Annotated in this window: 45 protein-coding genes and 8 tRNA genes (1 of these 53 only partly in view); 37 read left to right on the forward strand and 16 right to left on the reverse strand. The window is 64.3% G+C overall.

Annotated features, from left to right (window positions below; translation table 11 throughout):
- Positions 1 to 1,663 carry the 5' portion of an NADPH-dependent 2,4-dienoyl-CoA reductase gene (locus M3O59_RS04990; RefSeq protein ID WP_116905554.1) on the reverse strand. It extends 377 nt beyond the left edge of the window, so 1,663 of the gene's 2,040 nt are visible here — the first part of the coding sequence; the start codon lies at positions 1,661 to 1,663; its stop codon lies beyond the left edge, outside the window.
- Positions 1,664 to 1,867: 204 nt separating this feature from the next.
- Positions 1,868 to 2,890 (reverse strand): zinc-binding alcohol dehydrogenase family protein, encoded by a 1,023-nt coding sequence (locus tag M3O59_RS04995; protein WP_116905555.1) that lies wholly within the window; start codon positions 2,888 to 2,890, stop codon positions 1,868 to 1,870.
- Between the two features lie 413 nt (positions 2,891 to 3,303).
- Between M3O59_RS04995 and M3O59_RS05000 the strand changes: the two genes are divergently transcribed.
- The 3 genes from M3O59_RS05000 to M3O59_RS05010 all read left to right on the forward strand — a co-directional run bounded on the left by M3O59_RS05000 (position 3,304) and on the right by M3O59_RS05010 (position 5,984).
- Positions 3,304 to 4,401 carry an OmpA family protein gene (locus tag M3O59_RS05000; protein ID WP_064634216.1) on the forward strand — a complete coding sequence of 366 codons (1,098 nt, stop codon included), beginning with the start codon at positions 3,304 to 3,306 and terminating at the stop codon, positions 4,399 to 4,401.
- 190 nt (positions 4,402 to 4,591) lie between these two features.
- Positions 4,592 to 5,104: a hypothetical protein gene (locus M3O59_RS05005; protein ID WP_064634217.1), complete on the forward strand. Its 513-nt coding sequence runs from the start codon at positions 4,592 to 4,594 to the stop codon at positions 5,102 to 5,104.
- A 19-nt stretch (positions 5,105 to 5,123) separates the two neighbouring features.
- Positions 5,124 to 5,984: a pseudouridine synthase gene (locus tag M3O59_RS05010; protein ID WP_116905556.1), complete on the forward strand. Its 861-nt coding sequence runs from the start codon at positions 5,124 to 5,126 to the stop codon at positions 5,982 to 5,984.
- Here M3O59_RS05010 and M3O59_RS05015 read toward each other — a convergent pair.
- Entirely contained in the window at positions 5,938 to 6,327 is a 390-nt protein-coding gene (locus M3O59_RS05015; protein ID WP_064634219.1) for an HNH endonuclease, read from the reverse strand. The genes M3O59_RS05010 and M3O59_RS05015 overlap by 47 nt on opposite strands.
- Positions 6,328 to 6,329: 2 nt before the next feature.
- Positions 6,330 to 7,538 carry a glycine C-acetyltransferase gene (gene kbl / locus M3O59_RS05020; protein WP_116905557.1) on the reverse strand — a complete coding sequence of 403 codons (1,209 nt, stop codon included), beginning with the start codon at positions 7,536 to 7,538 and terminating at the stop codon, positions 6,330 to 6,332.
- A gap of 91 nt (positions 7,539 to 7,629) precedes the next feature.
- On the opposite strand from kbl, the gene M3O59_RS05025 reads away from it, so the two are divergent.
- The 5 genes from M3O59_RS05025 (at position 7,630) to M3O59_RS05045 (ending at position 12,582) form a co-directional block, all read left to right on the forward strand.
- The gene (locus M3O59_RS05025) at positions 7,630 to 8,727 is read left to right on the forward strand and encodes a sulfate ABC transporter substrate-binding protein (RefSeq protein ID WP_147308474.1); all 1,098 of its coding nucleotides are present in this window, start codon (positions 7,630 to 7,632) and stop codon (positions 8,725 to 8,727) included.
- Positions 8,728 to 8,729: 2 nt separating this feature from the next.
- A complete protein-coding gene (gene cysT, locus M3O59_RS05030) occupies positions 8,730 to 9,587 on the forward strand; it encodes a sulfate ABC transporter permease subunit CysT (protein WP_064634222.1) in 858 nt (285 codons plus the stop codon).
- Positions 9,584 to 10,537 carry a sulfate ABC transporter permease subunit CysW gene (cysW, locus tag M3O59_RS05035; protein ID WP_064634223.1) on the forward strand — a complete coding sequence of 318 codons (954 nt, stop codon included), beginning with the start codon at positions 9,584 to 9,586 and terminating at the stop codon, positions 10,535 to 10,537. Before cysT ends, cysW begins: the two co-directional genes overlap by 4 nt.
- A 7-nt stretch (positions 10,538 to 10,544) precedes the next feature.
- The gene (locus M3O59_RS05040) at positions 10,545 to 11,576 is read left to right on the forward strand and encodes a sulfate/molybdate ABC transporter ATP-binding protein (RefSeq protein WP_116905564.1); all 1,032 of its coding nucleotides are present in this window, start codon (positions 10,545 to 10,547) and stop codon (positions 11,574 to 11,576) included.
- Positions 11,577 to 11,865: 289 nt separating this feature from the next.
- Positions 11,866 to 12,582 (forward strand): TorF family putative porin, encoded by a 717-nt coding sequence (locus tag M3O59_RS05045; RefSeq protein ID WP_116905558.1) that lies wholly within the window; start codon positions 11,866 to 11,868, stop codon positions 12,580 to 12,582.
- A 512-nt stretch (positions 12,583 to 13,094) separates the two neighbouring features.
- Here M3O59_RS05045 and tdh read toward each other — a convergent pair.
- Together tdh and M3O59_RS05055 are read right to left on the reverse strand one after the other, a co-directional pair.
- The gene (gene tdh / locus M3O59_RS05050) at positions 13,095 to 14,129 is read right to left on the reverse strand and encodes an L-threonine 3-dehydrogenase (RefSeq protein WP_179455019.1); all 1,035 of its coding nucleotides are present in this window, start codon (positions 14,127 to 14,129) and stop codon (positions 13,095 to 13,097) included.
- Positions 14,130 to 14,527: 398 nt separating this feature from the next.
- Positions 14,528 to 16,942 (reverse strand): TonB-dependent receptor, encoded by a 2,415-nt coding sequence (locus M3O59_RS05055; RefSeq protein WP_116905560.1) that lies wholly within the window; start codon positions 16,940 to 16,942, stop codon positions 14,528 to 14,530.
- Between the two features lie 103 nt (positions 16,943 to 17,045).
- Here M3O59_RS05055 and M3O59_RS05060 point away from each other — a divergent pair, with 103 nt between their 5' ends.
- The 12 genes from M3O59_RS05060 (at position 17,046) to M3O59_RS05115 (ending at position 31,107) form a co-directional block, all read left to right on the forward strand.
- The gene (locus tag M3O59_RS05060) at positions 17,046 to 19,139 is read left to right on the forward strand and encodes a phosphocholine-specific phospholipase C (RefSeq protein WP_249046808.1); all 2,094 of its coding nucleotides are present in this window, start codon (positions 17,046 to 17,048) and stop codon (positions 19,137 to 19,139) included.
- Between the two features lie 226 nt (positions 19,140 to 19,365).
- Complete coding sequence (locus M3O59_RS05065) at positions 19,366 to 21,450, forward strand: S46 family peptidase (RefSeq protein WP_181920596.1); 2,085 nt, start codon at positions 19,366 to 19,368, stop codon at positions 21,448 to 21,450.
- 90 nt (positions 21,451 to 21,540) lie between these two features.
- Positions 21,541 to 22,185, forward strand: a complete 645-nt coding sequence (locus M3O59_RS05070) for a histidine phosphatase family protein (RefSeq protein ID WP_116906206.1) — start codon at positions 21,541 to 21,543, stop codon at positions 22,183 to 22,185.
- Positions 22,186 to 22,248: 63 nt separating this feature from the next.
- Positions 22,249 to 22,815 (forward strand): hypothetical protein, encoded by a 567-nt coding sequence (locus M3O59_RS05075; RefSeq protein ID WP_147308516.1) that lies wholly within the window; start codon positions 22,249 to 22,251, stop codon positions 22,813 to 22,815.
- A gap of 236 nt (positions 22,816 to 23,051) precedes the next feature.
- Positions 23,052 to 24,281: a bifunctional tetrahydrofolate synthase/dihydrofolate synthase gene (folC, locus tag M3O59_RS05080; protein ID WP_249045671.1), complete on the forward strand. Its 1,230-nt coding sequence runs from the start codon at positions 23,052 to 23,054 to the stop codon at positions 24,279 to 24,281.
- A gap of 68 nt (positions 24,282 to 24,349) precedes the next feature.
- Positions 24,350 to 25,405 carry an SPOR domain-containing protein gene (locus tag M3O59_RS05085; protein ID WP_116906208.1) on the forward strand — a complete coding sequence of 352 codons (1,056 nt, stop codon included), beginning with the start codon at positions 24,350 to 24,352 and terminating at the stop codon, positions 25,403 to 25,405.
- A gap of 215 nt (positions 25,406 to 25,620) precedes the next feature.
- The gene (locus tag M3O59_RS05090; protein ID WP_064634232.1) at positions 25,621 to 26,367 is read left to right on the forward strand and encodes a CvpA family protein; all 747 of its coding nucleotides are present in this window, start codon (positions 25,621 to 25,623) and stop codon (positions 26,365 to 26,367) included.
- Between the two features lie 30 nt (positions 26,368 to 26,397).
- Positions 26,398 to 27,864 carry an amidophosphoribosyltransferase gene (gene purF, locus M3O59_RS05095; protein WP_064634233.1) on the forward strand — a complete coding sequence of 489 codons (1,467 nt, stop codon included), beginning with the start codon at positions 26,398 to 26,400 and terminating at the stop codon, positions 27,862 to 27,864.
- Positions 27,865 to 27,993: 129 nt separating this feature from the next.
- Positions 27,994 to 28,818 carry a ferritin-like domain-containing protein gene (locus M3O59_RS05100; protein WP_116906209.1) on the forward strand — a complete coding sequence of 275 codons (825 nt, stop codon included), beginning with the start codon at positions 27,994 to 27,996 and terminating at the stop codon, positions 28,816 to 28,818.
- Positions 28,819 to 28,956: 138 nt separating this feature from the next.
- Positions 28,957 to 29,136, forward strand: coding sequence for a hypothetical protein (locus M3O59_RS05105; RefSeq protein ID WP_147308517.1), 180 nt, complete (start codon positions 28,957 to 28,959; stop codon positions 29,134 to 29,136).
- A 164-nt stretch (positions 29,137 to 29,300) separates the two neighbouring features.
- A complete protein-coding gene (locus tag M3O59_RS05110; protein ID WP_116906210.1) occupies positions 29,301 to 30,554 on the forward strand; it encodes a zinc-dependent metalloprotease in 1,254 nt (417 codons plus the stop codon).
- Between the two features lie 133 nt (positions 30,555 to 30,687).
- Positions 30,688 to 31,107, forward strand: a complete 420-nt coding sequence (locus tag M3O59_RS05115; protein ID WP_116906211.1) for a hypothetical protein — start codon at positions 30,688 to 30,690, stop codon at positions 31,105 to 31,107.
- A gap of 183 nt (positions 31,108 to 31,290) precedes the next feature.
- Here the strand turns inward: M3O59_RS05115 and lpxH are convergent, their stop codons facing one another.
- The 8 genes from lpxH to M3O59_RS05155 all read right to left on the reverse strand — a co-directional run bounded on the left by lpxH (position 31,291) and on the right by M3O59_RS05155 (position 42,309).
- Positions 31,291 to 32,043, reverse strand: coding sequence for a UDP-2,3-diacylglucosamine diphosphatase (lpxH, locus tag M3O59_RS05120; protein WP_116906212.1), 753 nt, complete (start codon positions 32,041 to 32,043; stop codon positions 31,291 to 31,293).
- A gap of 540 nt (positions 32,044 to 32,583) precedes the next feature.
- Positions 32,584 to 33,126, reverse strand: a complete 543-nt coding sequence (locus M3O59_RS05125; protein ID WP_116906213.1) for a phosphatase PAP2 family protein — start codon at positions 33,124 to 33,126, stop codon at positions 32,584 to 32,586.
- Positions 33,107 to 34,243, reverse strand: a complete 1,137-nt coding sequence (locus tag M3O59_RS05130; RefSeq protein ID WP_116906214.1) for a glycosyltransferase family 4 protein — start codon at positions 34,241 to 34,243, stop codon at positions 33,107 to 33,109. Before M3O59_RS05130 ends, M3O59_RS05125 begins: the two co-directional genes overlap by 20 nt.
- 216 nt (positions 34,244 to 34,459) lie before the next feature.
- Entirely contained in the window at positions 34,460 to 35,980 is a 1,521-nt protein-coding gene (gene ppx / locus M3O59_RS05135; protein ID WP_181920595.1) for an exopolyphosphatase, read from the reverse strand.
- A 164-nt stretch (positions 35,981 to 36,144) separates the two neighbouring features.
- Positions 36,145 to 38,247, reverse strand: a complete 2,103-nt coding sequence (ppk1, locus tag M3O59_RS05140) for a polyphosphate kinase 1 (RefSeq protein WP_116906216.1) — start codon at positions 38,245 to 38,247, stop codon at positions 36,145 to 36,147.
- A 119-nt stretch (positions 38,248 to 38,366) separates the two neighbouring features.
- Positions 38,367 to 39,695 (reverse strand): phosphate regulon sensor histidine kinase PhoR, encoded by a 1,329-nt coding sequence (gene phoR, locus M3O59_RS05145; RefSeq protein ID WP_064634241.1) that lies wholly within the window; start codon positions 39,693 to 39,695, stop codon positions 38,367 to 38,369.
- Between the two features lie 73 nt (positions 39,696 to 39,768).
- Positions 39,769 to 40,458 (reverse strand): phosphate regulon transcriptional regulator PhoB, encoded by a 690-nt coding sequence (gene phoB, locus M3O59_RS05150; RefSeq protein ID WP_064634242.1) that lies wholly within the window; start codon positions 40,456 to 40,458, stop codon positions 39,769 to 39,771.
- A 204-nt stretch (positions 40,459 to 40,662) separates the two neighbouring features.
- Positions 40,663 to 42,309 carry a M48 family metalloprotease gene (locus tag M3O59_RS05155; RefSeq protein WP_095522428.1) on the reverse strand — a complete coding sequence of 549 codons (1,647 nt, stop codon included), beginning with the start codon at positions 42,307 to 42,309 and terminating at the stop codon, positions 40,663 to 40,665.
- Positions 42,310 to 42,458: 149 nt separating this feature from the next.
- Between M3O59_RS05155 and grxC the strand changes: the two genes are divergently transcribed.
- From grxC to M3O59_RS05170, 3 genes are all read left to right on the forward strand, one after another.
- Positions 42,459 to 42,767: a glutaredoxin 3 gene (gene grxC / locus M3O59_RS05160; protein WP_064634244.1), complete on the forward strand. Its 309-nt coding sequence runs from the start codon at positions 42,459 to 42,461 to the stop codon at positions 42,765 to 42,767.
- Entirely contained in the window at positions 42,764 to 43,159 is a 396-nt protein-coding gene (locus M3O59_RS05165; RefSeq protein WP_064634245.1) for a carboxymuconolactone decarboxylase family protein, read from the forward strand. The genes grxC and M3O59_RS05165 overlap by 4 nt, the downstream gene beginning before the upstream one ends.
- A gap of 231 nt (positions 43,160 to 43,390) precedes the next feature.
- Entirely contained in the window at positions 43,391 to 44,398 is a 1,008-nt protein-coding gene (locus M3O59_RS05170; RefSeq protein ID WP_010368534.1) for an isocitrate dehydrogenase, read from the forward strand.
- A gap of 130 nt (positions 44,399 to 44,528) precedes the next feature.
- On the opposite strand, the gene M3O59_RS05175 is transcribed toward M3O59_RS05170, so the two are convergent.
- Positions 44,529 to 45,290, reverse strand: coding sequence for a Bax inhibitor-1/YccA family protein (locus M3O59_RS05175; RefSeq protein ID WP_064634247.1), 762 nt, complete (start codon positions 45,288 to 45,290; stop codon positions 44,529 to 44,531).
- 150 nt (positions 45,291 to 45,440) lie between these two features.
- Here M3O59_RS05175 and M3O59_RS05180 point away from each other — a divergent pair.
- The 4 genes from M3O59_RS05180 (at position 45,441) to M3O59_RS05195 (ending at position 45,914) form a co-directional block, all read left to right on the forward strand.
- Positions 45,441 to 45,517: transfer RNA gene (locus M3O59_RS05180), tRNA-Pro, on the forward strand.
- A 42-nt stretch (positions 45,518 to 45,559) separates the two neighbouring features.
- Positions 45,560 to 45,636: transfer RNA gene (locus tag M3O59_RS05185), tRNA-Arg, on the forward strand.
- Positions 45,637 to 45,668: 32 nt separating this feature from the next.
- Positions 45,669 to 45,745, forward strand: a tRNA-His gene (locus M3O59_RS05190).
- A gap of 93 nt (positions 45,746 to 45,838) precedes the next feature.
- Positions 45,839 to 45,914, forward strand: a tRNA-Lys gene (locus M3O59_RS05195).
- Positions 45,915 to 46,356: 442 nt separating this feature from the next.
- Here M3O59_RS05195 and M3O59_RS05200 read toward each other — a convergent pair.
- Positions 46,357 to 47,625 carry a two-component system sensor histidine kinase NtrB gene (locus M3O59_RS05200; protein WP_116906218.1) on the reverse strand — a complete coding sequence of 423 codons (1,269 nt, stop codon included), beginning with the start codon at positions 47,623 to 47,625 and terminating at the stop codon, positions 46,357 to 46,359.
- A 274-nt stretch (positions 47,626 to 47,899) separates the two neighbouring features.
- On the opposite strand from M3O59_RS05200, the gene M3O59_RS05205 reads away from it, so the two are divergent.
- The 10 genes from M3O59_RS05205 (at position 47,900) to M3O59_RS05250 (ending at position 57,307) form a co-directional block, all read left to right on the forward strand.
- Positions 47,900 to 47,984 (forward strand) — tRNA-Leu (locus M3O59_RS05205).
- Positions 47,985 to 48,185: 201 nt separating this feature from the next.
- Positions 48,186 to 49,478: a trigger factor gene (gene tig / locus M3O59_RS05210; RefSeq protein ID WP_064634249.1), complete on the forward strand. Its 1,293-nt coding sequence runs from the start codon at positions 48,186 to 48,188 to the stop codon at positions 49,476 to 49,478.
- A 92-nt stretch (positions 49,479 to 49,570) separates the two neighbouring features.
- Positions 49,571 to 50,197, forward strand: a complete 627-nt coding sequence (gene clpP / locus M3O59_RS05215; protein WP_002806026.1) for an ATP-dependent Clp endopeptidase proteolytic subunit ClpP — start codon at positions 49,571 to 49,573, stop codon at positions 50,195 to 50,197.
- A gap of 125 nt (positions 50,198 to 50,322) precedes the next feature.
- Complete coding sequence (gene clpX, locus M3O59_RS05220) at positions 50,323 to 51,609, forward strand: ATP-dependent Clp protease ATP-binding subunit ClpX (protein WP_116906219.1); 1,287 nt, start codon at positions 50,323 to 50,325, stop codon at positions 51,607 to 51,609.
- Positions 51,610 to 51,752: 143 nt separating this feature from the next.
- Positions 51,753 to 54,224 (forward strand): endopeptidase La, encoded by a 2,472-nt coding sequence (lon, locus tag M3O59_RS05225; RefSeq protein WP_064634250.1) that lies wholly within the window; start codon positions 51,753 to 51,755, stop codon positions 54,222 to 54,224.
- Between the two features lie 213 nt (positions 54,225 to 54,437).
- A complete protein-coding gene (locus M3O59_RS05230) occupies positions 54,438 to 54,710 on the forward strand; it encodes an HU family DNA-binding protein (RefSeq protein ID WP_002806049.1) in 273 nt (90 codons plus the stop codon).
- Positions 54,711 to 54,721: 11 nt separating this feature from the next.
- Positions 54,722 to 54,796: transfer RNA gene (locus M3O59_RS05235), tRNA-Val, on the forward strand.
- Between the two features lie 28 nt (positions 54,797 to 54,824).
- Positions 54,825 to 54,901: transfer RNA gene (locus tag M3O59_RS05240), tRNA-Asp, on the forward strand.
- Positions 54,902 to 54,994: 93 nt separating this feature from the next.
- Positions 54,995 to 55,071 (forward strand) — tRNA-Asp (locus M3O59_RS05245).
- A gap of 265 nt (positions 55,072 to 55,336) precedes the next feature.
- The gene (locus M3O59_RS05250) at positions 55,337 to 57,307 is read left to right on the forward strand and encodes a peptidyl-prolyl cis-trans isomerase (protein ID WP_116906220.1); all 1,971 of its coding nucleotides are present in this window, start codon (positions 55,337 to 55,339) and stop codon (positions 57,305 to 57,307) included.
- Positions 57,308 to 57,671: the final 364 nt, after the last annotated feature.

Genomic DNA, 57,671 nt, shown 5'->3' on the forward strand with positions numbered 1-57,671 from the left:
TGGCCAATGCACCGCGTGCTTCGAAGCTCGGATCCACGCCCCATTCGGCCATCCAGCGTTGCGGGTCCAGCGATGGCGATTCGCCGGTGTGCACCAGGAATTCGCCCACATCGAACCCGATGCCGCCGGCGCCGATGATCGCCACCTTGTCGGCGGCCACATGGCGGCCCAGCACCACATCGAGATAGCTCACCACCATCGGATGATCGGCGCCGGGGAAGTCCACCTTGCGCGGCTCGATACCGGTTGCCAGCACGATCTCGTCGAAGTCCTTCAGATCGGCCGCCTGCACCCGCGTGTTCAGACGCAGCTGCACGCCGGTCGCTTCGATGCGGTGGCCGAAATAGCGCAAGGTTTCGTTGAATTCTTCCTTGCCCGGAATGCGCCTGGCGACATTGAACTGCCCGCCGATCGCATCGCTTGCATCGAACAAGGTCACCTTGTGCCCACGCTCTGCCGCCACCGTCGCGCAGGCCAGCCCCGCCGGGCCGGCGCCGACCACCGCAATGCGCTTGGGCGTGGTGGTTGGCGTGTAGTTGAGTTCGGTTTCGTGTGCGGCGCGTGGGTTGACCAGGCAAGTGGCCAGCTTGTTGTCGAACACGTGATCCAGGCAGGCCTGGTTGCAGGCGATACACGTATTGATGGTGTGCGACTGCCCGGCGCGCGCCTTGTTGGTCCACTGGGGGTCGGCCAGTAATGGCCGTGCCAGCGACACCATGTCTGCGGCACCGTCGGCCAGGATGCGTTCGGCCACTTCCGGCATGTTGATGCGGTTGGTCGCCACCACCGGAATGCGCAGGTGCGGTTTGAGTTTGGCGGTGACCCCGGCAAAGGCGGCGCGCGGCACCGAGGTGGCGATGGTCGGAATGCGCGCCTCGTGCCAGCCGATACCGGAATTGATGATGGTCGCGCCGGCCGCTTCGATCGCCTGCGCCTGCGCCAGGATTTCCTGCCACTGATTGCCGTCTTCGACCAGATCCACCAGCGACAGCCGATAGATGATGATGAAGTCCGGCCCGCAGGCCTCGCGGATGCGCCGCACGATCTCCACCGCAAAGCGCATGCGCTTGGTGGCATCGCCGCCCCAGGCATCGCTGCGCTGGTTGGTGCGCGCGGCGGTGAATTCGTTGATCAGATAGCCTTCCGACCCCATCACCTCGACGCCGTCGTAGCCGGCCTCGCGTGCCAGCCGCGCGGCACGTGCGTACGCGGCGATCTGCCGGTCCACCGCGCCGGCCGACAGGGCGCGCGGAGTGAACGGGTTGATCGGTGCCTTGAGTCGGGACGGCGCCACCGACAGCGGGTGGTAGGCATAGCGCCCGGCATGCAGCAATTGCAGGCAGATCTTGGCGCCGTGTGCGTGGACGGCGCGGGTGACCTGGCGATGCGGGCGCACTTCCCATGGCCACGACAGCTTGCCGCCGAACGGCTTGAGCCAGCCCACCACATTGGGCGAAAACCCGCCGGTGACGATCAGGCCGACGCCACCGGCAGCGCGCTCGGCGAAATACGCCGCCAATTTAGGGAAATCGCGCGCACGGTCTTCCAGACCCGTATGCATCGAGCCCATCAGGACGCGGTTGCGCAGTTGCGTGAAGCCCAGATCGAGCGGCGTGAACAGGTGCGGATAAGGCGAAGCGGACAGGCCGGTGGCGGGCGACATAACATGGATACGCTGGCGTACGGAGTGCGCACGATGCAGGCAAACGGGCTTGGCGGCAAGCCCTTACGCGTTTACGCGGCCGCCGAAGGCTGCAAGCGCCGGTCGGCAAGATGCCGTTGCTCCCGCCGGCACCAACCGCGCCCGCTACGCAACAGCTCTTCGCGCACTGCCTGCCTCATCAGCGGACCCAGCCAAAGCAGCCGATTACCAGCCTGCCAGCACCAACTTGCCGATCGTGCTGCCGCTTTCCAGCCGACGATGCGCCTCGCGCAGCTGCTGCGCATTGATCGGCGACAGCGTTTCGGTATGCGTGGTGCGCAGTTCGCCGGCATCGATCAGGCTGGCAGCGCGGTTGAGGATGCGGTGCTGCTCGACCATATCGTCGGTCGCGTAGCGCGCGCGGGTGAACATCAGTTCCCAATGGATGCCGATGCATTTGGATTTGTAAGGGTCGCCGATCGACAGCGGCCCACGCGGCTCCACGATCAAGCCCACATGCCCTTGCGGCGCCAGCACCTCGCCCAACTGCTGCCAGTAGCGATCGGTGTCGGCCAGATTGAGCGCTGCGTCCACCGTGTCCAGCCCTAGCGCCTGCAATTGCGGCTGCAGCGGCTGGTGATGATCGATCACATGCTGCGCGCCCATCTGTCGCACCCACTCGATGCTCTCGGGGCGCGAGGCGGTGGCAATCACCGTGAAGCCGGCATGCCGCGCCAGCTGGATCGCGATGGAGCCCACGCCGCCGGCGCCGCCGATGATCAATAGGTGTCTGCCACGGTTGCGTGCGCCGTCGAAGGCGAACGGCATGCGCTGGAACAGCAGCTCCCACGCGGTCAGGGTGGTCAGCGGCAGCGCCGCCGCCTGCGCGAAGCTGAGCGAGGTCGGTTTGCACCCGGCGATGCGTGCGTCCACCAACTGGTACTGCGCGTTGCTGCCCGGCCGCCCGATATCGCCGGCGTAGTAGACCTCGTCGCCAACCGCAAAGGCCGTCACCTCCGGGCCGACCGCCTCGATCACCCCGGCTGCGTCGTAGCCCAGGATCTTCGGCGCCTGCAGGGTCTGCGGCTTGGGCGCGCGCACTTTGGTGTCGACCGGATTCACCGAGATCGCTTCCACGCGTACCAATAAGTCATATCCCAACGGCGCTGCGGGCGTTGGAAGATCCATGTCAAGCAGAGACTCGGGGTCGTCAATCGGAAGATGGTGGGTGAGGGCGACGGCTTTCATCGGGCGCTCCTGAGCGGGAAGTTCAGGGTGCGTTGTGGAGCGAGTCGTTCGCAACCACCGACCCCACAATTCAGCTCGGACAGGGCCTGGCGTTCACCAATGTGGTTTTCGATCACGTCCGGGACAGGAAGACGCACGCAGCCTGGAACCGTATTCAACTGGCTTAATTGGGCTGCGGTTCATGCGGGTGCGATGTCCGAACTGGGTACCCGGTCCTATCCTTCATGAAACTGTATACGTAGTATTGCGTGGGATGGCGGGACCTGGTGATTACTTTCACATGTTATATGACCGTTAACGTGATCTTCACTGAAGCCGGCTTAATCTGCGCCCCGATGGCTCTGGATGTGACGAGCATCTTTACCAAGAACAACGCCTCTATCGGTTTATCTCCCAAAGAAGGAGCTGTATAAATGAACAAGAAAATTCTCACTGCCGCGTTGCTCGGCGGTCTGGCAGTTGCCCAGGCTGCATCCGCGCAGGAGTTCGATGACCGTTGGTACCTGACCGGTGGCGCTGGCTTCAACTTCCAGGACAGCGATCGTTTGACCAATGATGCTCCGTTCGTGACCCTGGGCCTGGGCAAGTTCGTTAGCCCCAACTGGTCGATCGACGGTGAACTGAACTACCAGAACCCGAACTTCGATGCCAACCAGGACCAGAACTGGAGCCAGTACGGCATCTCGTTCGACCTGCGTCGCCACTTCATCCAGGAAGGCCGCGGCTGGAACCCCTACCTGCTGTTTGGTCTGGGCTATCAGCGTTCGGAAGAAGAATTCGATGCCACCCCGAACCCGGTTTCGCCGGGCCAGCAGAAAGACGGCAACTTTGCCGCCAAGGCTGGTGTCGGTCTGCAGACCACCTTCGACAAGCGCGTCGCCGTGCGTGCCGAGTTGGCCTATCGCGCTGACTTCAACGACCAGAGCGTTGCTGCTCCGCAGGAAGACTGGTTCGGCGACGTGCTGGCTTCGGTCGGCGTCGTGATCCCGTTGGGACCGGCTCCGTCGACCGCTCCGCCGCCGGCTCCGGCTCCGGTTGCTCCGAGCTGCGCAGATCTGGATGACGACGGTGACGGCGTCAACAACTGCGACGACAAGTGCCCGGCTTCGCAGCCTGGCCAGACCATCGGTCCGGACGGTTGCCCGGTTCCTGTCTCGATCGACCTGAAGGGCGTGAACTTCGACTTCAACAAGTCGACCCTGCGTCCGGACGCACAGTCCATCCTGAGCGAAGCGACCGAGATCCTGAAGCGTTACCCCGACCTGAAGGTCGAGGTTGCCGGTCACACCGACTCGAAGGGTACCGACGCGTACAACCAGAAGCTGTCCGAGCGTCGTGCGACCACCGTGTACGACTACCTGACCAAGAACGGCGTTGATGCGTCGCGTCTGGTTGGCCCGATCGGCTACGGCGAGAGCCGTCCGATTGCTCCGAACGCCAACCCGGATGGTTCCGACAATCCGGAAGGCCGTGCGAAGAACCGTCGTACCGAGCTGAACGTCCAGAACTAATTGGACCGCTAGCTGTTACATACAAAACCCGGCCTCGCGCCGGGTTTTGTCTTTGTAGGGCCAGGAAAAGTGCGTCGAGTCGCCGCCAAACCTGTCTGTGTTGCCATCCAGGCACGGTTCCGGTTGAAACAGCGTTCATCGCTGCCTACACTCGCCGCGTCAACACCACACTCATAATTGGAAGAACCCGATGCTGCGTACCGCCACGGCAGGTTTGCTCTGTCTTGCTTTGATTCCTGCTGCTTACGCCGCTCCGAACTGCGCCGGCAGCACGGTGTCCCAGCCGCTGCCGTTGCCCGCTACCGTCATCGCACCGGCCGCTGCCGAGTTCTACACCCGCAGCGTGCAGCTGGGCATGCCGACCGGCGTGCTGGCACAGCCGTATAGCAGCGACCAGTCGGTGGACCGCGTGTTGCTGCGCCTGCGCGTGGAAGGCTGCCAGGATCTGGCCAAGGTCATTCCGCCCGGCGGCACCGTCAACCCGAACGATCCGGCGGCTTACAAGGCCACTACTGCGTTCGACAACACCCCGTGGCGCTTCGACATGAGCCAGAACGGCAAGCGCATGACGGCAGAAGAATTCGACGCCTGGATGAAGGCGCGCGGTGTGCGCGTGGTCAAGGCTCGCCCTGTTGCCGGCGCAGCGCCGGCGGCCGCGGCGCCCGTACCGGCGGCCGACGCCAAGCCGGTCGAAAACAAGTAAGCCGCGCGGTCGGGACGGCATGACCCGGCGGCCTCCGCCGGCAACGTCCCGGCAGCGCAAGCGTGGTCCTGCAGCGCAGGCGCGGGTGTTGCGTGCGTCGGCTGCAGGGCCCGGCACCGACGCGCCACGCCATGGGCTGGCGCGGGTGTTGTCCAAGCTGGGCGTGTGTTCGCGCACCGAAGCGGCACGCTGGATCGCCGATGGGCGGGTCACTGTGGATGCGCGGGTGATCCGCGACCCGGAATTTCCGATCCGCGCCGACCAGCAGGCCGGCATTGCCGTCGATGGCCAGCCGTTGGCCGGGCCTGCGCGGGTCTATCTGATGCTCAACAAACCGCGTGGCGTGGTCACCACGGCGCGCGATGAGCAGGGCAGGGACACGGTGTATCACTGTTTCGATGGCGCCGGGTTGCCGTGGATTGCGCCTGTCGGGCGCCTGGACAAGGCCAGCGAAGGCCTGTTGCTGTTCAGCAACGACCCGCAGTGGGCGGCGACGGTGATCGATCCGGCTACGGGTCCGGACAAGACCTATCACGTGCAGATCGACTGCCGCCCGAGTGCGGAGCAACTCGCGCAGCTTCAAGCCGGTGTGGTCGATCAGGATCCTGCTGGCGATGGTGTGCTGTTGCGCGCAAAGCGGGTCAGCGTGCTGCGCGAAGGCGAGCGCAATGCCTGGCTGGAAATCGTGCTGGACGAAGGCCGCAATCGACAGATCCGCCGTTTGTTGGCAGCGCTGGAGATCGGTGTGCTGCGGTTGCTGCGGGTGGCGATCGGGCCGCTGGCACTGGGTGAGTTGGGCAAGGGGGCGTGGCGGATGCTCAGTGCCGAGGAAGTCAGGGCGCTGGCACCGGCGCCCGCCAGCGCGCCAACCGGGCGCTGAGCAAGGCGCTCACCACTTCAACGGCGCGTGCGTCGCCAGCGCCGTTGGCATCGTGACGACGGCCTTTGGCGTGATTGCAGCCGGCACAGGCCAGCGCGAGGTTGCGCGCATCGTTGGCATCGTCGCCCACCAATGCGCACAGCGCCGCCGCCGCACGCCGGCCGAACCAGGCCTGCGGCACCACATGTTCCAGCGTGGTGTGTCCGAGCGGTTCGCCATCGGCGCGGATCTGCAGGTGGCGACGGCAGTGCAGGCAGCGGGTGTCCCAATGGCCGTCCAGCAGCAGCGCCTGCGCATCGGTCTGCGCCGCCAGCAGCAGCCGTTGGCGCAGCGCCGTGCGCATGCTCAGGCCTCGATGACCTTGAGTTCGCGCCCGATCTTGATGAAGGCCTCAATCGCTTGATCCAGATGCGCGCGCGTATGCGCAGCGCTGATCTGGGTGCGGATGCGCGCCTGCCCCTTGGGCACCACCGGGAAGAAGAAGCCGATGGCGTAGATGCCTTCTTCCAGCAGGCGCTCGGCGAACCGCTGCGCCAGCGGTGCGTCGTACAGCATCACCGGGCTGATCGGATGCACGCCGGGTTTGAGGTCGAAACCGGCCGTGGTCATGCGCTCGCGAAAGTACGTGGTGTTTTCGACCAACTGGGTGCGCAGATCGCCGGCGGCGTCGAGCATCTCGAACGCCTTGATGCCGGCCGCCACCACGTGCGGCGGCAACGAGTTGGAGAACAGGTAAGGACGCGAGCGCTGGCGCAGCAGCTCGATCACTTCGCGCTTGGCGGTGGTGAAGCCGCCCAGTGCGCCGCCCATGGCCTTGCCCAGCGTGCCGGTGAAGATGTCGATCTGGTCCAGCACGCCCTTGACCTCGGCCGAGCCACGGCCGGTAGCGCCGAGGAAGCCGGTGGCATGGCATTCGTCGATGTGCACCAGCGCGTTGTATTTGCGTGCGAGCGCGGTGATTTCGTCCAGCGGGGCGATGAAGCCGTCCATCGAGAACACGCCGTCGCTGGTGATCAGCTTGGTCTTGCAACCTGCTGCGTCGGCCGCCTGCAGTTGCGCTTCCAGGTCGGCCATGTCGCAGTTGGCGTAACGGAAACGCTTGGCCTTGCACAGGCGCACGCCATCGATGATGGAAGCATGGTTGAGCGCATCCGAGATAATCGCATCGTGCTCGCCGAGCAGTGGCTCGAACAGACCGCCGTTGGCATCGAAGCAGGCCGCGTAAAGGATGGTGTCTTCGGTGCCGAAGAACTCGGCGATGGTGCGTTCGAGCTGCTTATGCAGGTCCTGGGTGCCGCAGATGAAGCGCACCGAGGCCATGCCGAAGCCATGCGTGTCCAGGGCGTCCTTGGCGGCCTGGATGATGTCCGGGTGGTCGGCCAGGCCCAGGTAGTTGTTGGCGCAGAAATTCAGCACGCGGCGGCCATCGGCCAGGGTGATCTGGGCCGACTGCGGGCCGGTAATGATGCGCTCGGACTTGAACAGGCCCTGGGACTGGATCGCCTCCAGTTCGGCGGCGTAGTGGGCGGTCAGCGCGGCGGGAGCGGTGGTCATGGCGGTCGCAGTGGCAGGAATGAAGCGCAATGTTAACGATCACGGTGGCATACCACTACGTCATGCAAAATCGGCATAAGCGGCTGCGCTGATGTCATTTCACCGCCTGCGTGCCGCTGCGCAGCATGGCATGCTTGCTATTCAGCTGCGCTCAATCGGCCAGGAGATCGTCGTGACCTACCCACGTTTCCGTTTTGCTTCCCTTCTTTGCACCTTGCTGGTCCTGGCCGGCCCGGCAGGCGCGCGCGAGATCGGCTTGCTCAACGTGAGCTACGACCCCACCCGCGAGTTCTACCGCGACTACAACACCGCCTTTGCTGCGCAGTGGAAGCGGCAGCATCCGCAGGACACGGTGACCGTGGAAACCTCGCATGGCGGCTCGGGCAAGCAGGCGCGCGCGGTCATCGACGGCATCGAGGCCGATGTGGTGACGCTGGCGCTGGCCTACGACGTGGATGCCATCGCGCAGAGGGCCAGGCTGATCGACACCGATTGGGAGAAGCGCCTGCCCGACAACAGTGCGCCGTACACCTCGACCGTCGTGTTCCTGGTGCGCAAGGGCAACCCTAAGAACATCCACGACTGGCCTGACCTGCTGCGCTCGGGCGTGGCGGTGGTGACGCCCAACCCCAAGACCTCCGGCGGCGCGCGCTGGAACTATCTGGCCGCCTGGGCGTATGCCGACCATATCTTCAAGGGCGACCGCGAACGCATCCTGCGCTACATGCAGGCGTTGTTCCGCAACGTGCCGGTGCTGGATACCGGCGCACGCGGCGCCACGACCACCTTCGTGCAGCGCGGTATCGGCGATGTGCTGCTGGCCTGGGAAAACGAGGTGCTGCTGGCGCGCGAAGAGTTGGGCAAGGACAAGTTCGAGATCGTGGTGCCGAAGTTGTCGATCCTGGCCGAGCCTTCCGTGGCGCTGGTCGACAAGAACGTCGACAAGCACGGCACGCGCGAGGTGGCCCAAGCCTACCTGCGCTATCTGTATGCGCCGGAAGGGCAGAAGCTGGCCGCCAAGCATTTCTATCGCCCGCGGCATCGCGAATTTGCCGATCCGGCGGATGTGGCCCGCTTCCCGGACATCAAGCTGGTGACCATCCAGCAGGCATTCGGCTCCTGGGATAAGGCGCAGCAGGAGCACTTCGCCGATGGCGGCGTGTTCGACCAGATCCAGGCCAAGAAGTAAGCATGCAGACGTCGGTTGCACGTCCAGCGTCGCCATCGCGCCGACGCGTGATGCCGGGGCTGGGCCTGAGTCTTGGTATCACGCTGACCTGGCTGGGCCTGATCGTGCTGATCCCGCTGCTGGGGATCTTCATCAAGACCAGCGGCCTGGGCTGGGACGGCCTATGGAAAGTGTGGAGCGAGCCGCGCGTGTTGTCGGCGCTGCGGGTGAGCTTTGGCACGGCGTTCGCGGCGGGTGCATTCAATGCGGTGATGGGCACCTGGGTGGCTTGGGTGTTCGTGCGTTACAACTTCCCGGGCAAGCGCTTGTTCGACGCGGTGATCGATCTGCCGTTCGCGTTGCCGACGGCCGTGGCTGGCATTGCGTTGACCGCGCTCTACGGCGGCAACGGCTGGGTCGGGCGCTGGCTGGAAGCGATCGGCATCAAGGTGGCCTACACGCAGCTGGGTATCGTGCTGGCGCTGGTGTTTGTCGGCCTGCCGTTCGTAGTGCGGGTGGTGCAGCCGGTGCTGGCCGAGAGCGAGCGTGAGATGGAAGCCGCTGCCGCCACGCTGGGCGCCTCGCGCTGGCAGACAGTGTGGCGGGTGGTGCTGCCGGGATTGTGGCCGGCGGTGTTGACCGGTTTTGCATTGGCCTTCGCGCGCGGGGTGGGCGAGTACGGCTCGGTGATCTTCATCGCCGGCAACCTGCCCAATTCCACTGAAATCGCTCCGCTGTTGATCACCATCCGGCTGGAGGAATTCGACTACGCTGGCGCCACTGCGATTGCCGCGGCCATGTTGCTGCTGTCGTTCGTGATCCTGCTGCTGGTCAATACGCTGCAGGCACGCCTGCTGCGCTATCAAAGGAGGCCCGCATGAGCGATGCTGTTTCATCGCTGCCTTCCATGGTGCAGACCCGCGCAATGAGCGAGCAGGCACGCCGCATCACCGATTCGGCCACCAACGAGCCGCGTTGGGTGCAATGGCTGATGATTCTGGGCGCGCTGGTTTTCTTGCTGGCGTTCCTGCTGCTGCCGCTGGTGCTGGTGTTTGCCGAAGCGCTGCGCGGCGGCTGGGAGACGTTCCTGCGTGCAGTGGTCGACCCGGATGCGCTGTCGGCGATCAAGCTGACGCTGCTGGTGACGGCGATCGTGCTGCCGTTGAATCTGGTGTTCGGCGTGGCTGCGGCATGGGCCATCAGCAAGCATCAGTTCTGGGGCAAACGCCTGCTGGTCAGCCTGATCGATCTGCCATTCTCGGTCTCGCCGGTGGTGGCGGGCTTGATCTTCGTGCTGATCTTCGGCCGCAGCGGCTGGGCCTGGCCGTTGATCGACGAAGGCTGGCATGTGCAGTTGCCGGCGCTGGGCGAATTTGTGGTCCAGCTGCCGCCAATCGTGTTCGCGTTGCCGGGCATCGTGCTGGCGACCACGTTCGTCACGTTTCCCTTCATCGCGCGCGAGTTGATGCCGCTGATGGAGCAGCAGGGCAGCGATGAAGAACTGGCCGCGCTGAGCCTGGGTGCGAACGGCTGGCAGATGTTCTGGCGCGTGACCTTGCCCAATATCCGCTGGGGTCTGTTGTACGGCGTGCTGCTTTGCGCGGCGCGTGCGATGGGCGAGTTCGGCGCGGTCTCGGTGGTATCCGGGCATATCCGCGGGCGCACCAATACGCTGCCGCTGCATGTGGAAATTCTTTACAACGAATACGCCTACAGCGCTGCATTTGCGTGCGCCTCGCTGCTGGCATTGACCGCGCTGCTGACGCTTGCGCTGAAGACGTATCTGGAATGGCGGCACGGCGATTCGCTGGCCGCAAACCACCGCCATTGAGGTGACCATGGGCATCCGCATCCACCGCCTGCGCAAGCAGTTCGAGACCTTCACCGCCCTGGACGGCATCACCCTGGACGTGCGCCAGGGCGAGTTGCTAGCCTTGCTCGGTCCTTCCGGCTCGGGCAAGACCACACTGCTGCGGATCATGGCCGGGCTGGAGCATGCCGATGGCGGGCAGGTGCTGTTCGGCGATGAAGATGCCACCCGCATGAGCGTGCAATCGCGCCGGGTCGGCTTCGTATTTCAGCACTACGCGCTGTTCAAGCATATGGACGTGTTCGAGAACATCGCCTTCGGTTTGCGCGTGCGGCGTGGCAACGAGCGTTGGGCCGAAGCGCGCATCCGTGCACGGGTGGAAGAACTGTTGGCACTGGTGCAGTTGCAGGGCCTGGAGCAGCGCTATCCCACCCAGCTCTCCGGCGGGCAGCGCCAGCGTGTGGCACTGGCGCGTGCGTTGGCGATCGAGCCGCGCGTGCTGCTGCTGGACGAACCATTTGGCGCGCTGGATGCGCAGGTACGTCGCGACCTGCGCCGCTGGCTGCGCGAGTTGCACGAACGCACCGGCCTGACCACGGTGTTCGTCACCCATGACCAGGAAGAAGCGCTGGAACTGGCCGACCGCGTCGCCATCCTCAACCGCGGCCGCATCGAGCAGCTCGACACGCCAGCAATCATCTACGACAAGCCGGCCTCGCCATTCGTGTATTCGTTCGTGGGTGCGGTCAACCGCATTCCCGGCGTGTTGGCGCAGGGCCAGATCCAGGTGGCCGGGCATGCGCTGCCGCTGGCCAATGCTGCGTTGGCTGCGGGGCCGGTCGAGGTGTATGTGCGGCCTGAAGATCTGGTGCCCGACGAGACCGGCTGGCCGGCGACGGTGGCATGGTCGCAGCGCAGTGGCGCGCGCCTGCGTTTGCGCGTCACGCTGGAGCCGGCCGGTAATGAAGTGGAAGTGGAACTGCCGGCCTCGGCCGGTAATTTTCAGCCGGGCCAGCAGCTGCGGCTGGCAGCGCGACAATACGGGGTATTTCCCGCGTAGGTGAGCGCTGGCATCGCTGGCGGGCATGGGCCAGCTGGAAGGGAGACTACACAGCGCGCCTTCGTCTTGGCTGTGACCAATCCCCAATGCCCAATCTTGAATCCTGAACATCAAGATTCGGTGCAAGCGGTCGATGAGACGGACACCTGATCGGCGCATCGGCACCCGAGTGTGTGCGCTGGATCAAGCGGGCGCGACGTTTATGTTGCGCTGCAATGAAAGTTGAACTAATAAGTCATTGCAGATTCGCTTCGCGCCATCCACCCGCCCATCGCACCAGGAGATGCCCATGAAGTCGTTCCCGCCCGCTTGTTGTCTGTCGTTGCTGCTGATGTGTGTAACGCCATTGGCCCAGGCACAGGATGAAGACGCTCCCGCGTCCCCGCTCAGCGGCACCTTTGCGGTGACCAGCGACTACTTGTTTCGCGGTATTTCGCAGACCAACGAAGAGCCTGCATTTCAGGCCGGGCTCACATACAAACTGCCGTATGGCTTCTACGTCGGCACCTGGGGTTCCAATGTCGACTTCGGTGCGGGCGATCCGGACTGGGAAGTGGATGGTTTTGTCGGCTACAACACCGACCTGAGCACCCATTTCAATCTCGACGTGGTGGTGAACCGCTATCAATATCTGGGCGCGGGCGCTTCCAATTACGCCGAGCTGATCACCAAGACCACGTTCCTGAAGACCTACAGCCTGACCCTTGCCTACACCAACGATTTGTACGGCACCGACACCGACGGTTACTACTACGCACTGGACGCCAACTGGGCGTTGCCGTACGACTTCACATTCGGCGCGCATGCAGGGCACAGCGTCTACACCTCGTCGCTGAGTCAGGTGGACCACGACTACAACGATTTCGGCGTCAACGTGGGCAAGACGTTCGGCCCGCTGGGTCTGAGCGTGGGCTATTACGACACCAGCGAAGCAGCCGAATTCGGTTTTGGTCGGCAGAATTCGCAGAACCATCTTGTGGCAACTGCGACGGTTACCTGGCCATGATGGCGATGGATTAAACAGCGGCTCTGACGAGTTGGCTGTGGAGTGGTGAGGCGGAAAGAAGTGCTACGTGGATTCTTCGCCGCCTATTTAAACGACCCTTTAGCTTTAAATCTTGGTTGTTTTGTTTTGGCGTGATTGCATCGTGCGCATCGATCACCTGTAGAGCGGTTGATCTGTGTCTTGGCTGCAGGGCCTTGCCTGCCCACCATCGCAGGACACGCTGCAAGTACGTCCATGTAAGCCCCGTGGCGGCATCCATGCGCCAAGGGTCCCGCGAGGGTGGGCGGGCAAGGACCAGTGGAGATGCCGGTATGCGTAGGTTTCAACAGAGCGACTAGCAAGGTCACGCGCACCCAACCGACTGAGCTTTGTCTGCATCCTTGCCGACGTCGCGTGTCTTGAAGCGATTCGTCTGCACCCAAGGGTCACTCGCTGCGTTTTTAAGCACTTTTGAAGACCGAAATACAGAAGGCGCCTCGCGGCGCCTTTTGCGTAACTGCACAATCAGCCGATCAATTCCAGCTCAACACAACCTTGCCGGCCTTGCCTTCTTCCATCAGGTCGAAGCCCTTCTGGAAATCGTCGATCGGCAACTGATGGGTCAGCACCTTGTGCAGCGGGAAACCCGACAGCACCAGCTGCGTCATCTTGTACCAGGTCTCGTACATCTTGCGGCCGTAGATGCCCTGCACGGTGAGGCCCTTGAAGATGATCTTGTCCCAGTCGCAACCGGCGCCGCGCGGCATGATGCCGAGCATGGCGATCTTGCCGCCGTGGTACATGCAATCGAGCATGTCGTTGAACGCGCGCGGGTTGCCGCTCATTTCCAGGCCCACATCGAAGCCTTCCATGTGCAGGTCGGCCATGACGTCCTTGAGCGAGGTCTTGGAGACGTTGACCACGCGCGTGGCGCCCATGTCGGCGGCCAGCTTGAGCCGAAAATCGTTGACGTCGGTGACCACCACATTGCGCGCACCGATGTGCTTGCAGATGCCCGCGGCAATGATGCCGATCGGGCCGGCGCCGGTGATCAGCACGTCTTCGCCGATGACGTCGAATTCCAGCGCGCAGTGCGCGGCGTTGCCGTAGGGGTCGAAGAAGGCGGCCAGCTCGGACGGAATCTGGTCCGGGATCGGCCACAGGTTGGACGCCGGCATCACCATGTATTCGGCGAAGGCGCCGTTGACGTTGACGCCGATGCCGACCGTATTCGGACAAAGATGCGGACGGCCGCCGCGGCAGTTGCGGCAGTGACCGCAGACGATGTGGCCTTCGGCCGAGACGCGCTGGCCGACCTGATAGCCAGTGACTGCCGAACCGAGCTCGGCCACGCGGCCGACGAACTCATGGCCGATGGTCAGGCCGGGGGTGATGGTGCGCTGGCTCCATTCGTCCCACAGGTAGATATGCAGATCGGTACCGCAGATGGCGGTCTTTTCCAGCTTGATCAACACCTCGTTGGGGCCGGGTGTCGGGACGGGGACCTGTTCCAGCCAGATGCCTTTGTTCGCTTCGCGCTTGACCAGCGCCTTCATCGTCTGCGCCATCTGGCGGGGCCTGCTGAGTAAAAGTAAGTTGGCAATTATAAGCGCCGCGGCAGTGAAGCCATGCGGCGGTGCGGGAAGTAAGTGGTGGTGCTAGCCAAGGTTCCACAGGGGAAGGTGTGACTGCGTACTTCTCCCGTCGGGACATTGTCCTCCTTCATGGGGAGAAGGTGGCGCGTAGCGCCGGGTGAGGGTGCGAGCGAAGCCTCGTGCAGTTGGAACGACACCAGGGCTTCGCCCGTACCCTCACTCAACCCCGCTCCGCGCCCCAGCCCGCGCTGGCAGCGCGGGCGCTCCAAGGCATGCGCGCTATTGGCGCGCATGCGGTACTTCTCGCCTCCGGCGGGAGAGGGACTTTTTTTCCTGCTGGAGAAGTGCCACCGGCGCGCTGCTGACCCGTTTTAGAACTTCACATCCAGGCTCATGAAGTACTGCCGCGGCGCGCCGACCACCATGGTCTGGTTGTAGCCGTTCGGATCGGAGGCGACGTAGCCGTTGGTGCCGGTGCTGGCGAAGTAGCGCTTGTCGGTGAGGTTGGTGATGTTGAGGGCGAGCGCGACATTCTCGACCGGGCCCACGCGGCCGAAGTCGTAGCGTGCGCCTGCATTGAACAACCAGTACGACGGCACCTGCGAATCGTTGAGGAAGGTGATGTAGCGCTTGTCGACGTACTTGCCGTCCAGATCCAGGCGCAGGTTGCCAAGCTGGTAGCTGGCACTGGAAGAGAACATCAACGCGGGGATGCCGACCACGTCCTTGCCGGCCGTGGCCACCACGCCGTTGTTGAGGTAATCGTCCTGATAGCGGGAGCGGTTCCATGACAGCGAGTTCAACCAGCTCAGGCCTTCGACCGGGCGCCACATCAGCGCCAGATCCGCACCGGCGCTGTGCACCGCGCCGACGTTGCTCAGGATCTGGGCGCAGGTCTGCACCGCGGTGCACGGCGAGGTGGTCAGCAGGCGGTTGGAGAACTTGGTGAAGTAGGCGTCGGCCGAGAGCTGAAACTGCTCGTCCTGCAGGCGGTAACCCATTTGCACGGTTTGCGACTGCTCCGGCTCCAGCGTGGAGCGGCTGCGGTCGAAGGCGGCCTGCGAGGTGGCGAACGGGGTGAAACCGAAGGCGGCGATGTTCTTGCTGTAGGACGCGTAGATGTCCTGGCGCTCGTCGAGTTTGTAGTTCACGCCCACCTGCGGCAGGAAGTTGTCTTCGGCACGGATGCGGCCCTGCGCCAGTGCGGTGGTCGGCACCAGCGATTGCGCACGCGTGGTGGTGTCCAGCGCCTTTGCGCCGTAGTTCAGCGTCAGCCGGTCATCGAGCAGGCGCACGGTGTCCTGCAGGTACAGCATGCGGGTCTGGGTGGTGTAGCGCTGCTGGAAATCGCGGCGGAACGGGGTCTGTGCTTCGTAGATGTTGTACAGCGAGGTATAGCCCTCGTTGCCAAGCGCGAAGTAATTGCGGCCCTGCGTGGTGCGCGCGTTTTCCGCCCATGCACCGACTTCCAGATCGTGATTGCCCCACGACCACTTCAAGGCGCTGGTGCCGCCGAAACGGTCCAGACCATAGTCGGTGGTGCGCAGCGACACCGGAATCTGCGCCGAGGTGACCACGTACGGCGTCACCCACTGCCCTTCGCCGCGATTGGCGTGGTAGTAGCCGGTGGCATCGAGCGTGGCGCCACCGAACACGAAGGTGCCGGACAGGCCGGCGAGATTGTCGCGACGCAGGCCACCGCCGGCGTAGTAGCTGGCATCGAGCCAGCTGTAATCGCTGGGCAGCCCGGCCAACGATTGCGGGTAACCGTTGGCCACGCCGCTGGTGGCGCCGGTGTTTTGATATGCACGCGCCATCTGCACGGCGGTGGACCAGTCCGGCTGCAGATAATCGTAGTCCCAGCCCAGCGCACGCTGGCTGGTCAACGACAGATCCATGTAGTCGTATTCCTTGCGCCGCGAGGTGTCCAGAAACAGGCTCAGCCGGTTGCCGTCGCCCCATTGGTACACGGTCTTGAGGTTGGCCTGTTCGGAAGTCTGGTCGCCGAAGCCCTTCCATTTGTCGGTGCTGGCATTGGCGTAGGACAGGTACGCCGACAAGCCGTTGCGGTCGCCGGTGTCGGCACGCACGAAGGTACGGCGCGTCGCATCGCTGCCCACCGTCTGCACCAGCCGCGCGCCCGGCGTGGTCTGCGGATCGGCCGAATAGAACTGCAGGGTGCCGCCGAGATTGGTGTTGGACGCAGTACCGAGCGCGCCGGCGCCTTGCGCGATTTCCACCGAACCAAGGTTTTCCGAAATGATGGCGCGGGTGATGTGCAGGCCGTTGGTGACGCCGTAACTCATGTTGCCCAGAGGGATGCCGTCGAGCGTGTAGCCCAGACGGCTCTGATCGAAGCCGTGCAGGGTGACCTGCGTGGACCATTCGTAGGTGCCGAACGGATCGGCGGACTGGAACTGCACGCCGGGCAGTTTTTCGACGGCCTTGAAGGCGCTGCTGCCCGGTGTGAGTTGTTCGATGTCCTGGCGGCTGATGCGCTGCACCTGCCGCGTGCTGCCCTGCGAGACCACGTTGATGGCATCCAGCTGCGTTGCATTGCCTGCAGCATCGGCCGGCGTTGCCGGTGCGTCGGCCACGCTGGCGGTCACCGGGTCGGCGGCCTGCGCCATGATGGGAAGCAGCGCGGCCAAGGCGAGCGCCAGCGGAGTGACATCAAAACGACGAGCGGAAGTCATGGGGGAATCCTGTTCGAGCGCGGCGGAGGGCGGACGCGCGGTGCAACACCGGCGTTTCGCGACGCAGGGTGTCAACGGCTCATGAAACATTGATGACGGTGGCTGTCGCAAAACTGTCGTGCTTGCCCGCTATACACGTGCTCTGCAGCCGCATCGCGCGCTGCATTGCATAGGCTTCGCCAGGATTTTGGTCATGACGTCATCTGCTTCGCGCCGCGATTTCCTCAAGCGGGTTGCTGCACTCACTGCGGCGGGCGCGCTGCCTTCGTCGATCAGGCGCGCGCTGGCGCTGCCGGCCAATTCGCGCACCGGCACATTGCGCGACATCGAGCATGTGGTGATCCTGATGCAGGAAAATCGCTCGTTCGATCATTACTTCGGCGCACTGCGTGGCGTGCGCGGATTCGGCGACCCGCATGCGTTGCAACTGCGCGACGGCAACCCGGTCTGGAGCCAGCCTGCGGCCGATGGACGGCGCCTGTTGCCGTTCGCCTTCGATTCGCAAACCACCTGCGCGCCGCTGATCAAGAGCCTGGATCACTCCTGGAAAGCCGGCCACCGGCAGGACCCGGCACGCTGGGCCGAATACGACGCCTGGGTGCCGTACAAGGGCGAGCTGACGATGGGGTATTTCCAGCGTCAGGACATCCCGTACTACCACGCGCTCGCCGACGCTTTCACCATTTGCGATGGCTATTTCTGCTCGATGCATGGGCCGACCAATCCCAACCGCATGTACCTGTTCACCGGCACTAGCGGCCTGAGCGTGGGTGACCTGCGCGCACAGGTGGCCGACAACGCCGACGATGGCAACTGGACCGCCGACATGGCGCGCGACAAGCCCGGTTACGCGGCGATGGGCTGGACCACGTATGCGCAGCGGCTACAGGCCGCCGGCATCGATTGGCGCGTGTACCAGGAATACGACAACTTCGGCTGCAACTCGCTGGCATATTTTGCGCACTACCGGGGGCTCGACCGCGCCGACGAGCGCTATCGGCGCGCACGTGCCTGCGTGCCCGGGTCCACCGCAGAAAATGCAGCACACACCCAGGCCGATCACCTGATTGCGGCCATTGCAGCCGATGTGCAGGCCAAGCGCCTGCCGCAGGTGTCGTGGATCATTCCGCCCACCGCGTATTGCGAACATCCCGAAGCGCCGCCGGCCTATGGCGAATCGCTGGTGGCGCGTTTGATCGACGCGCTGACCTCCAGTCCGGAGGTGTGGGCCAAGACTGCATTGATCATCAATTACGACGAGAACGACGGCTTCTTCGATCATGTGCCCGCACCGCTGCCGGCGCTGGACGCACGCATGGGGCGCAGCAATGTCGATGTGCGCGGTGAGTCGTACAACGGTGTGCCGGTCGGCCTTGGAATCCGCGTGCCGATGTTGGTGATCTCTCCGTGGACGCGGGGCGGCTGGGTCAATTCGCAGGTGTTCGACCATACCTCGGTGCTGCGCCTGCTGGAGCGTCGCTTCGGTGTGGCCGAGCCGAATATCAGCCCATGGCGACGTGCGGTCAGCGGCGATCTCACCAGCGTGTTCGACTTCCGCAAGCCGGACGACTCGGCGTTGAGCGCGTTGCCATCGGTCGACGACTACCGCGCACGCACGGCCGCCGTACGCGATAAACCGCTGCCGGTTGCACCCACCGCCGCAACGATGCCGAAACAGGAACCGGGGCAACGTCCCGCGCGCGCATTGCCATATGCGTTGCAAGTGCATGCACGGGTGCGCGACAACACCGGTGTGCAGCTGCAGTTCGTCAACAGCGGTGCGGCTGCAGCGGCGTTCAACGTCTACAGCAGCGCTGCCAGTGGCGGCCCGTGGTATTACACGGTGCTGCCCGGCACGCAGTTGGACGATGTGCCGGTTGGGGCAATGCACAACGGCAAGTACAACGTGCGCGTGCACGGACCAAATGGCTTCCTGCGCGAATTCGCAGGCGAGGTTTCATCGACCTCCGCTCCATCGGCAGCGCCCTGGGTAGACGCGCGGCAGGATGGCGACGTCTTGGTGCTGGACATCGGCAATGCCGGGCAGCACGCCTGTACGGTGCAGCTGCGTGCGCTGGGCTATGCAGACCCAACCGCACGTTCGTTGCAGCTGGCCGCAGGTCAGCGCGAAACCATTCGCCTGGCGCTCGCTGCGAGCGATCACTGGTACGACCTTGTCGTGGAGCAACCGGGCAGCGCCTTCCGCCGCCGGCTGGCCGGGCATCTGGAAACCGGCAGGCCCGGCCGCAGCGACCCCGCATTCGGCCGCGTTCAAGCTGGCGCTTAGCTGCCGCTGCGACACAGGCCGCCAGGCCGCCGCATGCCGCACGGCGACACGCCCGCTTACCGACAGCAGCGGGTGCCGACCCTGCCATCAGTCATGGCGTGCGTCGCCGACGTCAGCGTTACACTCTAACGAAATGACTCTGGGGCTATCGATGCGTCCGAACCTGTTTGCTGTTTCCATCCTGGCCACGCTGGCCGTTGCCGCATCTGCGCAGGCTGGCGAGGGAATGTGGGTTCCACAACAACTGCCGGAAATTGCCGGGCCACTCCAGCAAGCCGGCTTGCGTCTTTCGCCGCAGCAACTGGCCGACCTGACCGGCGATCCGATGGGCGCCGTGGTCGCGCTGGGTGGCTGTACCGCCAGCTTCGTGTCACCGCAGGGGTTGGTCGTCACCAATCACCACTGTGCCTATGGCGCGATCCAGCTCAACTCCACCGCGCAAAAGAATCTGATCAAGGACGGGTTCAACGCTGCACGCCCTGCAGACGAGCTCAGCGCAGGCCCAAGTGCGCGTATCTACGTGCTCGACGCCATTACCGACGTCACAGCGCCGGCCAAGGCGGCGATGGCCACTGCCGGAGACGATGCGCTCAAGCGCACGCTGGCACTTGAGGATTTCAGCAAGCAACAGATCGCCGCCTGCGAAGCGCAGCCGGGTTACCGCTGCCAGTTCTTCAGTTTTGCCGGTGGCAACGCCTATCGGTTGTTCAAAAGTCTGGAGATCAAGGATGTGCGCCTGGCCTATGCACCGCCCGGTAGCGTGGGCAAGTTCGGCGGCGACATCGACAACTGGATGTGGCCGCGGCACACCGGCGATTTCTCGTTTTATCGCGCCTACGTCGGCAAGGACGGCAAGCCCGCCGCCTATGCCAAGGACAATGTGCCGTACCAGCCCAGGCACTTCCTGAAGTTTGCCGACCAGCCGCTGGGCGCCGGCGACTTCGTGATGGTGGCCGGCTATCCGTACAAGACCAACCGTTATGCACTGGCAGCCGAATTCGACAACACCGCCAGCTGGACCTACCCGGTGGTCGGCCAGCAGATCAAGGACGTGATCGGCCTGATCGAACAGGCCGGCAAGCAAGATCCCGACATCCAGGTGAAATACGCCAGCACCGTGGCCAGCTTCAATAACTCCGCCAAGAACTTCGACGGGCAACTGGAAGGCTTCAAGCGCATTGGCGCGCAGGCCACCAAGCAGGCCGACGAAGCCGCGGTGCTGGCCTGGCTCAAGGGGCGGGGTGCAAGCGGGCGCAACGCGCTTGCGGCGCACGACACCTTGGTCAAACTGCTCAAAAACAGCCAAGCCACCCAGCAGCGCGATTTCGTGCTGCGCCAGTTCGACTCCACCGGTACGGTGGGTGCAGCGGTGACGCTGTACCGGCTGGCGCTGGAGCGTGCCAAGCCCGATGCGCAACGCGAATCCGGTTACCAGGACCGCGACCTGCCAACCATCGAAGCGGCGATGAAGCAGATGGAGCGCCGCTACGTGCCGGCCATGGATCGTCAACTTCAACAGTATTGGCTCAGCCAGTATCTGAAGCTGCCGGCCAACCAGCGCATCGCTGCGCTGGACCAGTGGTTGGGTGGCAGCGATGCGGCCGCCGTGCAGGCCGCCTTGGGCAAGCTCGAAGGCACTGCGTTGGGCAGCACCGACGTGCGGCTGAAGTGGCTCGCTGCCGACCGGGCCGCCTTCGAAGCCAGCACCGATCCGGCGATTCGGTACGCCGTGGCGGTGACCCCAACGCTGTTGCAGATCGAGCGCGAGGACAAGCTGCACACTGGCGAGCAGCTGAAGGCGCGGCCGGTGTATCTGCAAGCCCTGGCCGACTACCGGAGGAGCAAGGGCGAATCGGTCTATCCGGACGCCAACTTCTCGCTGCGCATCACCTTCGGCAACGTCAAGGGCTACACCCCCAAGGATGGCGTGGCCTATACGCCATTCACCACGCTGGAAGGGGTCGCCGCCAAGGAAACCGGCGCCGAACCGTTCGATTCGCCCACGTCCCTGCTGGATGCGGTCAAGGCCAAGCGCTATGCCGGCCTGGAGGACAAGCGCCTGGGTTCGGTACCGGTCAACTTCCTCTCGGATCTGGACATTACCGGCGGCAACTCCGGTTCGCCGGTGATGGACGCGCAAGGCAAGCTGGTCGGTCTGGCCTTCGACGGAAATTGGGAGTCGGTGAGCAGCAACTGGATCTTCGACCCGGCCATGACCCGCATGATTGCCGTGGACAGCCGTTATATGCGTTGGATCATGACCGAAGTCGCCCCGGCGCCGCAGCTGCTGAAGGAGCTCGGCGTGCGCTGACGCGGCCGGCCGGCGGGGAGGCGGTAAGGGTTATCATGCGCTCCCGTTTCGCTGCGGCGACTCGGCCCCTCCCCAAGGAACTCCCAGCGCATGCGCATCCTGCTTGCTCGTCACGGCGAGACGCCGTGGAACGCCGAAGGCCGTTACCAGGGCCAGATCGATATTCCGCTGTCGCCGGTGGGCGAAGGCCAGGCACGCGCGTTGGGCGAACGGCTGCACACGCTGCAGATCGACCGCGCAGTGGCATCGCCGCTGTCGCGCGCGCAGGCCACCGCCAAGGCTGCCTTGGGCGCTTCGCGCGAAGCGTTACTCCAGACCGATGCCGACCTGCAGGAAATTGCGCACGGCGAATGGGAAGGCCTGCTGGCCAGCGAGATCAACGACAAGGATCCCGCACGTCTGCGCGCCTGGCGCGAAGAACCCGACACCGTGCTGATGCCCGGTGGCGAATCCTTGCGTCAGGTGCTGGACCGCAGCTGGCGCGGCCTGGCGCGTGCCGCCGATGGCCTGGGCGCCGACGACACCTTGCTGGTGGTGGCGCACGATGCAGTCAATCGCGTGATCCTGTGCAAGATTCTGGGCCTGCCGTTGTCCAAGCTGTGGACCTTCCGCCAGGCACCGACCACGCTCAACCTGCTCGAAGGTGAGGACGTGGATCATCTGGAAGTGGTGCGCCTGAACGATTGCGCGCATCACACGCCGTTTTTCGGAGAAGCCAAGCATCGGGCGTTGTAGCAGTCACGGGTAGGTGTGGCGCACAAGGAAGGACTGTGTCTACTTTTGCCGGGTGTCCAACGAATGCATAGGCCGCATCTTATACGTTTAGCTATTTTGTTTTTAACGCCGACGGCGTTGCTTTTCTTTGCTAATTCTTTCAAATTTCTTCCGCCAGCCAATGCTTTGATCGACCTCACCCTAGTGGTGTTTTGTTTCGCTGCCATAGCCCTGTTTGGCACGGTGCTCTGGGCCAATGCCAGTGGCAGGCTGCAGCGTCAGCTGCAGCGAATCGGTATTGAACGCTGCATCTTCCGATGGCTGATGGCGACGATGGTGATTGGATTGGTGGCATGGGCGCTGGTCGTCAGGATTGTCCCGTGGGCATGGACCGAGGCATTTGGCAGCATGTATTCGGAACAGGTGCTCGTACGCCCTGCGCATAGAAGCCTGATATGCCCTTACGGACTCATGATCTCTCCACTGCCCCATGGCGTACCTGGGCGGCTTTGCATGCGCGAGCACGATTTGATGAGCTTCCCGAATGGCGCGGTGAGTGCAGTCATTCAAGGCAAACGCTCATCTTTGGGTTCCACCGTGCATGGTTACTCTCTCGGCAAACCATTACCACCGGCACGCCACCCATTGTGATGTGCAACTCGCGCCGGTGCCGCGCGCGATGATTTTGATGTGTGTTCATTGATGTGCGAGGCAGGCATTAAAGATTGTGATTCAAGGATCGAAGGGTCTCGCCACTATTGGTTCAAGACGTCATTAACCGCGATAATTTCAGCCATGAAAGAACGCCAGGTAATACCGTGACCACTCCCGCCACACTCTCCGACTGGCTCGCCTATATCGAGCAGCAGCATCCCAGCGCCATTGCCATGGGTCTGGAGCGTGTGCGCGAGGTCGCGGCGCGGTTGCAGATCGCAGCGCCGGCCAAGCACGTCATCGTCGTCGGTGGCACCAATGGCAAGGGCTCTACGGTGGCCTTTATCGAGGCGATCGGGCGGGCGGCCGGCTGGAAGGTGGGTGCCTACACCTCGCCGCATCTGCTGCGCTACAACGAACGCGTGCGCATCGACGGCAACGAGGCCAGCGACGCGCAGCTGGTCGAAGCGTTCGCTGCGGTCGAGGCAGTGCGCGGCGACACCACGCTGACCTATTTCGAGTTCGGTACACTGGCCGCGCTGTGGCTGTTTCAGCAGTCCGCGCTGGAGTTGGCGGTACTGGAAATCGGCCTGGGTGGGCGCCTGGATGCGGTCAACATCATCGATGCCGATGTGGCGGTCATCACCACCGTGGACATCGATCACACCGACTGGCTGGGCCAGGATCGCGAAGCGATCGGCACCGAGAAGGCCGGCATCATCCGCGCCTGGAAGCCGGTGGTGCTGGGCGAAATCGACCCGCCTTCCAGTGTGTTGCGTCGCGCTTACCAGTTGGGTGCGAATGCGATCCGCGCCGGCAGCGATTATTTCTTCGAGCCGATCGAGGCGCAGCATGCTGAGACCCAGCAAGCCGACGCGCCGCAATGGCGTTGGCGCGATGTGGCAGTGACCCTGGAGCTGCCGATGCCGGCATTGCACGCGCCGATACAGCTGGCCAACGCTGCAGCCGCGATCGCCGCGTTGCAGGCCTTGCCGGTAGACGTGCCTGCAGCGGCCTGGGCGCAGGGTATTGCCGATGCTCAAGTTGCGGGGCGCCTGCAGCGCATCGATATTGCCGGCGTGCAGGTGCTGCTGGATGTCGGGCACAACCCGCAGGCTGCACGCGCGCTGGGTCAGGCACTGGCCGCGCAGCCGATCGCCGGCGTCACCCATGCCGTCTATGCCGCGCTGGCGGACAAAGATGCGGTGGGCGTAGTGGAGGCAGTGGCGGCGCAGGTGGATCACTGGACGCTGGCGGGGCTACAAGGCGTCCGTGCACAATCGGCGAAGGCTTTGCAGCAGCGTCTGCAGGGCACGGCTGCGGCGCAGGCGGTGTGTCTTGCCGATGTCGCGCATGCCGTGCGCGCGGTGCTGGCCGCCGCCCAGCCTGGCGACCGTTTGCTGGTGTTCGGCTCGTTTCATACCGTGGCCGATGCGCTAAACGCACTTCATTCAGCCCACTAGGGTCGGCGAGGTGGCGCCGGCCTTATAATCGCTGCGGCACCCCGCCACGCCGCCTTTAGCTCTCTTCTGTGGACACTGCTCTGAAACAGCGACTGATTGGCGCCATCGTTCTGGTGGCACTTGCCGTGATCTTCCTGCCGATGCTGGTCAAAGGCCCCGCGCCGTCGAGCGGTGTGGCCGATGTGCCGCTCGAAGCACCTGCCGCGCCCGGCAATGGCGAATTCGAAACCCGCGAGTTGCCGCTGGTCACCCCGGGCGATGCGCCGGCCGGTGGTGCACTGGGCATGCGCGGTGCCGCCACGGCGCCGGCAGCGGTGCAGGACAACCCGGATGCGGCCGACCTGGCCAAGCCCTCCAGCGCGCCGTCCGCCCCTGATGTGGCCGCCGGCAACTACGCGGTGAATTTCGGTGCCTACGCCACCAGTGCCGATGCCGATGCGGTGATGGCGCGGCTCAAGCAGGCGCAGCTGCCCGGCTTCAGCGAAAAAACCCAGATCAATGGCCGCCCGGCCTGGCGCGTGCGCGTCGGCCCGTATGCCGACCAGGCCCAGGCCGAATCGGCGCGCCTGCAGGCAGTGAAGGTGCGCAGCGACGTCAATGCGCAGGTGGTGACGCTGGATGCCAATGCCGCCGCACCGGCGCCGACGCCTGCGCCGGCTGTCAAACCGACCAGCAGCGTGGCCGCCGCCAGTGCGCCCGCCGCGACCAAGACCGAAAGCCTGCCGCCGGAACCGGCCAAGCCGGTCGCTGCGGCACCCAAGCCCGCCGAAGCGCCCACGCCCACGCCCACGCCCACGCCAGCCAAGCCGGAGGTTGCGAAGGCAGCGCCGGCCAAGCCCGAACCGGCCAAGCCCGCTGCCACCGCGCCGGCCGCTCCGGCCGCGAGCGGCGTCGGGTTTGCCGTACAGCTGGGCGCATTCGGTCGTGCCGAAGACGCCGATGCCTTGCGCGACCGCGTGCGCGCCGCCGGCTTCAGCGCTTTCGTCGAGCAGGTGCGTACCGACAAGGGCGCGCTCAACCGCGTGCGTGTCGGCCCGGTGGCCAATCGCGGCGATGCGGAACAGTTACGTGCGCAGGTTGCGGCCAAGGTCGGCATTTCCGGCATGGTGCGTCCGCATCCGTAACCGTCTGCGCCGGCCGCACGCAAGCGCGGCCGCTGCGTCTATGGCATCCGCTCGTACACTGCATTGCCGGCGCACCGCCATGTGTCCGCTAGCTGCCCGCATTGCGCTGCCGGCTGCGGCAGGATTTTTGAACGCCTCGCACCCACGGAGGGGAGGGCAATGACGACCGAGCCAGATTACAGCCACGGCGTGCGCGCCGCGCGGAGACCTCGCCGATGATCGACATGGTGCTGGGCGTCATCATTCTGGTGTCGGCCCTGTTGGGCTTGTTGCGCGGCTTTGTCGCGATCGTGGTCGGCACCTTGTCGTGGCTGCTGGCCGGCTGGGCCACCTTTCTGTTCGGCGGCGCAGCGGCGCGCTGGCTGGCCGATGGCAAGCATCCGTCGGCCACCGAGTCGTTCGGCGGCTATGCCATGGTGTTCGTCGGCGTGCTGATCAGCGTTGCCGTGATCGGCATGGTCATCCGCGCCGGCGTGGACGCGGTCAAGCTCGGTGGTACCGACCGCATGCTCGGCTTCGGCCTGGGCGTGGTGCGCGGCGCGTTCTTGGCCAGCGTGCTGGTGCTGCTGATGGGCTTCACCCCGCTGCCGCGCGAGCCGTCCTGGCGCCAGTCGGTGCTGCTGCCCATGCTCCAGCCCGGTGCCGGCTGGATGCGCGCGCAACTGCCGGCATGGCGGATGCCGTCGATGGAGATGCCATCGATGGAACTCGACAACTTGCCAACGGAGTTGGGGAAGTTGCCCTCGGCAGGCGATAATACGGACCTGGGCAAGGCACTTGGCGGTTCCGGCCTGAGCGACACCATCACGCGTGCGCTTGGCAAATCCGGCAAGACGGCTGGCGACGGACGCGATCCGACGCAGGCAATGCCGGCCAATATCGATCCGGCGCAGGTTCGCGGCGGAGAAAGCGACCCGGCTCGGGTCGAATCCCAAGGCCAGGCACGGCCACCTTCACAGTAACGGCGCAAGCCGCAGCGGAGAACGCGCACCATGTGTGGCATCGTCGGTATTGTCGGCAACCAGAACGTCGCCGGGCAGCTGTATGACGGCCTGACCGTCCTGCAGCATCGTGGGCAGGACGCCGCAGGCATCGCCACCGCAGATGGCACGCGCCTGCGTGTGCAAAAAGCCAATGGCCTGGTGCGCGACGTCTTCGACGAAAAGAAGATGGCGGTGCTGGAGGGCCGCGTCGGCATCGCGCATTGCCGCTACCCGACCGCCGGTTCGGAAGGCATGGACGAGGCGCAGCCGTTCTACGTCAACTCGCCTTACGGCATTGCACTGGCGCACAACGGCAACCTGATCAACACCGAGGCCTTGCGCCAGCAGGTGTTCGAAGCCGACCGCCGCAACATCAACACCGATTCGGACAGCGAAGTGCTGCTGAACGTGTTCGCCTACGAGCTGGACGCGCAGCGCATGCTCACCCCCGAAGCGGCAATCCGCGCGGTGGCCGGCGTGCATCGCCGCTGCAAGGGCGGCTATGCGGTGGTCAGCGTGGTGCTGGGCCTGGGCCTGGTGGCGTTCCGCGACCCGCACGGCATCCGCCCGCTGGTGCTGGGCAAGCGCGAGCACGCCGAAGGCACCGAATACATCGTGTCCTCCGAATCGGCCGCGCTCGATATCCTGGGGTATCAGCGCGTGCGCGACGTGCGCCCGGGCGAAGCGCTGGTGATCACCGCGCGTGGCGAGCTGTTTTCGGAAGTCTGCGCTTCGCCGACCAACAACGCCCCGTGCATTTTCGAATACGTGTATTTCGCGCGTCCCGATTCGATGATCGACAACATCTCGGTGCACAAGGCGCGCATGCGCATGGGCCTGAAGCTGGGCGAAAAGATCCTGCGCCTGCGTCCGGACCACGACATCGACACCATCATTCCGATCCCGGACACCTCGCGCGATGTGGCGCTGGAAATGTCCAACGTGCTCGGCGTGAAATACCGCGAGGGGTTCGTCAAGAACCGTTACGTGGGCCGCACCTTCATCATGCCGGGGCAGGGCGAGCGGCAGAAGTCGGTGCGTCGCAAGCTCAATCCGATCCATCTGGAATTCCGCAACCGCGTGGTGCTGCTGGTGGACGATTCGATCGTGCGCGGCACCACCAGCCGGCAGATCGTGCAGATGGCGCGCGATGCTGGCGCACGCAAGGTGTACCTGGCCTCGGCCGCGCCGCCGGTGCGTTATCCCAACATCTACGGCATCGACATGCCGGCCGCAGAAGAGCTCATTGCGCATGGCCGCAGCGAGCTGGAAATCCAGGAATTCCTCGGCTGTGACTGGTTGATCTACCAGGACCTGGAAGACCTGGAAGTAGCAGTGCGCGAAGGTAACCCGGACATCAAGCAGTTCGATTCCTCGTGCTTCAACGGCGAGTACATCACCGGCATCGAGCCGGGCTATTTCGAACGCATCCAGCAGTTGCGCTCGGACGATGCCAAGAAGCGTCGTCGCGCCTGAGTTAGTGCGGTGGCGCGGCCGCTTGGCTGCGCTGATGCTGCCGGCAGGCTGTGCAACACAGCGCGCCTGCGGGCGCTTGCGGGCGTACTGCGTGTCTGCCACAAGCGGTCACACCTTGCGGCCGACGGCATGAGCACCGGTTCGTTCGAGAGCGCCGATCTGTTCGCTGCTGCGCGCCAGTGTCTGGACCAGGCCGACCCGCTGCAGAAAGTCGCGTTGACCCAGCAGTACGCAGCGGCCTTTCGCGCGGGTCATGTGGTGATCGATGCGGCGGCGCCTGCGCCCGAACCGATCCACATGCCGGGCCGGCCGCCAACACCAATCCTGGTGCATCCACGCGAGCTGCCGCGACGCGGACTGGGAACGCCGGACGGGCGCGCGGCGTTTATCCACGCCATCGCGCATATCGAACTCAACGCCATCGACCTGGCCTGGGATGCGGTGTATCGCTTCCGTGGTCTGCCGCAGGCGTTCTATGCCGATTGGGTGGCAGTGGCCGATGACGAATCGCGCCATTTCATGCTGTTGCGCGCACGCTTGCAGGCGCACGAGCGCGATTACGGCGACTTCGCCGCGCATAACGGCTTATGGGAAATGTGCGAGAAAACCGCGCACGACGGCCTGGCCCGCATGGCCCTGGTGCCGCGCGTGCTCGAAGCGCGCGGTCTGGACGTCACGCCGGCAATGATCGTCAAACTCCGCGCGCTTGGCGACGCTGCCACCGCCGAGGTGCTCGAAACCATCCTGCGCGAAGAAGTGGCACACGTGGCCGCCGGCTCACGCTGGTATCGCTGGTATTGCGAGCGGGCCGGCATCGAGCCGCGCGCACGCTTCAAGGCCTTGCTGCGCGAATACGCCGGCGGCTATCTGCATGGGCCGTTCAATCTGCAAGCGCGGTTGCTTGCCGGTTTCGACGAAGACGAACTGGCCGATCTGGTGGAGCAGGCTGGCTGAGCGGGCGGCGCATGCGCAGCGCACTGTGTGCCCCGATGTTTCGATCACCGCGGTGGGCCGATCGAAGTGCCACTGCCGAGGTGAAAGCCCGTGTCGAGACACGCAAGTGTGGTCCACAGCGGCGCGCATGAAGCCCCAATGCAGTTGCGTGGCGAAGCGATCGAAGTGCGCATTCGATGGCGGCCCACCGCTGACCCTGATCGCGACAGCGTCCCCGGACTTGACGACGTCGAAGCTGCAGACAATGCCGCGCCACCTCAGCTCGGGCTGCACATCGGCGCGGCTTGGCGCGCGAACTGTGCGCTGGTTCCTGCGTGATCATCATTGGAATCGCATCCAGTCGTTGGCAAGCATCACATAAACGTAATTTTCTGTTGTAACAACTTGCATTCGGTGCGGTCCAAGGTGTCCTAATGGCGTCGCGGGGGCAGGGGCCCGGTGTTTCACATCCGTAACTTTCATGTCTAAGGTAGAGAGAGACGATGAAGTCGAAGTCGATGTGCACCACGGTGGGTCTGATCGCCATGTGCCTGGCTGGTTCGGCCGCCGCTGCCGGCAAGCCGCTGTATCAAACCGGCCCTGCGCTGAGCCGCAGCGCCACTGCCACCGCTGCAGCCGAACCTGCGCTGCAACGCCTGTTGAGCGCCCCGTCCACTGCCAACGCACAAGTGGTCCAGCTCGACGCCGGCGCGGTGACCGCGACGGAAAAACTGCTGGAACTGCAGCTGGACGGCCAGACCATTACTGCCACCCAGGCCAAGGTAGATGCACTGGAGGGCGGCGATAGCGTGTGGTACGGCAACCTCGGCCCGCGTGCCGGCACCCGCGCGCGCACGCTGTCGGGCGTTGACCCGCTGAACTCGGCCATCCTGGTGCGCAGCGGCGACACTGTCACCGGCACCATCCGCTACGCCGACAAGTTGTATCGCCTGCGTCCGCTCGCCGATGGCCGCCACGTGCTGGTGCAGGTGGACGAGCAGCGCATGCCGCAGGAGCATCCGGCCGAATACAGCCTGCTGCCGAAGTTCGACATGCCCAGTGACGGACGCGTTACCGCCGCTGCCGCATCGTCCGGCAGCCCGGCCACCATCCGCGTGCTGGTGGTCGCCACCAACAAGGCCGTGGCCGCCTATGGCGGCAACATGCAATCGCTGGTGCAGCTGGCGGTGGCCGAAGCCAACCAGGGCTACATCAACAGCAACGTGGGCATCACCTTGCAGCTGGCGCGCTACGAGACCAACAGCTACACCGAAACCGGCAACTTCACCACCGACCTGCAGCGCTTCCGTGTGACCAACGACGGCTACATGGACAGCATCCACACCAGCCGCAATACCTACACTGCCGATGTGGGCGTGATTGTGCTGGACAACAGCAGCTACTGCGGTCTGGCGTCGGGGATCGGCTCGACCGCCGCAAGCGCATTCGCATCGGTGTACTGGGATTGCGCCACCGGCTACTACAGCTTCGCGCATGAAATCGGGCATCTGCAGAGCGCACGCCACGACGCCACCAACGACCCCAGCACCTCGCCGTATGCCTATGGCCACGGCTACCGCTACGGCAACAGCTGGCGCACCATCATGGCCTACGACTGCACCAGCGGCTGCCCGCGGTTGAACTACTGGTCCAACCCCAACATCAGCTACAACGGCGTGCCGATGGGCAACGCCAGCACCGCCGACAACCAACGCGTGCTGGTCAACACCAAGGCCACGATTGCCGGCTTCCGTTAGGGTTTCTTCCCTGATCCAGGTCCGGCCCGGCACCGCGTGTGCCGGGCTTGTTCGCTACACCCGCGCGCGTGGATCGCGCAGACTAGGCGCACCGCCGGTAACTGCCGGCCCTGTCCTGTCGAGCGGAGCCCTCATGTCCACGTCCCTGCGCTATGCGCTTGTCTGCCTGGCCGCGCTGGCGGTTGCCGGATGCAAGCAGCAACCCACCGACCCGGTCGCCACACAGCCCAAACCCGCCGCGACCGCGCCTGCACCGGCTGCCAGCGCCGACGTGCAAGCCCGTGCGTTACGTGTGCTCGAAGCCCGCCTGCAGAGCGATCGTGTCTACCCGGACAACTGCATCAGCATCATGGCAGAAGAAGACGATGCGGCTTCGCCGGGCGCGTTCGAATTTGCCGTACACGAGCGCCATGGCGACGATTGCCCCGGCGACCCGCAGACCAGCCCGGTGCGCGACCGTTTCCGCGTCCAGGCCGATGGCACGCTGCTGTGGTACGACGTGGTGAACGCCGATTTCGTCGACTACGCCGAGCGTGCGAAAAGCCTGCAGTGAGGCTGGCGGTCATCGCGCGAGGTAGATGTGCTGATCTGCGCATCTGTTTCGGCAAGCATCGCCGCTCCATCCCTGCACAGCCGCATGACAGGGGCCGCGCGCGAGTCGGGTGCGCTTGAGTTGATTCCGAGCGCCTTGAATGCAGCAGTGCGTCGCTGTGCCGCGGCGGGCACAGCGCGTCGGTCAGACGGGTGACAGCGCCAACTGCTCCAGCGCCACGCCGTCGGCATCCACGCGCAGGACCGAACCTTGTTCGTACCAGTCGCCCAGCACGATGCGGGTGCAGGTGTGGCCGCCGGCTTGCACCGTGTGGATGGCAGGGCGATGGGTGTGGCCGTGGATCAGCCGGTCCAACCCGTACCGCACGAAGGTGGCTTCCACTTCGGATGGCGTCACGTCGGTGACGGTCTCGAAGCGCGATTGGTCGCCCTGCTTGAGTTCTGCATGGCGCGCCTGGCTGGCCGCGCGCGCCTGCTGCGCAAACGCCACCCGTGCGGCCAGCGGCTGCGCCAGGAATTGCGCCTGAAACACCGGGTCGCGTGTTTGCGCGCGGAATGCCTGGTAGGCAGTGTCGTCGCTGCACAGCAGGTCGCCGTGCATCAGCAGCGTGGTGTGCCCGTACAGATCGATGACGGTGGGGTCGGGCAGGATGCGGAAGCCCGCGCGCTGCGCGTAGGTTTCGCCCAACAGGAAGTCGCGGTTGCCGGGCATGAAGAACACCGGCACGCCGGCGTTGGCCACCGCATGCAGCGCCACTGCCACCGCATCGGCGGCCGTGGACGGGGTGTCGTCGCCGATCCAGGCTTCGAACAGGTCGCCCAGGATGTAGAGCGCGTCGCTACCGGATACCTGCGTGCGCAGGAAATCCAGAAACAACTCGGTGATCGCCGGCCGGGCCGGATCCAGATGCAGGTCGGAAATGAACAGGGTCGTCATTGCGCCATTGTACGGCGGCAGGGCGGGGCGGGAATTGGGAATTGGGAATCGAGAAGCGGAGAAGCGGAGAAGCGCTTCAGTTGCGTGACGATTGATGTGCGAACGATTTTTGCAACGACGCCGGAGGCTGGTGAACGCTATTTAGACCTCCTGCGGGTCGCACGCGCCATGGGCATGCGCGTGGATGGGCAACTTTTATCAACTCACCGCATACCTTCAGCGCAAGATCCCCTCTCCCTGCGGGAGAGGGGTAGGGGTGAGGGTACGGGGCGAAGCCACACGCTGAAGTCGCAATTGCTGCGCTGCGTTTTTCTTTATCAACGTTCGCGAAAGAACAATCGACGGCGAGTCTATGAAGCTTCGCACGTACCCTCATCCGCCCCTGCGGGGCACCTTCTCCCCCGTAAAGGAGGACAATGTCCCGGCGGGAGAAGGATGAAGCGAACAGGCCTTGCTGCTTACTCGGTACCGTTCTGGTACCTGTCCGTTTACCCTTACGCTTACCTGTCAGCAAGCCGCCCTCACGCAAACCGGCAGCACTTACCCCAACACCGCCGGGAACTCCCACAGCGACAGGCTCGCCAGCAGCACGCCGATCACCGTGGCGGCCAGCACGTCGCTGGGATAGTGCAGCCCCAGCACCACGCGCGAGAGCGCCACGCCGGCCGAAAACGGCACCAGCAAGGGGCCGAGCCAGGGGTAGTAGGCCAGCGCCACGATGCTGAAGGACACCGCGTGCAAGGTGTGGCCGGAGGGGAAACTGAACTCGTCCAGCGGTGCCACCCAGGCACGAATGCGCACGTCTGCCGCATACGGGCGCGGGCGGCGGGTCCAGCGTTTGAGCGCTTTGTACAACGTCAATGCGAGTACGCCGGTGGCGGCCATGTGCGCCGATGCACGCACGCCGTGCATGCCGTCGAGGGCCACCAGCAACCCCATCAGGGCGTACCAGAACACGCCGTCGCCCAGGCGGCTGATGGTGGCGAACGCGCGCCGTACCGGGTGGCGCCGGCACCAGTGATTGGCGCGCCGACACCAGCGTGCCTCGTGGCCGCGCAAGACCTCAAGCCGCGTTGACGACATAACGCCCCCGTGCAGCACTGATTCCCAGCAACAAGGCTTCGAAATCGGAAACCACATTGTCTGGATGCAGCTTTTTCATCGCTTGCGCTGCCGCATTGCCCAAGCGCTGGCGCAGTGCGTCGTCTTTGGTGAGCGCAACGGCGGCCTCGATGAAGCCGTCGTCGGTATCCACCGCCGCGCCGGTCTGGCCGTTGCGCAGATACTCGCGTGCAGCGCCGTAATCGAAAGCAACCGTCGCCACACCGCTGGCCATCGCTTCCAGGGTGACATTGCCGAAGGTCTCGCTGCGGCTGGGGAACAGGAACAGATCGCCGCTGGCGAAGTGACGCGCCAGGGCATCGCCGCGCTGCACACCGCAGAAAATGAAGTCCGGATTTTCCTGCGCAATCTTCTCGCGTGCCGGGCCATCGCCCACCCACACGAAGCGCGCGTTCGGGCGGATCTGTTGCAGCGTGCGAAAGGCACGCACTGCCAGCGGCAGATTCTTTTCGCTGGCGATGCGTCCCACGTAGATGGCGGCAAAGCCTTCGCCTTCGATGCCCCAGGTGGCGCGCAATGCCGGGTCGCGACGGCTTGGGTCGAATTGCTGGCTGTCCACTGCGCGCGCCAGCAATTGCACGCGTTCGAAGCCGTCGTTGCGCAGGAACTGCTGCAGTTCGCGCGTGGGGACCAGGGTGGCATCGGCCTGGTTATGGAAGCGCCGCATCCAGCGCAAGGCCGTGCCCTGCAGCCAGGCGGCGCCGTAGTCGGGCAGGTATTCATCGAAGCGGGTGTGCAAGCCGGTAGCGACCGGAATGCCGAGCCGGCGAGCCGCGCGCATCGCCGACCAGCCCAGGGGGCCTTCCGTGGTCACATAGATCGCATCCGGTTGCGTGCTGCGCCAATGACGCACGAGGCGTTGCGTGGCCGGCAGGCCGAATTTCAATCCCGCGTAGCGCGGCAGCGATGCACCGCGCACCAGCAGCGCAGCGGTCGGTGCGGTGTCTGCGCTCTGGCGTGGACGCACCACATCCACCTGGTGCCCGCGTGCGCGCAGCCCGGTTTCCAGTCCATGCACGGTCAGTGCAACACCGTTGACCTCGGGGGGATAGGTTTCGGTAACGATCGCGTAGCGCATGCCCGTTCTCCCGTTTTGACTAGCTTCCGGGAGCGCGATGGCATGGATGTTGCGCCAATAAGACGTGGCGATGACAGGCGCGACGGGAGTGGGAATTCGGGATTCGGGATTCGCAGAAGCGGGCTGTGCAAATGTCAGCAAGCCCGCAACACGTGGTCTGCAGGGATCAACAAATCCCCAATCCCGAATCCCCAATCCCAACTGAGGCCGAAGGCCTCAGGTCACAAACGGTTTGAACGTGATCCCCAGGCCCGCCATGCTTTCGACTTCGCCGATCAGGTCGGCGCGCAGCAGCGGGCGCGAGTCGATCCAGCTTTGCGACAGGATCAACGACAGCCGGGCGTCTTCGGCGGTGAGTTCCAGTGTCGGGATCGGGTCGGATTCGTGCGCGCGGTGCAGCAACACCGCCAGCCGCAGCAGCGCGGCCTTGCGGCGGGTGGGCAGCAACAAGCGGTCCGGCAGCGCGTCGAATGCGGTCTTGGGCACATTGCGCCGATGCGTACGCACCAGCGCGGCCAGCACCTGCTGTTCCTGCCGCGAAAACCCGGCGATATCCGAGTGTTCCAGGATGTAGCTGCCGTGCACGTGGTACTGGCTGTGCGCAATGATCAGCCCCAGCTCGTGCAGACGCGCCGCGCGCCGCAGCACCTGTGCATCGTCGCCATCCAGTTGCCAGGACTCGCAGACCTGGTCGAACAGCCGGCAGGCGGTGGCTTCCACGCGCTGCGCCTGGACTTCGTCGATGCCGTAGCGCTGCACCAGCGAGGCCACCGAGCTGTCGCGCGGATCGTTTTCGCCGCCGCGGCCGAGCATGTCGTACAGGATGCCTTCGCGCATCGCGGCCTTGCTGACCATCAGCTTCTCCAGCGCCAGCGCCTGGAAGGCGGCCTCGAGCACCAGGATGCCGCCGGCGATGATCGGGCGCCGCTCGGCGGCCAGCCCAGGCAATTGGATATCTTCGATGCGCTTGGCCTTGAGCAACTCGTCGCGCAGCGCCGGCAGCGCCTCGGCGGTGATCGCGCCCTTGGTCAGCTTCATCGCCGCGCACATCTCGCCGATGGCCTTGTGCGTGCCGGACGAGCCGATCGCTTCATGCCAGCCCAGCGCCTTGTACTGGCCGGCGAACTGCTGGAATTCGGCGCCGATCTCGGTCAGCGCGTCCTTCCATTTCTTCTTGGACAATTTGCCGCCGGGGAAAAACCGCCGCGTGCTGGCAATGCAGCCGGCCTGCAGGCTCTCGCGTTCCAGCGTCTGGAAGCCGCGGCCGATGATGAACTCGGTCGAGCCGCCGCCGATGTCGATCACCAGCCGGCGTTGATCGGGCTTGGGCGGCTGCGCATGCGCAACGCCCAGATAGATCAGGCGCGCTTCCTCGCGCCCGCTGACCACTTCGATCGCATGGCCCAGCGCGGTCTCGGCCGGCATCAGAAACGCCTGCGGCGAACGTAGTTGCCGCACCGTGTTGGTGGCCAACGCGCGCACGCGCAGCGAGGGCACTTCGCGAATGCGCTGGCCGAAACGTGCCAGGCATTCGAGCGCGCGCTGACGCGCTTCGTTGGAGATGCCACCTTTGCCATCCAGACCATCGGCCATGCGCACGGTCTCGCGCAAGCGATCGACGACGCGCAGCTGACCCATCAGGTAGCGCGCAATGACCATGTGGAAACTATTGGACCCTAGGTCGATGGCGGCAAGAAAATCGCCATCGCGCAGGGGCGGAATCATGGGGGAGGGCATTGGCATGGCCGCATGGTAGCCGATGGGCCGCTGGCCCCGTGAGAGGCCACGTATGCGCATGCGCGAGCGGGCGTGGTCGGCGGTCGAATCGCTGCAGGCAGCGGTTGCGGACGCGCCGCTCGCCTTGGCGAACGGCGTCCCGCCCTGCGCGCTGCCCGCGGCGCTCAGATCCGGTCGAGCAAGGTCATCTGCGCCGAATGTGGCGGCTCGCCCGGGCCGGGAGTGCGCTTGTGGTACACGCCCTCGGCATCCAGCTCCCAGGCGCTGACGTTGTCGTCCAGATAGTTCTGCAGCACTTCGCGGTAGACACGCTTGGCCAGATCCGGCTCCAGGATCGGGAAGCAGGTCTCCACCCGTCGCAGCAGATTGCGTTCCAGCCAGTCGGCGCTGGCGCAATACAACTCGGCCGCACCGTCGTTGCCGAACCAGTACACGCGGCTATGTTCCAGGAATCGCCCCACGATCGAGCGCACGCGGATGTTCTCGGACACGCCCGGCACCCCGGGGCGCAGCGTGCAGGCGCCACGCACGATCAGATCGATCTGCACGCCGGCCTGCGAGGCCGTGTACAACGCACGCACCACCTGCGGTTCGTTGAGGGCATTCATCTTGGCGATGATGCGGCCCGGGCGACCCTTGCGGGCCAGCCGGGTCTCGCGATCGATCCGCTTCAGCACGCCGGCATGCAGCGTAAAGGGCGACTGCAACAACTGCTCCAGTTTCATGCGCGGGGCAAGCCCGGACAACTGCTGGAACAGCATGTGCACGTCGTTGCCGATCTCCGCATCCGCCGTGATCAGGCTGATGTCGGTGTACAGCCGCGCGGTGCCGCTGTGGTAATTGCCGGTGCCCAGGTGCACGTAGCGTTTGAGCTTGCGCCCCTCGCGCCGCACGATCAGCAGCATCTTGGCGTGGGTCTTGAAACCGACCACGCCATAGACCACCTGCACGCCGGCTTCCTGCAACTTGTCGGCCAGGCCCAGGTTGGCTTCTTCATCGAAGCGCGCACGCAACTCCACCACCACGGTGACGTCCTTGCCGTTGCGCGCGGCCAGAATCAGCGCATCGACAATCAACGAATCCTTGCCGGTGCGGTACAGCGTCTGCTTGATCGCCAGCACATTCGGGTCGACTGCGGCCTGACGGATCACGTCCAGCACCGCAGTGAACGCATCGAAGGGGTGATGCAGCAAGACATCGCCCTTTTTGACGATCTCGAAGATGCCTTCGCTGTCGCGCAAGGTGCGCGGATTGAACGAGGGGTATTTGAGCTCGGGGCGCTGCACCAGATCGTAGACCTGGGTGACACGGCTCAGATTGACCGGCCCCACGATGCGGTACACCGCATTTTCGTTCAGGCCAAAATTCTGCAACAAGGTGCGCGTGATTGGCGCCGGGCAATCGTGCGCAATCTCCAGGCGCACCGCCGGCCGGTAGCCGCGCGTGACCAGTTCGTCGCGCAGTGCCAGCGCCAGGTTTTCGACTTCTTCCTCGTCCACCACCAGTTCGGAATTGCGGGTAACGCGGAACTGATACGAGCCCATGACCTGCATGCCCGGGAACAATTCGTCCACGAACTCGGACAACACCGATGAGAGGAAGACGAAGCTCTGCGTGCCCTCCGGGGACAGGCTTGCCGGCAGCTGGATGATGCGCGGTAATGAGCGCGGCGCGCGCACGATGGCCAGATGCCCGGCGCGGCCGAACGCGTCCTGGCCTTCCAGCACCACCACGATGTTCAGCGTCTTGTTGAGGATCTTCGGGAACGGGTGCGCCGGGTCCAGCCCCAACGGCGACAGCACCGGCATGATCTCGTTGCGGAAATACGCACGCAGCCAACGCTTCTGGCGCGAGGTCCAGGCCGAGCGGCTGAGCACGGCAACACCGGCACCTTCCATCGCCGGGCGCAGTACTTCATTCCATGCGTGGTATTGCTGCTCGACCAGCTTGGCGGCGCGATCGTGCACCGCGTTGAGGATGGCGGTCGGGCTCAGCCCATCCGGTGCCGGCGGCAGCCCGAACTCTTGTGCGTGCCGCACGGTGGCCGCACGGATCTCGAAGAATTCGTCAAGATTGGTGCACGAGATGCACAGAAAGCGCAGCCTTTCCAGCAACGGCACCTGTTCATCGAGCGCCTGCGCCAGCACCCGGAAATTGAAATCCAGCTGCGACAGCTCGCGGTTGATGTACAGCGCCGGATCACGCAAGGGATCGGTGGCGATGTCGTCGCCGGGTGTGATGTCGTGCAGTTCTTTGGCGTGGCCCATGGAGTCGGTCATCAAGACGGAAAGTGTGCGTATTTGCCGCGCGTGCCATGCAGCGAAGGTAACGCGGTGCGCACGTCACGAGCCGATCGCAGCGCGTTGCGGCGCATGCTTACTACATATCACGCCGAGCGTGACAGTGGCACCGATTGCTCGCGCTGCACGACGCGCGCAGCCACAAAATGACACGAGAATTCGCTGCCGCGTCCCACTTCGCTTTCGATGTCCAGGCGCGCCTGATGCAGCCCCAGGATGTGCTTGACGATCGACAGCCCGAGCCCGGTGCCGCCGCTCTCGCGCGAGCGGCTGCTGGACACCCGATAGAAGCGTTCGGTGATGCGCGGCAGATGCGAGGCGGGAATGCCGTAGCCGGTGTCGCGCACCGCCAGCGCCGCGCCATCACCTTCGCGCACGAAGCGGATCGTCACCGTGCCGCCACCCGGCGTGTAGCGCACCGCATTGGTCACCAGATTGGAAAACGCGCTGTGCAGTTCCTTGTTGGAGCCGAGCAGATCCACACCGGCCTCATCGATCACTTCCACCGTGTGGCGGCCCTGGCTGTGCGCCTCGGCCTCGCGGCGCAGGGTGGAGAGCATCGGCGCCATCGCCACGTGTTCTTCGCCGAGTTCTTCCTGCGATTCCAGCCGCGACAGCGTCAACAGGTCTTCCACCAGCTGCGCCATGCGCTGCGATTGCTTGCGCATCTCCGCCAGCATCGGGCCCGAATCGGGGAAATCTTCCGGGTCGAGCATGTCCAGGTAACCGTGCACCACCGTCAACGGGGTACGCAGTTCGTGCGAGACATTGGCCACGAAGTCGCGACGTACCTGTTCCAGCCGCAGCAGCTTGCTGACATCGCGCGCCACCAGTAGCCAGTAGTCGTCGGAATAGGGAATCAGGCGCAGATTCAGGCGCAGATCCGGGTCCACCGGCGAGGCGGCATCGAGCATCGGTTCTGCATTGCGACCGGCCGCCAGCCAATGCGCCAGCGGCAACGGCTGCAGCCGCTCCACTACCGATACGCCCATATCGCCGGGGTGATGCAGGCCCAACAAACCGCCGGCTGCCTTGTTGAACCACTGCACGCGTTGGCCGTTGCGATCCACCACCACCACCGCATCCGGCAGCGCCTGCGCTGCGGCGCGGTAGGTGCGCAACATATCGATCAGGCGGCGCTTGCGCCCGCGCATTTCGGCCTGGCTGCGATACAGCAGCCGGTCCAGCTCGTTCCAGGCGCCGACGCCGGCGGCCGGTTCGGCGCGCTGGCGCGCCGTGAGCCGGCGCAGCACCTGGCGCAGTCGCCAGTAATGCCAGGTCAGCACGCCCAGCGCGGTGAGCGTCAGTGCCATCCACACATGCTCGATCAACACGCCCACCACGACGGCAGCGCCCAGCAACAGCGCAAGGGTGCCAAGCGTCTTGAGCCAGGCGGAACGAATATGTTGAGGCATGGAAGGCGTGATCACGAAGCGTCAGGTGGGCAGCCGCCCCGGCCAGAGTCCGGCCGGGCGGCTTGGCGGCACGTCAGGTCGCCGACGAAAAACGATAGCCCGAGCCGCGCACGGTCTGCACCATGTTTTCCAGGCCGAACGGTTCCAGCGTCTTGCGCAGGCGGCGGATGTGTACGTCGATGGTGCGCTCTTCCACATACACGCTGCCGCCCCAGACATGGTCCAGCAGCTGGGTGCGCGTATACACGCGCTCGGGGTGGGTCATGAAGAAATGCAGCAGGCGGTATTCGGTCGGGCCGATCGGCACCGGCGCATCGCCGGCGAACACGCGGTGCGCGGCGCCATCGATGCGCAGGCGGCCCAGCGCCACGCTGCCGTCTTCGTCGTCCTCGCGGGTGCGCCGCATCACCGCACGGATGCGTGCCAGCAGCTCGCGTGCCGAAAACGGCTTGACCACGTAATCGTCGACGCCGGCTTCCAGGCCACCGACGCGGTCGTTTTCTTCGCCACGCGCGGTGAGCATGATGATCGGAATCTCGCGTGTCAGCTGTTCCTTGCGCCAGCGACGAGCCAGATCCAGCCCGCTGGTGCCCGGCAGCATCCAGTCCAGCAGGATCAGATCCGGCACGCGGTCGGCGATGGCGGTCTGCGCCTCGCGTGCGTCGCCGGCATGGATGGGCTCGAACTCGCCTTTGCGCAGCGCGAACGCCACCATGTCGCGGATCGCGGGTTCGTCATCGACGATCAGAATGCGTTTCTGCACGCGGGGCTTACCGTCTGGCTCTGGTTGATCGCCAGTAGACTACGGTTTTGTGACTCTAATGTGACATCGCTGGCGTTGCCTTCGCGCAGTCCGCCGTTGCGTCAAGCGGACTGAACCGCTACGCCTCGCCGGGTCGCCTTGCGAAAGCATGCGTTCGCATCGTTGATGCCGGCAACGTAACGCCAGGATGTCAGTGCGCGGGAATCAGCGCGTGGACAGATCCGGGTCGCGGATGCCCTGGCGCCGCAGCTCCAGCACGGTCGGGGTGATTGCGGCGATGCGTGCATCCACGCGCGCCCGTGTCACATAGTCGAGATCTTTCTTTTTCAACGCTTCCAGCTGGATCAGCGCCTGTTCGGCACGGCCGTTCAAAAACGCCGCTTCGGCATACGCTTCGCTCGCGCGCAGGTGGTCGCCGGACAGCTCGCAGGCGCGGGCGTAGCCTTGCTGCAGTAGCGGGTCGTCGCTGCGCCGGTGCAGCAAAGGCTCGAGCACCTGACGCGCGCGCTGGCCGGACCCCTTGCTGGCCTGCTCGTTGAGCGCGCCGGCATAGGTCAGCGCCACCGCGCGGTTGTTCGGCAATTGCTTGAGCAGCGCATCGAAGCGCGCATTGGCCGCCTCGCGCTGGCCCACCCGCGCTTGCGCCTCGCTCAGACCCAGCGCCAGCCACAGATTGTCCGGGTGCGCATCGAGCAGGGCGGCAAGCTCGGCCACCGGCTCGCCCGGCCGGCCGCCGCTGTTGCGCAGCCGGGCCAGCGCCAGGCCGTAGCGCTGAGCATCGCTCAAGCCTTGCTTGGCGCTGCGGCGCAGGTTCTCGTATTCGCGAATCGCCGCATCCGGCGTGGTTGCGCTGAGCACGCGCAGGCGCTCCTTGGCCCAGTCGAAGCCCTGCTGGTCTGCGCCGCGGCTCAGTGCGTCCACCGGCAACCGTAGCGCATAGGGCAGCAGCGCATTGCCGTTGCGGCTGAGTGGCTCCGACAGCGAGGGGTCGGCCGGGTCAACGCGTTCCTGGCGGCTTCCGCCCGGCACCGAGGTGGTCAACACCACGGTGTTCTTCTTCATCTGCTCAGCGCGCGCTTTTGCCTCGCTGATACGGGTGACCGTAACCGGGTGGGTCTGCAGGAAATCCGGTGCGCTGTAACCGCCCTCGTTGGCGCGCATCGCCACCGACATGCGCTCGAAGAAGCCGGCCATCGCGTCCACATCGTAGCCGCTGCGCACCAGGGTGCGGATGCCCAGCCGGTCGGCTTCGGATTCGTTGGAGCGGGTGTAGTCGATCTGCCGCTGCTGCATCAGCCCCATCGCGCTGGTAATGGTGGCCATGGTGGCATCGCCCTTGGAGTTGCCTCCGGCCTGTTGCGCCGCCACCACTGCTGCCAGCATGCCGAGCAGGATCGGGATCTGGTCGCGTTGCGCGCGTTCCACCCCGCGCAGCACGTGCTGCTGGGTGACGTGGGCAATTTCGTGCGACAGCACCGCCGCCACTTCGTCCTCGCGCTCGGCGGTCAAGACCAGCCCGGCATTGACCGCGATATAGCCGCCCAACGTGGCGAACGCATTGATCTGGCGGTCGCGCAGCATGAAGAAGGTAAACGGTTGCTGCGGCTGGTCGCTGTTGGCGCCCAGCCGGGTGCCCATGGTTTGCAGCCAGTCGGTGATCAGCGGGTCGTCCAGCACGTAGTCGTAGTTGCGCAACTCGGCCAGCATCATCCTGCCGTACTCGGCCTGGCGCGCCGGGGTCAGCAATTCGCCAGCCGACGAACCGATGTCGGGCAGGCGGCTTTCCTGCGCAGGTGCCATGCCCATGGCGACGGCCAGCGTGAGGGCAGTGGCGAGCGGTAGCAGGCGCAAGTGGAACTCCCAGGTAGGGCGCGGAGCATGCGGGCAGCACGGCGCGATGGCGTGAATCATCGGTTAATCCACAGTGTTGCGGTGACGACATGGAAATTCCAGTCGCCCGGTACCATGTGTCAGACCTCAGACCAACCACGGAGTTTCCCGTGAGCCAAGACCATACCGATCAGGACGCGGCCTCCGGCCCGCAGATCACCCTGTATTCCTCTGCCATCTGCCCATACTGCGTGGCGGCCAAGAACTTCCTCAAGAGCAAGGGCAAGACCTGGACCGAGGTGCGGATCGACCTGGACCCGGCCGAGCGCAACAAGATGGTCGCCCTGGCCAAGCGCACCAGCGTGCCGCAGATCTTCGTCGGCGACGTCCACGTGGGCGGCTACGACGACATGATGGCCATGCACCGCGCCGGCAAGCTCGAACCGTTGCTGGCCGGTAGCGCCGGCGGTCAGGCATGAGCGCCAATGACGGCGGCGCAGACGACCGCCTGCGCGAGTTCACCGAATTCCGCCAGCGCATGAACCAGCGCATCCTGGCCGAGCCGAACCAGGTGGTGCGGCGGTTCTTCGCCCTGGACACGCAGACCTACCAGGCCGGCGCTCTGGACGTGAAGACCAAGGAGCTGCTCGGCCTGGTCGCCTCGATGGTACTGCGCTGCGACGACTGCATCAGCTACCACGTCGCCCAGTGCAAAGAGGCAGGCGTGACCCGCGAGGAGTTCTTCGAAACCTTCTCTGTCGGCCTGGTGGTCGGCGGCTCCATCGTCATCCCGCACCTGCGCCGCGCGGTGGATTTTCTCGATCAGCTCGAAGGCGGCGCGCAGGCCCCGGCGCAGCACGCGCACGACTGAGTGGGTAGTTGAGGCGCGGGAGTGGGGATTGGCGCGTCGTAGAAACGAGCAAGCGTGCACGCGCCGCCCATCGGGGCGGCGCCTTGCATTTGGGGGTCTGCCGCTCTTAGACCAAGGTCGGTTTGGGCGCCTTCACCGGCATCGGGCATAATTGTCGGTGAAACCTCATTGCGCCGATCTGCCGGGTTTGACGGCTGGCGCTCCCCCCTTCAAGTTCGGAAACCCAACGATATGACGCAGACAATCACGGTCATCCGCGGCGACGGCATTGGCCCGGAGATCATGGATGCCACGCTGTTCGTGCTCGACGCGCTGCAAGCTGGCCTGACCTACGAATATGCCGACGCCGGCCTGGTCGCGCTGGAAAAGCACGGCGATCTGCTGCCCGAGTCCACCCTGGCGTCGATCACCAAGAACAAGGTGGCGCTGAAAAGCCCGCTGACCACGCCGGTCGGCGAGGGCTTCAGCTCGATCAACGTCGCCATGCGTCGCAAGTTCGACCTGTACGCCAATGTGCGTCCGGCCAAGTCGTTCCCGAACACCAAGTCGCGTTTCGCCGATGGCGTGGACCTGATCACCGTCCGCGAGAACACCGAAGGCGCCTACCTGAGCGAAGGCCAGACCGTATCCGAGGATGGCGAGACTGCATTCTCCGGCACCCGGATCACCCGCAAGGGCTCCGAGCGCATCGTGCGCTACGCCTTCGACCTGGCGCGCGCCACCGGCCGCAAGAAGGTCACCGCGGTGCACAAGGCCAACATCATCAAGTCGACCTCGGGCCTGTTCCTGAAGGTGGCACGCGATGTGGCCGCGCAGTACCCGGAAATCGAATTCCAGGAAATGATCGTCGACAACACCTGCATGCAGCTGGTGATGCGTCCGGAGCAGTTCGACATCATCGTGACCACCAACCTGTTCGGCGACATCATCTCCGACCTGTGTGCCGGTCTGGTCGGCGGCCTGGGCCTGGCCCCGGGCGCCAATATCGGCCTGGACGCGGCGATCTTCGAAGCCGTGCACGGCTCGGCGCCGGACATCGCAGGGCAGGGCAAGGCCAACCCGTGCGCCTTGCTGCTGGGCGCGGCGCAGATGCTGGACCACATCGGTCAGCCGCAGAACGCCGAGCGCCTGCGCGAAGCCATTGTCGCGACCCTGGAAGCCAAGGACTCGCTGACCCCCGACCTGGGCGGCACCGGCAACACCATGGGCTTTGCCAAGGCCATTGCCAGCCGCCTCTGAGCGCATTGGTTGATCGCATAAAAAGAAAGGGCGCCTAGGCGCCCTTTCTTTTTGCTTGGGATTCGTCTTGCGTCATTCGGCCATCGATCGCAGGGAAGCGCTTTTGCGATTCCCGAATCCCAATTCCCCGCTAATTGCGCGACTGCAGCTTCGACAGCAAACGCAGGAACTCGATGTACAGCCACACCAGCGTCACCATCAGGCCGAATGCGCCGTACCACTCCATGTGCTTGGGTGCGCCCTGTTCGACGCCGCTCTCGATGAAGTCGAAATCCAGCACCAGATTCAGTGCCGCCACCACCACCACGAACAGGCTAAAGCCAATGCCGATCAGGCCCGAGTCGTGAATGAAGGGAATCCGCACGCCGAAAAAGCCAAGCACAATCGTCGCCAGATACACCAGCGCAATGCCGCCGGTAGCCGCCACCACGCCCAGCTTGAAGTTCTCGGTCGCCTTGATCATGCCGCTGCGATACGCGAACAGCAGCGCGAACATGGTGCCGAAGGTCAGCAGCACCGCCTGAAACACGATGCCGTTGAAGCGTGCTTCGTACACCGCCGAGATCGACCCCAGGAAAAAGCCTTCCACCAGCGCGTACAGCGGCGCGGTGATCGGCGCCCAGGTCGGCTTGAAGCTGGTCGCCAGCGCGAACACTAGACCACCTATCGCACCGGCGATCATGTAAATCCGTGCGGCCGGCAGCGGCACACCGTCTGCGCCAAGCGACTGCGACCACGCGAACGCAGCGGTGACGACCGCCATCAGCAACAGCAGGCCGGTCTTGTTGACGGTCCCGTTGAGTGTCATCGCCTGACCATCGCGAGTGACCACCGAGCCGGAGCCAAGGTCGAGGAACGTGGATTCCCGAAGGGCCGGGTTACCGCTACGCATGCGTCTTCTCCATGAAAGTGTTGCTCGCCGTATGGGTGAGCGTTATTGCGAGGATACCGGATCTCCCAATTTACACAGGGTGATTGACAGCGAGGCCAATCGTTCCCAAAATAGCCGACCTTTCCAGCCTTCGGGATGAAAAGGTCCCGCCGGGGTATAGCGCAGTCTGGTAGCGCGCCTGCTTTGGGAGCAGGATGTCGGGGGTTCGAATCCCTCTACCCCGACCATTCCGAGCTCTCGACGGCGTGGGAATGCGAAGTTCGGTCCGGGCGCCCGTAGCTCAACCGGATAGAGCACCGGCCTTCTAAGCCGGCGGTTACAGGTTCGAGTCCTGTCGGGCGCGCCATCGGCGGTGCGGTAGGAAGCAGGTTTTCAGTGGTGGCTGTAGCTCAGCTGGTTAGAGTACTGGATTGTGATTCCAGATGTCGGGGGTTCGAGTCCCCTCAGCCACCCCACTGATGACAGGCAGTTGCAGGAACGTTTGACCCGATGCATCGCGGGGTGTTGCAACGAAGCAAAAAAGCACATACAATGTGCGACCAGTTTCAGGGCCGTTAGCTCAGTTGGTAGAGCAGTTGACTCTTAATCAATAGGTCCAAGGTTCGAATCCTTGACGGCCCACCAAATAAAAGCACTTAGGCAAACACCTAGGTGCTTTTCTTTTTCTGCGACTGAAACAGAAACCCGCGTTTGTGTCTGCTGTCAAAGAGTCGCGGCCAGCGCTTAATCCGGGTTGCGATGCTGCCGCAGCGTTGCGATATCGCCTGCATCGCAGTTGCTCGTCGTTGCGCCACGCAGATGATTTTCTCAACAGTCTGTCAGGCAAGGATCGACACCGATGCGTAGCCGGTGTGCCACTCCACGCACATTGGCAGGGATCGATTACTGAGCGGATCGTCGGTGATACATCGTCGCTGATGCCAGGAGCAGTGCTGTGCAGCACGTCGGCGGCATGCCATTGCGCGCCTTCAGGTTGTCGTGCGACTGAGTGCGCGCACGCAATCTGCAGGCGGTCTACGAATCAACATGCCGCGACTTGGTCACGCGAAGTCATCGGCGCAAGCGATTAGTCCCGTTGCACGCGCGGAAACGCCAGCACGAAGCGCGCGCCCTGGCCCGGGGCCGAGGTGACGTCCACAAAGCCGCCCGCCTGGCGTACCGCGCTATACACCTGCGCCAATCCCAGGCCGGCGCCTTTGTCTGCGTGCTTGGTGGTGAAGTAGGCCTCGAACAGGCGCGCCTGCACCGTGCTGTCCATGCCGTGCCCGGTGTCGGCAACGGTGATGGTCATGTAACGCCCTGCCGGTTTGGTCAGTTGCGCATCTTCTTCGGTAACGAAGGTTTCGCCGGTTTCCACGCTGATGCTGCCGCCGCTGCTGCAGGCGTCGCGGGCGTTGATCACCAGGTTCAGGATGGCGCGCTCCACCGTGTGGCGGTCGACCATGGCGCAACATCCGCCATCGACGGTGCGAAGCTGCAACCGCAGGTCTGCGCCAACCACCTGTTCCAGCAGCGGGCTGAGCTGTTCTGCCAGTTCGGCCAGATCCACCGCTTCAGGGCTGTAGGGGTATTGGCGCGAGAAGCCGACCAGGCGCTGCGCCATCACCGAACCGTGTTGAAGCGCGGCATCGGCGACGCCGAGCAGCTTGGCATCGTGTGCATCGATCTGCGCGCGCTGCACGACCAGGTCGATCGCCGAGGTGGCCGCCTGCAGCACGTTGTTCAGATCGTGGACCACGCCGGCCAGTAGTTGCCCCACCGCTTCGCCTTTCTGCGCCTGCTCGGAGATCTTTTCGGCAGCGTTCTGTGCGGCGCGCGCAATGTCCAGGTCGCCCTCGATGCGCTCGCGCAGGTCGCGCAAGCTGTGCAGTTCGGTCGACAGCGAGTTTTCGCGCGCGCGCGCCAGCATCAGGGCGCTGGTGGAAAACGCGCGCTCCGCGGCCAGGGTGCTGTCCAGCGTATGGAAGGCTGCCTCCAGCGCGCGGCGGTCGGAGATGTTCTTGCTCACCGCCAATATCGCCTCGACATTGCCTTGCTCGTCGAACAGCGGGCTGGTGACGACCTGCCAGGTTTGGCGCACGCCAACGAAGTTGACGCAGGCCGCCTCGAATTCGTGTACCGAGCCGTCAAGGGACGCTGCGATTGCAGCATCCACCAGGCCCACGGACTCCGGCGGCCATAACTCGCGCCAGGGGCGGGAGATCAGCTGGTCCTGGTGGCTGGCGCCAAGGACGTTCAAGCCATTGACGTTGACTGCCGTGATCCGCCCGGCGAGGTCGATCTCTTTGATGCAGTCTCGCGACAGGGCCGCGATCTGCCGATACCGATCTCTCATCGCGGCTGTTGTCTCTTTTGGCTGATTAACGGAATTTTCGCAAACATTGTCGCTGTCCTACGCGCGCAGAAGGACGTGGGTTTACCTTGCAGCAGGGCGCGGCCTTGAACCATTCACCGGGCTCTAGCGCAGGGTCAGGTGTCAAGGGGCGGCTTCAAGGAGTCGCCAAACATCGCCATAGCGTGTCCAGAGGTCGGCAGGCCAGGCCTGAACAGCCTGCAGCGCTTTTTCTTTGCAGGCATCTTTGCAACAATACTCGGGCAGCTGCGGCATTGCGAAAGTGGCGGAATTGGTAGACGCACCAGATTTAGGTTCTGACGCCGCAAGGCGTGGGGGTTCGAGTCCCCCCTTTCGCACCAATGCCGCGCGGCCGTGTGGGTTCCGGCCGCTGCACTTCCCGCAAACCGGTGGTTGCCGTGCGTGACGCCGCTGCGCGCGTGCCGCTGGCAGCGGCCGCCGTTATCGGCGAAACTACAAGGCTCGGCGGCATTCTCGCCCTCCGTCAACCCGCATCTTCCATCTCGTGCCGACGCTGTGCGCTGTCGGTGGCAGGAGTCAACATGCAAGCATCGATCGAATCCACCGGCAATCTGGAACGCCGCCTGACCTTCACCCTGCCGCAGGAGCGCCTGGAGACCCATGTCGGTGGCCGCCTGCGCGAGTTGGCGCGGACCACGCGCATCAAGGGGTTCCGCCCGGGCAAGGTGCCAACCAAGGTCATCGAGCAGCGCTTCGGTCAGCAGGTGCGTGCCGAAGCGATGGAAGGCCTGTTGCGCGAAACCTTCGATTCGGCCGTGCGCGAGCACTCGCTGCGTCTGGCCGGCAACCCGCGGATCGACCAGGGCGAAACCGATTTCGACTTCGTCGCCACCTTCGAAGTGGTGCCTGACTTCGGCGAGATCGACGTGACCAAGCTGTCGGTGGTGCGTGCGACCGCCGAAGTGACCGATGCCGATATCGATCAGATGATCGAAAACCTGCGCCTGCAGCGCCGCACCTGGAATCCGGTCGAGCGCGGTGCGCAGGTCGGCGACCTGGTAGCGCTGGAAACCTGGTCCCAGGCCGGCGACGAGCGTCTGCCTGCCGAAGGCGTGGAGACCGGAAGCAGCGTACTGGGCTCGGGCGTGATGTTCGACCAGATCGAGAAGGGTCTGGAAGGCCTGACCAAGGGCGAAGACAAGACCCTGACCATCGATTTCCCGGCCGAGTGGCGCGTGCCGCAGCTGGCTGGCAAGACCGTGCAGGTGCACGTCAAGGCGGTTGAGGTGTCCGAGCCGGTGTTGCCGGTGGTGGACAAGGAGTTCATCAAGAGCTTCGGCGTCAAGAGTGGCGATGCCGAGCAGTTCCGTGCCGACATCCGCACCAACCTGGAGCGCGAGCTCAAGGGCGCGCTGATGAATCGCCTGCGTCGCGAAGTCGGCGAGCAGCTGATTGCTGCCTATGCGCACGTCGAAATGCCGCCGCGTCTGGTCGAAAACGAAGCGCGTTCGATGCTGGCCCAGCAGGTCGAGCAGGTCCGTCGCAGCGGCCGCGATCCAGGCCAGGTGCCGGACGACGCGCATCAGGGCTTCATGGACGCCGCCGCCAAGCGCGTGCTGGTCGGTCTGCTGGTCGGTGAAGTCGCACGCCGCAACGAGCTGCGTCTGGAATCCAAGCGTGTCAGTGAAACGCTGCGTCTGATCGCTTCGACCTACGAAGAGCCGGAACAGGTCATTGAGATGTACCGCAACGACCCCCAACTGATGGGTGGGCTGCAGAGCCGTGTGATGGAAGAGCAGGTGATCGACTGGATCGCCGAGCGCGCCCAGCACACCGAGCAGCCGCTGTCGTTCCAGGACGCCATCCGGGTCTGAGGCGGTAGCAAGAGAACCGCGTCCTGCCGTTGTCGGGGTGCGGATATCGAACACGGGCATCGGCACAGGCCGCTGCCACAACAGGAAGACCGATGAGCATTGTGACCAAAGCCCTGAACCTGGTGCCCATGGTGGTCGAGCAGACCAGCCGTGGCGAGCGTGCGTACGACATCTACTCGCGTCTGCTGAAGGAGCGTCTGATCTTCCTGGTCGGTCCGATCGACGACCATATGGCCAACGTCATCGTGGCCCAGTTGCTGTTCCTGGAAGCGGACAACCCGGAAAAGGACATCAGCATCTACATCAACTCGCCTGGTGGCGTGGTCACCGCCGGCATGGCGATCTACGACACCATGCAGTACATCAAGCCGGACGTGAGTACCATCTGCGTCGGTCAGGCTGCCTCGATGGGCGCGCTGCTGCTGGCTTCGGGTGCGGCCGGCAAGCGTTACGCGCTGCCGAATTCGCGCGTGATGATCCATCAGCCGCTGGGTGGCTTCCAGGGCCAGGCGACCGATATCGACATCCACGCCCGCGAAATCCTGACCCTGCGTTCGCGCTTGAACGAGATCCTGGCCAAGCACACCGGCCAGTCGCTGGAGACCATCGCGCGCGACACCGAGCGCGACAACTTCAAGAGCGCGGTCGATGCCCAGGCCTATGGTCTGGTGGATCAGGTGCTAGAGCGTCGTCCGGAAGAGTCGATCCAGCCGTCTTGATCGCCAGATTGTTGAAATTGCAGGAAAAACCGGCAGGGTCGGGCAGGGCGAATGTCCTCCCGACCCTGTGCTATTCTCGAAATCGAACCCCCGTGCATCGGGTGGGGTAACTGGGTAACAGAAGCATGAGCGAAGACCGCCAAGGTCGTTCCGGCGACAGCAACAAGATTCTCTACTGCTCGTTCTGCGGTAAGAGTCAGCATGAAGTCCGCAAGCTGATTGCCGGTCCCAGCGTATTCATCTGCGATGAGTGCGTTGAGCTGTGCAACGACATCATCCGCGAGGAACTCGAAGAAAAGGCGCAGTCGGCACGTTCCAGCCTGCCCAAGCCGCGCGAGATCCTCGAGGTCCTCGATCAATACGTGATCGGGCAGTTGCGCGCCAAGCGCACGCTTGCTGTGGCGGTGTACAACCACTACAAGCGCATCGAGAGCCGCAGCAAGAACGACGACGTCGAGCTGGCGAAGTCCAACATCCTGCTGGTCGGTCCGACCGGGTCGGGCAAGACGCTGCTGGCCGAAACGCTGGCGCGCCTGCTCAATGTGCCGTTCACGATCGCCGATGCCACCACGCTGACCGAAGCCGGCTATGTCGGCGAGGACGTGGAAAACATCATCCAGAAGCTGCTGCAGAAGTGCGATTACGACGTCGAGAAGGCGCAGCAGGGCATCGTCTATATCGATGAAATCGACAAGATCTCGCGCAAGAGCGAGAACCCGTCGATCACCCGTGACGTGTCCGGCGAAGGCGTGCAGCAGGCGCTGCTCAAGTTGATCGAAGGCACGGTTGCTTCGGTGCCGCCGCAGGGTGGCCGCAAGCATCCGCAGCAGGAATTCCTGCAGGTCGACACCAAGAACATCCTGTTCATCTGCGGCGGCGCGTTTGCCGGCTTGGACAAGGTGATCCAGCAGCGTTCCAACGATGCGGGCGGTATTGGCTTTGGCGCCAAGGTCAAGAGCAGCGAGCGCAAGCAGGAAGTCGGCAAGATCCTGGCCGAAGTCGAGCCGGAAGATCTGATCAAGTTCGGCCTGATTCCCGAGTTCGTCGGCCGCCTGCCGGTGGTCGCAACGCTCGAAGAGCTGGACGAGCCGGCGCTGATCAAGATCCTGACCGAGCCGAAGAACGCCATCACCAAGCAGTTCAAGAAGCTGTTCGATATGGAAGGCGTGGAACTGGAGTTCCGTCCGGATGCCTTGTCCGCGATCGCCAAGAAGGCGCTCAAGCGCAAGACCGGCGCGCGTGGCCTGCGCACCATCGTCGAATCGGTGCTGCTTGACACGATGTACGAGCTGCCCTCGCAGGAAAATGTGAGCAAGGTGGTGGTGGACGAGTCGGTGATCGAGTACAAATCCGAGCCGTATCTGATCTACCAGGCGCAACCGGCTCCGGCCAAGGCTGCATCCGGCGACTGAGCCTTGTCGCCGCCTCGCCAGGTCTTGGCCTCGCCTGCGGCTAAAGGCTTTCCGAGCGCTACTTGCAACACCTCGCCGATGGCCCCATAACGGGGCCATCGGCTTTTTATTGCCCCAAAACCCCCATTCCTGTGGAGCGCCCCATGGCCCAGTCCCAACCAGAAGTTCTCGATCTGCCAGTGTTGCCGCTGCGCGACGTGGTGGTGTTTCCGCACATGGTGATCCCGCTGTTCGTCGGGCGTGACAAGTCGATGCGCGCGCTGGAAAAAGCCATGGAGGCGGACAAGCGCATCCTGCTGGTGGCGCAGAAGTCGGCCGAAACCGACGACCCGGCGGCCGGCGATCTGTATACCGTCGGCACCCTGGCGCAGGTGCTCCAGCTGCTCAAGCTGCCCGATGGCACCATCAAGGTGCTGGTTGAGGGCCTGTCGCGCGTCACTGTCGACAAGGTAGTCGAGCAGGATGGCGCGCTGCAGGGCCAGGGCACCGAAGTGGAGGCCAGCGATGCGCGCGAACCGCGCGAAGTGGAAGCGATCGCGCGTTCGCTGATGTCGCTGTTCGAACAGTACGTCAAGACCAATCGCAAGCTGCCGCCGGAACTGCTGCAGACCCTGGCCGGTATCGACGAGCCGGGTCGCCTGGCCGACACCATCGCCGCGCACATCGGCGTGCGCCTGGCCGACAAGCAGCGCCTGCTGGAGATCACCGAAATCGGTGAGCGCCTGGAATTGCTGGTCGGTCTGGTGGACGGCGAAATCGACGTGCAGCAGCTGGAAAAGCGCATCCGCGGCCGGGTGAAGTCGCAGATGGAAAAGAGCCAGCGCGAGTACTACCTCAACGAACAGATGAAGGCCATCCAGAAGGAGCTGGGCGACCTGGACGATGCGCCCGGCGAACTGGAAGAACTTGCGCGCAAGATCGCCGAGGCGGGCATGCCCAAGCCGGTCGAGACCAAGGCCAAGGCCGAACTCAATAAACTCAAGCAGATGTCGCCGATGTCCGCGGAAGCGGCGGTGGTGCGCAACTATCTGGACTGGCTGCTGGGCGTGCCGTGGAAAAAGCGCACGAAGGTACGCAAGGACCTCAAGGTTGCCGAAGACACGCTGGACGCCGACCACTACGGTCTGGACAAGGTCAAGGAGCGCATCCTTGAATACCTGGCAGTGCAGTCGCGCGTGAAGCAGATGAAGGGGCCGATCCTGTGCCTGGTCGGGCCGCCGGGTGTGGGCAAGACCTCGCTCGGGCAGTCGATCGCCAAGGCGACCAATCGCAAGTTCGTGCGCATGAGCCTGGGCGGCATCCGCGACGAGGCCGAGATCCGCGGCCATCGTCGGACCTACGTGGGCTCGATGCCGGGCCGTCTGGTGCAAAACCTCAACAAGGTCGGCAGCAAGAACCCGCTGTTCCTGCTGGACGAGATCGACAAAATGTCGATGGACTTCCGTGGCGACCCGTCGTCGGCGTTGCTGGAGGTGCTCGATCCGGAGCAGAACAACTCCTTCAACGACCACTACCTGGAGGTCGATCTGGACCTGTCGGAAGTGATGTTCGTCGCCACCTCCAACTCGCTCAATATTCCCGGCCCGCTGCTGGACCGCATGGAAGTCATCCGCATTCCGGGTTACACCGAGGATGAGAAGCTCAACATCGCCATGCGGTACCTGGTGCCCAAGCAGATCAAGGCCAACGGTTTGAAGCCGGAAGAGATCGAGATCGGCGGCGACGCGATCCAGGACATCGTGCGCTATTACACGCGCGAATCGGGTGTGCGTAATCTGGAACGCGAAGTCGCCAAGATCTGCCGCAAGGTGGTCAAGGAAATCGCGCTCGCAGGTCCGCAGCCGGCGGCCAAGACGGCGGTTGCCAAGAAGGGCAAGCCGAAGGCATTGGTCACTGTCAACGCAAAGAATCTCGACAAGTATCTGGGCGTGCGTCGCTTCGACTTCGGCCGTGCCGAGGAAGAGAACGAGATCGGCCTGGTCACCGGTCTGGCATGGACCGAGGTGGGTGGCGAGTTGCTGCAGGTCGAATCCACGCTGGTGCCGGGCAAGGGCAACCTGATCCTCACCGGTCAGTTGGGCAACGTCATGAAGGAGTCGGCATCGGCTGCGTTGTCAGTGGTGCGTTCGCGTGCCGAGCGGCTGGGCATCGATGTGGATTTCCTGCAGAAGCAAGACGTGCACGTGCATGTGCCCGATGGTGCCACTCCCAAGGACGGCCCAAGCGCAGGCATCGCGATGGTCACCTCGCTGGTGTCGGTGTTGACCAAGGTGCCGATCCGCGCCGACGTGGCAATGACCGGCGAGATCACCTTGCGTGGGCGTGTCTCGGCGATCGGTGGCTTGAAGGAGAAGTTGCTGGCGGCCCTGCGCGGTGGCATCCGCACCGTGTTGATTCCCGACGAGAACCGCAAGGATCTTGCCGACATCCCGGCCAACGTCACCCGCGATCTGAAGATCGTGCCGGTGAAGTGGATCGACGAGGTGCTTGATCTGGCACTGGAGCGTCCGTTGACCCCGAAGAAGGCCGGCAAGGAGAAGGCACGCAAGACGGCCTCGCGCGTTGCCGTGCGCGGTAAGTCGCGTAGCACACCGGGCACCCGCGTCAAGCACTAACGGGGGCTGTCTAAGCCCCGGCAAAACAAGCCAAAACCCGCGTCGTTATTGGGTTTTGGCTTGCGTGCTGTTGGGGGCGCTGGTATAAATGCACGATTCGTGGGCGCGGCAAATGTGATGCGTCACGCGATACCACTTGTGTCGGGTTCTTCGCTAACGGCAAGAGCGCCGATTGTCGATTCCGCGGCATCTGCCGCAAAGGGAGTTTCAAGAATGAATAAAACCGAATTGATCGATGGCGTTGCCGCTGCCGCTGACATCTCCAAGGCTGAAGCTGGCCGTGCTGTTGACGCGGTTGTGAGCGAAATCACCAAGGCACTGAAGAAGGGCGACGCCGTCACCCTCGTCGGCTTCGGTACCTTCCAGGTCCGCGAGCGCGCTGAGCGCACCGGCCGCAATCCGAAGACCGGCGACAGCATCAAGATCGCGGCTTCGAAGAATCCTGCATTCAAGGCTGGCAAAGCCCTGAAGGATGCAGTAAACTAACCGACTCGCTAGGGTGCTTAGCTCAGCGGTAGAGCGTCTCCCTTACACGGAGAGGGTCGGGGGTTCGAAACCCTCAGCACCCACCATTAAGCACCAGGCAAACGTTTCAAGCGCGGAGCGGTAGTTCAGCTGGTTAGAATGCTGGCCTGTCACGCCGGAGGTCGCGGGTTCGAGTCCCGTCCGCTCCGCCAGTTACACCGAAGCCCCTGAGCAATTGGGGGCTTCGTTTTCTCCACAGCATTCGTATTGCGGATGGCGCGGAGAAAGATGTCCAAGTTTAAAGCGGAGCGGTAGTTCAGCTGGTTAGAATGCTGGCCTGTCACGCCGGAGGTCGCGGGTTCGAGTCCCGTCCGCTCCGCCAGTTATACCCAAGCCCTCGGCCTTGTGCCGGGGGCTTTTTTTTGGCCTTGGGACGCGTGCGGGTCAACGCGCGCATCGGCTTGGCGCGGCTCGCCCGGCGCTGCGTTTTCGGTGCAGTTTTGTGGCGATAAGATGCCCGGCGCGCGTTGGTGAGTCAGGTTTTATGCCATTGCTGCATCACGACACCGCAGTAACGGGCATTGGGCTGGGTGCTTGGCGTCAAGCGCGTTACACTGCCCGGCTCGCCCACAGGCCGTGATTTGCCAATGCTGCAGAAACTTCGCGACAAGACGTCAGGCTGGATCGCCACCGCCATTCTCGGGTTGCTGATGATTCCGTTCCTGTTCGTCATCGACAACAGCTACCTTGGCGGCATTGGCGCCAATAATGTGGCCAAGGTGCAGGCGCCGCCGAATTGGTGGAAGTCCGCGCCATCGTGGTGGCCGGTCTCCTTGCTGTGGCAGCACCACGAAATCAGCACGCAGGATTTCCGCGCGCGTTTTGAACAGTCGCGGATGCAGGAGCGTCAGCGTCAGGGCGAGAATTTCGACCCGCGCACGTTTGAATCGCGCGAAAACAAGCTGCAGGTGCTCGACCAGTTGGTCGACGAACAAGTGGTGCGCCTGGGCGCAGAAGATGCCGGGATCGTGATTGGCGATGCGACCGTGCGCGACTACATCACCAATATTCAGGCGTTCCAGGTCGATGGCAAGTTCAGCCCGGACCAGTACCGCGCCGCGCTTGCGCAGGGCACGCCGCCACGTACGCCAGCGCAGTTCGATGCGTTGGTGCGCGATAGTCTGCAGCAGTCGGTGATCCCGCAGGCCGTGGCCGAGTCGGGTTTCGCCACCAAGGCCGAATTCGTGCGTCTGCTCAAGCTGATGGGCGAGACGCGCGACGTGGAATTGGCGATGCTGCCGCCACCGGCGGCGGATACTGCGCCGGTGAGCGATGCGCAGATCAAGCAGTGGTACGACGGGCATACGCAGGACTTCCGGCAGCCGGAAACCGTCACCATCGAATACGTCGAGCTCAATGCCGCCACCATGCCGCCAGCGACTGCCGCCGACGAGGCCACGTTGCGCAAGCGCTATGAAGAAGAGAAGGCACGCTTCGTCGAACCGGACCAGCGGCTTGCCTCGCACATCCTGATCAGCGCCGGTACCGATGCGGCAGCGCAGAAGGCTGCCGAGGCGAAGGCCGCCAAGCTGGCTGCCGAGGCAAAGCAGCCGGGCGCCGACTTCGCCGCGCTGGCGAAGGCCAATTCGCAGGATCCCGGCTCCAAGGATGCCGGTGGCGACCTGGGTTGGGTCGAGAAGGGCACGATGGTCAAGCCATTCGAGGACGCGCTGTTCTCGATGAAGGCTGGCGATGTGGTTGGCCCGATCAAGAGCGAATTCGGCTACCACGTGATCCAGCTGCGTGAGGTCAAGGGTGGCCAGGGCAAGTCGTTCGAGCAGGTACGCGATCAGCTGGCCGCCGAGCAGCTCAAGGCCGACGCCGACAAGGCATTTGCCGACGTCAGCGGCAAGCTGGTGGACCAGGTCTACAAGAATCCCACCGCACTGGAGCCGGCTGCCAAGCAGGTTGGCCTGCCGGTACAGACGCTGGGGCCGTTCTCGCGCAGCAATGCGAGCGGCGTTGCCGCCAATCCGGCCGTGCTGCGCTCGGCGTTTTCCGAAACGCTGGTGCAGGACGGCACGGTGAGCGACCCGATCACCATCGCGCCAAACCATAGCGTGGTGTTGCGCGTGACCAACCACACCGCCGAACAGGCATTGCCGGTGGACAAGGTGCGCGACAAGGTGACTGCGGCGATTCGTGCGGACCGCAACGAAAAGGCCGCTGCCGCTGCTGCGGACGCGTTACTGGCGCGTGTACAGAAGGGTGAGACACTTCAGGCGCTTGCTGCCAGCGAAAAACTGCAGGTGCAGCCGATCCCGGGACTGCCGCGGACGGCACCGATTCCGACCCCGGCTGCGAACCGTGCGATCTTCAGCGCTCCGCGCCCGACCGAAGGCAAGCCGTCGGTTGGAAAGGTGGAATTGGATGGTGGACGCTTCGCTGTCTTCATCATCAGCAAGGCCACGCCGGGCGATCTGAAGCAGATGCCGGCCGAGCAGCAGACGATGCTGCGCGAGCAGCTGAGCCAGATCGATGGAAACAACGCTGCGCAGGCGTACGTCAAGGAAATGCGCAAGCGCTACAAGATCCAGATCGAAGAAGCTCAGCTGTAAGGCTGGGTCTCGATCGGTAAGAGAAAAGCCCGGGTCACCGGGCTTTTTCTTTGGGCTTTGTGGTGGAGAAGCAAGTCAGCTGACGCAGTGGTATCGATCAGGTGCGCAACGCGTCACAGTGTGGTCCGAGTGATCGGCATGTTCCTGCGGTGCAGTGGTGTCTGTGCGATTCGGTTGGTTGAAGGCGGGCGTTACGCTTTATGGCTGCCCGCTGCCCGCTGCCCGCTGCCGTCGTCATCTCTGCCGGGTTGCTCTTGTGTGCTTGTGCGCTGCAGATCGCCAGCCGCTAACGCTCTGCGCTATGACGACGCGCGCAGGTGTTACTCGGGAAAGTGCACGTGGGTGCCGTGCTTGTGATCGCAAA

This window comes from Xanthomonas nasturtii (genome assembly GCF_023337365.3).
Taxonomy (GTDB): domain Bacteria; phylum Pseudomonadota; class Gammaproteobacteria; order Xanthomonadales; family Xanthomonadaceae; genus Xanthomonas; species Xanthomonas nasturtii.

Bases quoted from the DNA above. Each gene is read 5' to 3' on its own strand.
- lpxH (WP_116906212.1), bottom strand. From the start codon at position 32,043: ATGACGACCCTGTTCATTTCCGACCTGCATCTGGATCCGGCCCGGCCG.
- M3O59_RS05090 (WP_064634232.1), top strand. From the start codon at position 25,621: ATGATCGACATGGTGCTGGGCGTCATCATTCTGGTGTCGGCCCTGTTG.
- lon (WP_064634250.1), top strand. From the start codon at position 51,753: ATGGCCCAGTCCCAACCAGAAGTTCTCGATCTGCCAGTGTTGCCGCTG.
- M3O59_RS05010 (WP_116905556.1), top strand. From the start codon at position 5,124: ATGACCCGGCGGCCTCCGCCGGCAACGTCCCGGCAGCGCAAGCGTGGT.
- folC (WP_249045671.1), top strand. From the start codon at position 23,052: ATGGGTCTGGAGCGTGTGCGCGAGGTCGCGGCGCGGTTGCAGATCGCA.
- tdh (WP_179455019.1), bottom strand. From the start codon at position 14,129: ATGGCGCAGACGATGAAGGCGCTGGTCAAGCGCGAAGCGAACAAAGGC.
- M3O59_RS05250 (WP_116906220.1), top strand. From the start codon at position 55,337: ATGCTGCAGAAACTTCGCGACAAGACGTCAGGCTGGATCGCCACCGCC.
- M3O59_RS05110 (WP_116906210.1), top strand. From the start codon at position 29,301: ATGAAGTCGAAGTCGATGTGCACCACGGTGGGTCTGATCGCCATGTGC.
- M3O59_RS05170 (WP_010368534.1), top strand. From the start codon at position 43,391: ATGACGCAGACAATCACGGTCATCCGCGGCGACGGCATTGGCCCGGAG.
- M3O59_RS05005 (WP_064634217.1), top strand. From the start codon at position 4,592: ATGCTGCGTACCGCCACGGCAGGTTTGCTCTGTCTTGCTTTGATTCCT.
- M3O59_RS05115 (WP_116906211.1), top strand. From the start codon at position 30,688: ATGTCCACGTCCCTGCGCTATGCGCTTGTCTGCCTGGCCGCGCTGGCG.
- M3O59_RS05130 (WP_116906214.1), bottom strand. From the start codon at position 34,243: ATGCGCTACGCGATCGTTACCGAAACCTATCCCCCCGAGGTCAACGGT.
- M3O59_RS05045 (WP_116905558.1), top strand. From the start codon at position 11,866: ATGAAGTCGTTCCCGCCCGCTTGTTGTCTGTCGTTGCTGCTGATGTGT.
- M3O59_RS04995 (WP_116905555.1), bottom strand. From the start codon at position 2,890: ATGAAAGCCGTCGCCCTCACCCACCATCTTCCGATTGACGACCCCGAG.
- clpX (WP_116906219.1), top strand. From the start codon at position 50,323: ATGAGCGAAGACCGCCAAGGTCGTTCCGGCGACAGCAACAAGATTCTC.
- cysW (WP_064634223.1), top strand. From the start codon at position 9,584: ATGAGCGATGCTGTTTCATCGCTGCCTTCCATGGTGCAGACCCGCGCA.
- phoR (WP_064634241.1), bottom strand. From the start codon at position 39,695: ATGCCTCAACATATTCGTTCCGCCTGGCTCAAGACGCTTGGCACCCTT.
- M3O59_RS05055 (WP_116905560.1), bottom strand. From the start codon at position 16,942: ATGTTTCATGAGCCGTTGACACCCTGCGTCGCGAAACGCCGGTGTTGC.
- kbl (WP_116905557.1), bottom strand. From the start codon at position 7,538: ATGACCACCGCTCCCGCCGCGCTGACCGCCCACTACGCCGCCGAACTG.
- ppx (WP_181920595.1), bottom strand. From the start codon at position 35,980: ATGCCCTCCCCCATGATTCCGCCCCTGCGCGATGGCGATTTTCTTGCC.
- M3O59_RS05125 (WP_116906213.1), bottom strand. From the start codon at position 33,126: ATGTCGTCAACGCGGCTTGAGGTCTTGCGCGGCCACGAGGCACGCTGG.
- M3O59_RS05165 (WP_064634245.1), top strand. From the start codon at position 42,764: ATGAGCGCCAATGACGGCGGCGCAGACGACCGCCTGCGCGAGTTCACC.
- M3O59_RS05100 (WP_116906209.1), top strand. From the start codon at position 27,994: ATGAGCACCGGTTCGTTCGAGAGCGCCGATCTGTTCGCTGCTGCGCGC.
- M3O59_RS05015 (WP_064634219.1), bottom strand. From the start codon at position 6,327: ATGCGCACGGCGCTGCGCCAACGGCTGCTGCTGGCGGCGCAGACCGAT.
- clpP (WP_002806026.1), top strand. From the start codon at position 49,571: ATGAGCATTGTGACCAAAGCCCTGAACCTGGTGCCCATGGTGGTCGAG.
- M3O59_RS05105 (WP_147308517.1), top strand. From the start codon at position 28,957: ATGCAGTTGCGTGGCGAAGCGATCGAAGTGCGCATTCGATGGCGGCCC.
- M3O59_RS05230 (WP_002806049.1), top strand. From the start codon at position 54,438: ATGAATAAAACCGAATTGATCGATGGCGTTGCCGCTGCCGCTGACATC.
- M3O59_RS05040 (WP_116905564.1), top strand. From the start codon at position 10,545: ATGGGCATCCGCATCCACCGCCTGCGCAAGCAGTTCGAGACCTTCACC.
- M3O59_RS05065 (WP_181920596.1), top strand. From the start codon at position 19,366: ATGTGGGTTCCACAACAACTGCCGGAAATTGCCGGGCCACTCCAGCAA.
- M3O59_RS05075 (WP_147308516.1), top strand. From the start codon at position 22,249: ATGCATAGGCCGCATCTTATACGTTTAGCTATTTTGTTTTTAACGCCG.
- M3O59_RS05060 (WP_249046808.1), top strand. From the start codon at position 17,046: ATGACGTCATCTGCTTCGCGCCGCGATTTCCTCAAGCGGGTTGCTGCA.
- tig (WP_064634249.1), top strand. From the start codon at position 48,186: ATGCAAGCATCGATCGAATCCACCGGCAATCTGGAACGCCGCCTGACC.
- cysT (WP_064634222.1), top strand. From the start codon at position 8,730: ATGCAGACGTCGGTTGCACGTCCAGCGTCGCCATCGCGCCGACGCGTG.
- M3O59_RS05000 (WP_064634216.1), top strand. From the start codon at position 3,304: ATGAACAAGAAAATTCTCACTGCCGCGTTGCTCGGCGGTCTGGCAGTT.
- ppk1 (WP_116906216.1), bottom strand. From the start codon at position 38,247: ATGGGCCACGCCAAAGAACTGCACGACATCACACCCGGCGACGACATC.
- M3O59_RS05200 (WP_116906218.1), bottom strand. From the start codon at position 47,625: ATGAGAGATCGGTATCGGCAGATCGCGGCCCTGTCGCGAGACTGCATC.
- purF (WP_064634233.1), top strand. From the start codon at position 26,398: ATGTGTGGCATCGTCGGTATTGTCGGCAACCAGAACGTCGCCGGGCAG.
- M3O59_RS05070 (WP_116906206.1), top strand. From the start codon at position 21,541: ATGCGCATCCTGCTTGCTCGTCACGGCGAGACGCCGTGGAACGCCGAA.
- M3O59_RS05025 (WP_147308474.1), top strand. From the start codon at position 7,630: ATGTCATTTCACCGCCTGCGTGCCGCTGCGCAGCATGGCATGCTTGCT.
- M3O59_RS05175 (WP_064634247.1), bottom strand. From the start codon at position 45,290: ATGCGTAGCGGTAACCCGGCCCTTCGGGAATCCACGTTCCTCGACCTT.